This is a genomic window from Exiguobacterium sp. H66 (assembly GCF_018618705.1).
Taxonomy (GTDB): Bacteria; Bacillota; Bacilli; order Exiguobacteriales; family Exiguobacteriaceae; genus Exiguobacterium_A; species Exiguobacterium_A oxidotolerans.
In genome coordinates this window covers 113,946-171,616 of the sequence record NZ_JACSMQ010000001.1, presented here as the reverse complement: position 1 = coordinate 171,616, position 57,671 = coordinate 113,946, and the positions used below count along the sequence as shown (strand labels likewise).

General features: G+C 45.3%; 53 protein-coding genes, 2 tRNA genes and 1 pseudogene (2 of these 56 cut by a window edge). 36 read left to right on the top strand and 20 right to left on the bottom strand.

The genetic code is table 11. The annotated features are described in order from the left end of the window. Positions 1-1,041, top strand: partial view of a glycoside hydrolase family 13 protein gene (locus KNP88_RS00895; RefSeq protein WP_214891969.1) — the 3' portion only. It extends 627 nt beyond the left edge of the window; 1,041 of the gene's 1,668 nt are visible here — the last part of the coding sequence; the start codon falls outside the window, past its left edge; the stop codon is at positions 1,039-1,041. Between the two features lie 45 nt (positions 1,042-1,086). On the opposite strand, the gene KNP88_RS00890 is transcribed toward KNP88_RS00895, so the two are convergent. The 3 genes from KNP88_RS00890 to KNP88_RS00880 all read right to left on the bottom strand — a co-directional run bounded on the left by KNP88_RS00890 (position 1,087) and on the right by KNP88_RS00880 (position 2,806). Next, positions 1,087-1,443, bottom strand: coding sequence for a PilZ domain-containing protein (locus KNP88_RS00890; protein ID WP_088837278.1), 357 nt, complete (start codon positions 1,441-1,443; stop codon positions 1,087-1,089). 89 nt (positions 1,444-1,532) lie between these two features. Beyond that, entirely contained in the window at positions 1,533-2,231 is a 699-nt protein-coding gene (locus KNP88_RS00885) for a queuosine precursor transporter (RefSeq protein WP_029330520.1), read from the bottom strand. Between the two features lie 92 nt (positions 2,232-2,323). Beyond that, complete coding sequence (locus KNP88_RS00880) at positions 2,324-2,806, bottom strand: GNAT family N-acetyltransferase (RefSeq protein ID WP_214891967.1); 483 nt, start codon at positions 2,804-2,806, stop codon at positions 2,324-2,326. Between the two features lie 212 nt (positions 2,807-3,018). Here KNP88_RS00880 and KNP88_RS00875 point away from each other — a divergent pair, with 212 nt between their 5' ends. The 3 genes from KNP88_RS00875 to KNP88_RS00865 all read left to right on the top strand — a co-directional run bounded on the left by KNP88_RS00875 (position 3,019) and on the right by KNP88_RS00865 (position 4,746). After that, positions 3,019-3,333, top strand: a complete 315-nt coding sequence (locus KNP88_RS00875; RefSeq protein ID WP_029330516.1) for a hypothetical protein — start codon at positions 3,019-3,021, stop codon at positions 3,331-3,333. Positions 3,334-3,476: 143 nt separating this feature from the next. Beyond that, complete coding sequence (locus KNP88_RS00870) at positions 3,477-3,860, top strand: helix-turn-helix domain-containing protein (protein WP_483297873.1); 384 nt, start codon at positions 3,477-3,479, stop codon at positions 3,858-3,860. 88 nt (positions 3,861-3,948) lie between these two features. Then, positions 3,949-4,746 carry a class I SAM-dependent methyltransferase gene (locus KNP88_RS00865; RefSeq protein WP_214891965.1) on the top strand — a complete coding sequence of 266 codons (798 nt, stop codon included), beginning with the start codon at positions 3,949-3,951 and terminating at the stop codon, positions 4,744-4,746. Between the two features lie 67 nt (positions 4,747-4,813). On the opposite strand, the gene putP is transcribed toward KNP88_RS00865, so the two are convergent. Both putP and KNP88_RS00855 read right to left on the bottom strand, forming a co-directional pair. Beyond that, the gene (putP, locus tag KNP88_RS00860; protein WP_214891962.1) at positions 4,814-6,286 is read right to left on the bottom strand and encodes a sodium/proline symporter PutP; all 1,473 of its coding nucleotides are present in this window, start codon (positions 6,284-6,286) and stop codon (positions 4,814-4,816) included. Positions 6,287-6,626: 340 nt separating this feature from the next. Beyond that, positions 6,627-7,796, bottom strand: coding sequence for a MalY/PatB family protein (locus KNP88_RS00855; protein ID WP_214891960.1), 1,170 nt, complete (start codon positions 7,794-7,796; stop codon positions 6,627-6,629). A 147-nt stretch (positions 7,797-7,943) separates the two neighbouring features. Here KNP88_RS00855 and KNP88_RS00850 point away from each other — a divergent pair, with 147 nt between their 5' ends. The 6 genes and pseudogenes from KNP88_RS00850 (at position 7,944) to KNP88_RS00825 (ending at position 11,354) form a co-directional block, all read left to right on the top strand. Continuing rightward, a complete protein-coding gene (locus KNP88_RS00850) occupies positions 7,944-8,141 on the top strand; it encodes a hypothetical protein (protein ID WP_029330508.1) in 198 nt (65 codons plus the stop codon). A 99-nt stretch (positions 8,142-8,240) separates the two neighbouring features. Then, positions 8,241-8,311, top strand: a tRNA-Thr gene (locus tag KNP88_RS00845). Positions 8,312-8,486: 175 nt separating this feature from the next. Continuing rightward, a pseudogene (locus KNP88_RS00840) lies at positions 8,487-8,591 on the top strand (helix-turn-helix domain-containing protein); the annotation flags it as partial. A gap of 14 nt (positions 8,592-8,605) precedes the next feature. Further along, positions 8,606-9,541 carry a helix-turn-helix domain-containing protein gene (locus KNP88_RS00835; RefSeq protein ID WP_214891958.1) on the top strand — a complete coding sequence of 312 codons (936 nt, stop codon included), beginning with the start codon at positions 8,606-8,608 and terminating at the stop codon, positions 9,539-9,541. A gap of 18 nt (positions 9,542-9,559) precedes the next feature. After that, entirely contained in the window at positions 9,560-10,435 is an 876-nt protein-coding gene (locus tag KNP88_RS00830) for a helix-turn-helix domain-containing protein (RefSeq protein WP_214891956.1), read from the top strand. Between the two features lie 40 nt (positions 10,436-10,475). Beyond that, positions 10,476-11,354 (top strand): helix-turn-helix domain-containing protein, encoded by an 879-nt coding sequence (locus KNP88_RS00825; protein ID WP_214891954.1) that lies wholly within the window; start codon positions 10,476-10,478, stop codon positions 11,352-11,354. On the opposite strand, the gene KNP88_RS00820 is transcribed toward KNP88_RS00825, so the two are convergent. Continuing rightward, a complete protein-coding gene (locus tag KNP88_RS00820; RefSeq protein WP_214891952.1) occupies positions 11,351-11,980 on the bottom strand; it encodes an FMN-dependent NADH-azoreductase in 630 nt (209 codons plus the stop codon). The two genes, KNP88_RS00825 and KNP88_RS00820, sit on opposite strands and share 4 nt — an antisense overlap. Before the next feature lie 167 nt (positions 11,981-12,147). On the opposite strand from KNP88_RS00820, the gene KNP88_RS00815 reads away from it, so the two are divergent. After that, positions 12,148-13,986, top strand: coding sequence for a putative bifunctional diguanylate cyclase/phosphodiesterase (locus KNP88_RS00815; protein WP_214891950.1), 1,839 nt, complete (start codon positions 12,148-12,150; stop codon positions 13,984-13,986). Between the two features lie 62 nt (positions 13,987-14,048). Here the strand turns inward: KNP88_RS00815 and KNP88_RS00810 are convergent, their stop codons facing one another. Together KNP88_RS00810 and KNP88_RS00805 are read right to left on the bottom strand one after the other, a co-directional pair. Then, positions 14,049-14,726: an amino acid ABC transporter permease gene (locus KNP88_RS00810; protein ID WP_214891948.1), complete on the bottom strand. Its 678-nt coding sequence runs from the start codon at positions 14,724-14,726 to the stop codon at positions 14,049-14,051. Next, positions 14,723-15,565, bottom strand: a complete 843-nt coding sequence (locus tag KNP88_RS00805) for a transporter substrate-binding domain-containing protein (protein WP_214891946.1) — start codon at positions 15,563-15,565, stop codon at positions 14,723-14,725. Before KNP88_RS00805 ends, KNP88_RS00810 begins: the two co-directional genes overlap by 4 nt. Positions 15,566-15,856: 291 nt before the next feature. On the opposite strand from KNP88_RS00805, the gene gltB reads away from it, so the two are divergent. From gltB to odhB, 21 genes are all read left to right on the top strand, one after another. After that, a complete protein-coding gene (gltB, locus tag KNP88_RS00800; RefSeq protein ID WP_214891943.1) occupies positions 15,857-20,332 on the top strand; it encodes a glutamate synthase large subunit in 4,476 nt (1,491 codons plus the stop codon). Then, complete coding sequence (locus KNP88_RS00795; protein WP_214891941.1) at positions 20,332-21,798, top strand: glutamate synthase subunit beta; 1,467 nt, start codon at positions 20,332-20,334, stop codon at positions 21,796-21,798. The genes gltB and KNP88_RS00795 overlap by 1 nt, the downstream gene beginning before the upstream one ends. Positions 21,799-22,373: 575 nt before the next feature. Next, positions 22,374-22,667 (top strand): PTS sugar transporter subunit IIB, encoded by a 294-nt coding sequence (locus KNP88_RS00790; protein ID WP_214891938.1) that lies wholly within the window; start codon positions 22,374-22,376, stop codon positions 22,665-22,667. After that, a complete protein-coding gene (locus KNP88_RS00785) occupies positions 22,660-24,678 on the top strand; it encodes a BglG family transcription antiterminator (protein ID WP_214891936.1) in 2,019 nt (672 codons plus the stop codon). Before KNP88_RS00790 ends, KNP88_RS00785 begins: the two co-directional genes overlap by 8 nt. A gap of 211 nt (positions 24,679-24,889) precedes the next feature. After that, complete coding sequence (locus KNP88_RS00780; protein WP_214891934.1) at positions 24,890-26,323, top strand: PTS mannitol transporter subunit IIBC; 1,434 nt, start codon at positions 24,890-24,892, stop codon at positions 26,321-26,323. 20 nt (positions 26,324-26,343) lie between these two features. Further along, positions 26,344-26,781: a PTS mannitol transporter subunit IIA gene (locus KNP88_RS00775; protein WP_214891931.1), complete on the top strand. Its 438-nt coding sequence runs from the start codon at positions 26,344-26,346 to the stop codon at positions 26,779-26,781. Positions 26,782-26,783: 2 nt separating this feature from the next. Continuing rightward, positions 26,784-27,929 (top strand): mannitol-1-phosphate 5-dehydrogenase, encoded by a 1,146-nt coding sequence (locus KNP88_RS00770; RefSeq protein WP_214891929.1) that lies wholly within the window; start codon positions 26,784-26,786, stop codon positions 27,927-27,929. A gap of 211 nt (positions 27,930-28,140) precedes the next feature. Beyond that, complete coding sequence (locus tag KNP88_RS00765) at positions 28,141-28,938, top strand: hypothetical protein (RefSeq protein ID WP_029330473.1); 798 nt, start codon at positions 28,141-28,143, stop codon at positions 28,936-28,938. Between the two features lie 489 nt (positions 28,939-29,427). Next, positions 29,428-29,952 carry a TraR/DksA C4-type zinc finger protein gene (locus KNP88_RS00760; RefSeq protein ID WP_029330472.1) on the top strand — a complete coding sequence of 175 codons (525 nt, stop codon included), beginning with the start codon at positions 29,428-29,430 and terminating at the stop codon, positions 29,950-29,952. A gap of 204 nt (positions 29,953-30,156) precedes the next feature. Then, a complete protein-coding gene (gene adh / locus KNP88_RS00755; RefSeq protein ID WP_214891926.1) occupies positions 30,157-31,677 on the top strand; it encodes an aldehyde dehydrogenase in 1,521 nt (506 codons plus the stop codon). Positions 31,678-31,698: 21 nt separating this feature from the next. Next, positions 31,699-32,064 (top strand): DUF779 domain-containing protein, encoded by a 366-nt coding sequence (locus KNP88_RS00750; RefSeq protein ID WP_029330465.1) that lies wholly within the window; start codon positions 31,699-31,701, stop codon positions 32,062-32,064. Between the two features lie 164 nt (positions 32,065-32,228). Next, positions 32,229-32,585, top strand: a complete 357-nt coding sequence (locus KNP88_RS00745; protein WP_088837254.1) for a thioredoxin family protein — start codon at positions 32,229-32,231, stop codon at positions 32,583-32,585. Between the two features lie 23 nt (positions 32,586-32,608). Continuing rightward, positions 32,609-33,625, top strand: a complete 1,017-nt coding sequence (locus KNP88_RS00740) for a S66 family peptidase (RefSeq protein WP_214891924.1) — start codon at positions 32,609-32,611, stop codon at positions 33,623-33,625. Positions 33,626-33,636: 11 nt separating this feature from the next. Then, on the top strand, positions 33,637-33,978 hold the full coding sequence (locus KNP88_RS00735) for a hypothetical protein (RefSeq protein WP_214845102.1): 342 nt from the start codon (positions 33,637-33,639) through the stop codon (positions 33,976-33,978). A gap of 20 nt (positions 33,979-33,998) precedes the next feature. Continuing rightward, complete coding sequence (locus KNP88_RS00730) at positions 33,999-34,928, top strand: alpha/beta hydrolase (RefSeq protein ID WP_214891922.1); 930 nt, start codon at positions 33,999-34,001, stop codon at positions 34,926-34,928. A 78-nt stretch (positions 34,929-35,006) separates the two neighbouring features. Further along, positions 35,007-35,090 (top strand) — tRNA-Leu (locus KNP88_RS00725). Positions 35,091-35,415: 325 nt separating this feature from the next. Beyond that, positions 35,416-36,183 (top strand): transporter substrate-binding domain-containing protein, encoded by a 768-nt coding sequence (locus KNP88_RS00720; RefSeq protein ID WP_214891920.1) that lies wholly within the window; start codon positions 35,416-35,418, stop codon positions 36,181-36,183. Between the two features lie 39 nt (positions 36,184-36,222). Then, a complete protein-coding gene (locus KNP88_RS00715) occupies positions 36,223-36,867 on the top strand; it encodes an amino acid ABC transporter permease (protein WP_088837249.1) in 645 nt (214 codons plus the stop codon). Beyond that, positions 36,864-37,592 (top strand): amino acid ABC transporter ATP-binding protein, encoded by a 729-nt coding sequence (locus tag KNP88_RS00710; protein ID WP_251137096.1) that lies wholly within the window; start codon positions 36,864-36,866, stop codon positions 37,590-37,592. Before KNP88_RS00715 ends, KNP88_RS00710 begins: the two co-directional genes overlap by 4 nt. A 348-nt stretch (positions 37,593-37,940) precedes the next feature. Beyond that, positions 37,941-40,802 (top strand): 2-oxoglutarate dehydrogenase E1 component, encoded by a 2,862-nt coding sequence (locus KNP88_RS00705; protein ID WP_214891918.1) that lies wholly within the window; start codon positions 37,941-37,943, stop codon positions 40,800-40,802. Between the two features lie 50 nt (positions 40,803-40,852). Beyond that, positions 40,853-42,112, top strand: coding sequence for a 2-oxoglutarate dehydrogenase complex dihydrolipoyllysine-residue succinyltransferase (odhB, locus tag KNP88_RS00700; RefSeq protein ID WP_214891916.1), 1,260 nt, complete (start codon positions 40,853-40,855; stop codon positions 42,110-42,112). Positions 42,113-42,251: 139 nt separating this feature from the next. On the opposite strand, the gene KNP88_RS00695 is transcribed toward odhB, so the two are convergent. Further along, entirely contained in the window at positions 42,252-43,301 is a 1,050-nt protein-coding gene (locus KNP88_RS00695) for a 2,3-butanediol dehydrogenase (RefSeq protein WP_214891914.1), read from the bottom strand. Positions 43,302-43,534: 233 nt separating this feature from the next. Between KNP88_RS00695 and KNP88_RS00690 the strand changes: the two genes are divergently transcribed. Together KNP88_RS00690 and KNP88_RS00685 are read left to right on the top strand one after the other, a co-directional pair. After that, entirely contained in the window at positions 43,535-44,437 is a 903-nt protein-coding gene (locus KNP88_RS00690) for a glycerophosphodiester phosphodiesterase (RefSeq protein WP_214891912.1), read from the top strand. A gap of 256 nt (positions 44,438-44,693) precedes the next feature. After that, a complete protein-coding gene (locus tag KNP88_RS00685) occupies positions 44,694-45,140 on the top strand; it encodes an Rrf2 family transcriptional regulator (RefSeq protein ID WP_214891910.1) in 447 nt (148 codons plus the stop codon). Between the two features lie 85 nt (positions 45,141-45,225). Here the strand turns inward: KNP88_RS00685 and mnhG are convergent, their stop codons facing one another. The 7 genes from mnhG to KNP88_RS00650 are packed head-to-tail and all read right to left on the bottom strand — an operon-like array spanning position 45,226 to position 51,015. Beyond that, positions 45,226-45,603 (bottom strand): monovalent cation/H(+) antiporter subunit G, encoded by a 378-nt coding sequence (gene mnhG / locus KNP88_RS00680; RefSeq protein ID WP_088837244.1) that lies wholly within the window; start codon positions 45,601-45,603, stop codon positions 45,226-45,228. After that, on the bottom strand, positions 45,587-45,862 hold the full coding sequence (locus KNP88_RS00675) for a Na(+)/H(+) antiporter subunit F1 (protein WP_369834785.1): 276 nt from the start codon (positions 45,860-45,862) through the stop codon (positions 45,587-45,589). Before KNP88_RS00675 ends, mnhG begins: the two co-directional genes overlap by 17 nt. An 8-nt stretch (positions 45,863-45,870) precedes the next feature. Continuing rightward, on the bottom strand, positions 45,871-46,347 hold the full coding sequence (locus KNP88_RS00670) for a Na+/H+ antiporter subunit E (RefSeq protein ID WP_088837242.1): 477 nt from the start codon (positions 46,345-46,347) through the stop codon (positions 45,871-45,873). 3 nt (positions 46,348-46,350) lie between these two features. Further along, positions 46,351-47,835: a Na+/H+ antiporter subunit D gene (locus KNP88_RS00665; protein ID WP_214891908.1), complete on the bottom strand. Its 1,485-nt coding sequence runs from the start codon at positions 47,833-47,835 to the stop codon at positions 46,351-46,353. Beyond that, on the bottom strand, positions 47,828-48,169 hold the full coding sequence (locus KNP88_RS00660) for a Na(+)/H(+) antiporter subunit C (RefSeq protein WP_088837240.1): 342 nt from the start codon (positions 48,167-48,169) through the stop codon (positions 47,828-47,830). Before KNP88_RS00660 ends, KNP88_RS00665 begins: the two co-directional genes overlap by 8 nt. 3 nt (positions 48,170-48,172) lie before the next feature. Continuing rightward, positions 48,173-48,613, bottom strand: coding sequence for a Na(+)/H(+) antiporter subunit B (locus KNP88_RS00655; RefSeq protein ID WP_200872396.1), 441 nt, complete (start codon positions 48,611-48,613; stop codon positions 48,173-48,175). Next, entirely contained in the window at positions 48,610-51,015 is a 2,406-nt protein-coding gene (locus KNP88_RS00650) for a Na+/H+ antiporter subunit A (RefSeq protein WP_214891906.1), read from the bottom strand. Before KNP88_RS00650 ends, KNP88_RS00655 begins: the two co-directional genes overlap by 4 nt. 340 nt (positions 51,016-51,355) lie before the next feature. Here KNP88_RS00650 and KNP88_RS00645 point away from each other — a divergent pair, with 340 nt between their 5' ends. Further along, positions 51,356-51,628, top strand: coding sequence for a hypothetical protein (locus tag KNP88_RS00645; protein ID WP_088837238.1), 273 nt, complete (start codon positions 51,356-51,358; stop codon positions 51,626-51,628). 54 nt (positions 51,629-51,682) lie between these two features. Here the strand turns inward: KNP88_RS00645 and KNP88_RS00640 are convergent, their stop codons facing one another. Beyond that, the gene (locus KNP88_RS00640) at positions 51,683-51,976 is read right to left on the bottom strand and encodes a hypothetical protein (RefSeq protein WP_214891904.1); all 294 of its coding nucleotides are present in this window, start codon (positions 51,974-51,976) and stop codon (positions 51,683-51,685) included. Between the two features lie 658 nt (positions 51,977-52,634). After that, a complete protein-coding gene (locus KNP88_RS00635; RefSeq protein WP_214891902.1) occupies positions 52,635-53,348 on the bottom strand; it encodes a YebC/PmpR family DNA-binding transcriptional regulator in 714 nt (237 codons plus the stop codon). A gap of 202 nt (positions 53,349-53,550) precedes the next feature. Between KNP88_RS00635 and KNP88_RS00630 the strand changes: the two genes are divergently transcribed. Next, on the top strand, positions 53,551-55,335 hold the full coding sequence (locus KNP88_RS00630; protein WP_353048767.1) for a glycoside hydrolase family 13 protein: 1,785 nt from the start codon (positions 53,551-53,553) through the stop codon (positions 55,333-55,335). A gap of 43 nt (positions 55,336-55,378) precedes the next feature. Here KNP88_RS00630 and KNP88_RS00625 read toward each other — a convergent pair whose 3' ends face one another. Together KNP88_RS00625 and KNP88_RS00620 are read right to left on the bottom strand one after the other, a co-directional pair. Continuing rightward, positions 55,379-56,587, bottom strand: coding sequence for a DUF1015 domain-containing protein (locus KNP88_RS00625; protein ID WP_159172460.1), 1,209 nt, complete (start codon positions 56,585-56,587; stop codon positions 55,379-55,381). Between the two features lie 12 nt (positions 56,588-56,599). Then, a protein-coding gene (locus KNP88_RS00620; protein WP_088837234.1) for a phosphoglycerate dehydrogenase crosses the window boundary here: on the bottom strand, positions 56,600-57,671 show its 3' portion. Its footprint extends 86 nt past the window's final position; the window shows 1,072 of its 1,158 coding nt (coding positions 87-1,158); its start codon lies off the right edge, out of view — the gene reads right to left on this strand; the stop codon is at positions 56,600-56,602.

Genomic DNA, 57,671 nt, shown 5'->3' with positions numbered 1-57,671 from the left:
GGCCTGCCGGATGCGGATGTTGCACCGGGGGCATTGTATGGCGACGGGGGACAACACTACGTCAATGGTCCGCGGATTCATGAATACTTAAAAGAGATGAACGATGCGTCGTTCGGGAATTATGATGTCCTGACCGTCGGGGAAATGCCAGGGGCGACGACGGAAGATGCGATTTTATATACGGATCCAGCGCGTGATGAGGTCAACATGGTCTTTACGTTTGAACACATGGATTTAGATTCAGGTCCAGGTGGAAAGTGGGACGTCTTACCGTTCGACTTACAAAAATTAAAGGACAATTTCACGAAATGGCAAGTCGCGTTACACGACAAAGGCTGGAACTCACTCTATTGGAACAATCATGATCAACCGCGTGTTGTCAGTCGCTTCGGAAATGATACGACGTACCGGGTCGAGTCGGCGAAGATGCTCGCGACGTTGTTACACTTGTTAAAAGGAACACCGTACATCTATCAAGGAGAAGAAATCGGGATGACCAATGTCGCCTTCGAGACAATTGAAGAGTATGAAGACATCGAGATTCGGAATATGTGGAAGGAACGGATGGCCCAAGGAGCAAATCCTGAAGCATTACTGCAGGCAGTCCACCAAAAAGGACGCGATAATGCACGGACACCAATCCAGTGGAATGCAGAGCAGCATGGAGGCTTTACGACAGGAACACCGTGGTTGAAAGTCAATCCAAATTATCGTGAAATTAATGTCGAACGGGCGTTAGAAGATCCGAATTCGATTTTTTATTACTATAAGAAGCTGATTCAATTGCGTCATGAACACGATTTGGTCGTCTACGGGAAGTATGCGTTGCTCGAAACGGCTAATGATATCTATGCGTATTCGCGGACTTATGAAGGAGAAACGTGGTACGTGTACTGTTCGTTTGCAGAAGAGGAGACAACAGTCGAGGTCGCGCACGATACCACGGATATCATAATTGGAAACTATGCCACTGCCCCAACGAATACAGATCAAGAAGTCGTTTTGCGTCCATATGAAGCGGTTGTCTATCGAACGGAATAAAAAAACAGCCCTTTTCTCATTGAGAAAGGGGCTGTTTCATCACACTTAACGTTCATTTTTAGCGATATGTTTGACAGCTTGAACAATCGATTCACGGTCTTGTTTAGTCGTGTGTAGATGTAGTCCGTATAACCGCTCCGTTCCAATCCACTTTTCGTGTAACAGTTGCCCTTCAATTTTTAAAGGTTCCGTATTGGCAAGCAACGAAAACTCGACGATGATTGTTGTCGTTTTCTGTAAAGGTAACTTGAGTGGGGTCGTGATGGCGATACCACTTGGAGAAATATTATGGATGTGCATCAATCCAGCTGGTGTGCGGCGTCCGTCTTTAACGAGGTAAAACTCACCTGTGATCGGTTCTTTAAAGGTATAGCGAAAAGGTTCATTCCGTTTGATTTTCAATCATACCACCTCCCACTTACCATTATCCGTTAATTCAATAAAATCTTCCATCCTCGGTTTGATGAATGAAGTCATTGGATTTTTTGATGTCAGGCTGCGAGATCCGTCGAATCAGCAGGCGGATTCATCCGTTTCGCGATATACATAAATGGTGTCGCGAGCCATGCGATGACGAACTTCGCAACATACGTCGTCAAAAAGATTTGCCACCAAATATCGAACGGGAGACTGTGAAAAGCAATCGCGCAAAACGTCAACGTATCGAGCAATTGGCTGATGACTGTTGAACCAGTTGTTCGGAGCCATAATTTTTTTTCACCCGTCTTTTGACGAATCTTTGAATACATGAAGACATCAAATAGTTGTGAGACCAAATAAGCAGAAAGACTACCAAGTGCAATCCAAGGTAATAAACCGAATAATAAGTTCATCGATGAAGACATGTCCTTCGCGAAAGCATCATTTAGAGGTGAGTAAAGGAGACTGTATTGCATGAGGATGGTCGTAGCAATCAAAGAGAAGAATCCTAAGAAAACACCTTGACGCGCAACTTTTTTACCGTATTTTTCATTCAAAATGTCCGTGGCAAGATAACAACTTCCATACACGACATTTCCTAATGTGAAAATGTACGAGTAGATATCGACTTGTTGGGTTACTTGGATATTGGCGATGATTGTCGCGATCGCAATCCAGACCATCAATCCCGTTCTACCAAAAAAACGATAACTGAGTAATAATAATCCCATCGTTAAGATAATCGAGGGGAACCATAACCATTCATTCATAAATAGTGTGCTCCTTTCTAGGTCATACAGAGCAGAATTTTACGCGTAATTTTAAAATATGTCAAAAAAAAGACGCTCGAGAGCGTCGGTGGTCAATCGGGACGTTGAAGCGAATAACGTTTTCGACGGCCTTTGACGAAGTACCCGTCTGATTCCTGAAAGTCATTGGAAAGGAAAATTTTCCGTGCAATCTGTTCATGAGGTGATGTCGGTAAGACGCGAGCACGTACTTCGTATACTTCAAGGACGTTCGATGTATGCAAGGCGGACTGAACAGCCTTTGTTCCATAACCGTTCCCGCTGTATGAATCAAAAATCATCAAATCGAGCTGGAAGTAATGACCCATTTTTAATAACAAGACACGACCGACGACTTGGTCTTCGACGATAATGTCAAAATAGAAATCCTCCGGGTAACTGTGTTCGAGTGAATCAAAGGCACGAGTGGTCCCGAGTTCCTGATCGTAGCCTCGAATTTCTTGTTTCGTCAGTCCGTAGGCCGGCTCGCCATATTTTACGAAATGTTCGAATTCCACTTGGTCTACATGTCGTAGTGTTCGACGTTTTAAATCCATGACGTTATCCTCCTCTGATAGCAATTACCTGTGCATGTTCATTATAGCGAGTAAAAGAACGAAAAAGCAAAAGATAGCCGATGGGAAGGGAGGAAGGACATCTTTAAAAAAGTATTCGGAAGCACCTGTAAACGGAATGTCGTTGTATCATTTGACGTCGAATATGGTAAAGTAATGATGTAGACATATATGTATTGGAAGGAGATGGAAAAATGTTCACTGAACGAGATGGTATTAAATTACGCCTCGAGCAAATCGAACGATTGTATGCTGATTTGAATCGTGAGGCAAAACAATTGACAGAACGCTTACGTCAGTTGGATGAGCAAGGTGATGATGTACGACATGATGTTGCGTTAAATAAAGAAGATCGGGATCATTTGAAATCAAGTATCGATGAGACGTTGCAGGCATTATTGCAACGGACGACAGTCGACGCAAAAGTCGAGCAAGAAAAACAGGAAGATTTGATTTCTAAAAAAGCACTCATCGAAGATATCGAAGGGTTATTGAAGAAAAAAAAATAAGCTGGCCTGGGCTAGCTTATTTTTTATCTAAATTAGGCGAGAATACGCCCACTTCTAAACGATCAGGGTGAAGATCGAGTGAAGGTGGGAGATGAATCGCCACCCTCTCTTTCAGGTATATCCGTTGTAGGGAGGTGAACGTCATGTTGACACACAAGGCCTACACATTCAGAATATACCCGACAAAAGAGCAGGAAATCCTGATTGCGAAGACAATCGGTTGTTCGCGCTTCGTCTTCAACCACTTCTTAGCGAAGTCGGATGAGACGTATAAAGCGACAGGGAAGGGACTGTCCTACGGTTCTTGTTCGAAAGAACTCCCGTCGTTGAAGCAGGCGTTCGACTGGCTGAAGGAAGTCGATAGCACGTCTGTGCAGACGAGCGTCAAACATCTTGGCTTGCGTGAATGGACATGCCCGAGTTGCGGCATCCACCACGACCTTGATGTGAACGCAGGACTGAACCTCAAACAAGAAGCAGAACGCATCCTAGCTTCTTCAACCGTCGGGACGACGGGGTTAGCCTGATCAATTTTCGACCGTTAGGTCGGGTAACTCAGGAATCCTACACCTCTAAGCGAAGCGTAGGTGGAGGTAGTTCAAGGGAGTGAATCAAGTGAAGAAAGAACAGGTGTTGTTGACAACATGTTTAAGACCGACCGCTGCCGTCGAAACACGCTTACATCAGTTGATGCAAGAGGGAGCGCTAGACTTTCAGGTTGTCGAACGTAAAAAACACAGCATTCAGTCGTTACAACAAACCCACCGCTTACCCCTTTTAGTCGTCGACAAGCAACGGTTGGAATATTATCCGTTAGATGAAGAAGCCTCGTTTTTCTTTCATCCGTCTAGTGCGGTCTTTCGGATAAAACAATTTGATGCATCGGGTCATGATCCATTAATTGCAATCGCCAAGCTTAAGCCGGGAATGACCGTTCTTGATTGCACGCTAGGATTAGGAGCGGATGCAATCGTCATGAGCCATGCTGTGGGTGCGAGTGGACAGATTACTGCGCTAGAAAGTAAAAGAGAGACGGCCTTGATTGTAGCTGAAGGTATGAAGCATTGGAAGGAAGACTATCCGCCAATCAATGAAGCGATGTGTCGGATAGAGGTCCTTCAACAACAGCATAGTACCTATCTTAAAGCGTTGCCGGACGATGCCGTTGATGTCATTTATTTTGATCCGATGTTTGAAAAGACTGTGACAGAGTCAACACACTTAAACGGACTGCGGACGCTCGCTGATTATGAACAATTGTCAAGCGTAGCAGTAACGGAAGCACAACGAGTCGCCCGTCAACGAGTCGTCGTCAAGGCGCATTTCGAAAGCGAACTTTTCGAGCGGTTCGGCTTCGAGCGTGTTAAACGGAAATCATCGAAACTGCATTATGGTGTCATTGAACTGACGTGACCGTAGATGCAGAAAAAGCCTACCGTGATTTATGGTTCAAACCAAAATCACGGAAGGCTTTTTATTTTTATTGTTGTACTTCTTTTAATTCTTCTTCCATATCATCAAACTTGTCTTGTACAGAGTCAACAGGTTGTTTCGTAAGAAGGCTGACGACGACTGTAAAGAGAAGACTTGTAAAGAATCCTGGAACCATCTCATAAAGCGTATCGCTAAAGTTGAATTGGACCCATAGAATGACTGTGACGGCACCAGAGATAATTCCGGCAAGTGCCCCTTGTTTCGTCATCCGTTTCCAGTAAAGGGAAAGCAAGATGATTGGTCCGAATGCAGAACCGAAACCAGCCCATGCATAACCGACAAGTGAAAGAATCGTTGCTGAAGGGTTCCAGGCAAGGAATGTTCCGATCACTGCGATGGCTAAAACTGCACCACGACCGATTAAAACAAGTTGTTTGTCTGACGCTTCTTTATGCAAGAACGTCTTATAGAAGTCTTCCGTCAGCGCACTTGATGTAACGAGCAGCTGAGAAGAAATCGTCGACATGATTGCTGCCAAGATGGCTGCCATCAAGAAGCCGGTGATATACGGGTGGAACAAGACATCAGCGAAACGAATAAAGACCGTTTCTGGGTCACCGAGTCCATTACCTTGTCCTTCAAAGTAGGCAATCCCGACAAGACCTGTCAACATCGCACCTAAAATTGAGAAGAACATCCAACCAATCCCGATACGACGGGCTTTTTTCAAGTCCTTAACAGAACGAATTGCCATAAAGCGGACGATGATGTGGGGTTGACCGAAGTAACCAAGTCCCCAAGCGAGGAATCCGATGATTCCGAGGACAGTCGTTCCTTTGAACGGATCAAATAGTGTAGGATCTAAGTTGTCCGCATAGTTGAATGCGCCGTCGACACCACCAACATCCGTCAATGCGACGATTGGTACGAGGATGAGAGCGACGAACATGATACAACCCTGGACGAAGTCGGTCCAACTGACTGCGAGAAAACCGCCAAAGAGTGTATAGGCGACAACGACCGCGATCGTCAAGAGCATACCATAATGATAATCAAAGCCAAATGAACTTTCGAACAATTTACCACCCGATACAATACCGGCTGAAGTATAGAACGTAAAGAAGACGATGATGACGATCGCAGAGACCGTCCGTAAGATACGTGATGTATCTTTAAAACGATTCTCCAGGAAGTCTGGAATCGTAATCGAATCGTTTGCCATTTCCGTATAGAGACGAAAACGTGGAGCGAGGACGATATAGTTGATGTAACATCCGATCAATAAACCGAGTGCGAGCCAAAGAGCCGAGACGCCAGTTGCATACATGGCACCAGGAAGACCCATCAACATCCAACCACTCATGTCGGAAGCACCAGCAGATAATGCTGTTACGCCCGGTCCTAAGTTACGACCACCTAACATATAATCTTCCGTGTTTGTCGTTCGTTTATACGCGATGTAACCGATGGCAAGCATCATAAGCAGATACAAGCCAATTGAAATCCATTCTTGCGACATAAAAATAAATCCTCCCATGCATGTAGTTGTCATCGTTTGTTGTCTGTTCAGATATAAAAAAGTTAAAAAGTGAACGCCGATGACTGATTTGTTCCCAACCTTACAGGGGCTAAAACCACATTGCAAGTCCTTGCAAACAGGTGAAAAATGGCTTCAAGCCTAGTCTATCAAGGGATTGGGACACTTTTCGTCCCTGTTAAAGTTCTAATTTTCTGATTTTCGTCACTTTATTGTAATGTTTAAATCAGATAAACGTATTTCAGTATTCGTAAAAATGAAGTATAATGCGAAAAAATAAAAAACAGACTAGCCTGTGCTAATCTGTTTACAGAAAAATCATTTACATCAAGCTGAGGTATGCGGCATGCAGCCGGTCGAGTGCTTCGTCTAGTTGGCGCCGCGGGCATCCGAAATTTAAACGTTCGAATGTCACGCCGTTCGTTCCGAATGCTTTTCCATGGGTTAAGGCGAGGGATGCTTGTTCAACGAGCCAAGTCGCACGGTCATCTTCGGTCAATCCGAGGCGCTCAAAATCAATCCAAAGTAAAAAGGTTGCATCGGGTTTGACGACAGATAGTAGCGGCATCTCCGTTTCGATTCGTCTGAGAGCATGGTCACGATTTTGCTCTAAATATAAGAGGAGTTGGTCAAGCCATTGTTCGCTCGCTTTATCCTCATAGGCAGCGATGATTGCCGTTGAGGCAAGCGCGTTCGGATGAACAAAGTTTGCTTGCTGGACACGTTCGATTTTCAAACGAATGGTTTCGTTCGGAACAACCAGATAAGAAGCATAAAGTCCTGGAATGTTGAATGTTTTTGAAGGTGCACTGACGAGAATTGCCTTCTCATATGAAAATGCTGAAATCGGATGGTGTTTGTTACCGGAAAAAATCAAATCAGCATGGATTTCATCGGACAGAAGATAAACGTCATATTTCTTGGCCAAATCAACAATCGTTTCAAGTTCATTCCGATTAAACACCCGACCAGTTGGATTATGGGGACTGCATAAAATCATCATTTTCGCAGTTTTCATCTGTGCTTCAAGACTCAAGAAATCAATTTCATAACGTCCTGCAATCAAGCGGAGCGGATTTTCAATGAGCGTCCGATTGTTCGATTGAATGATTTGGTGAAACGGGGGATAAACAGGAGTTTGAATGATGACCTCATCATGCTCATCGGTCAGTGCCAGGAGACTGTGTACTAGAGCAGGGACGACGCCACTTGAATAAAGGAGCGATGATTGTTCAATCTGTTGATCATAACGTTTCAAAAACCAGTTTTGAATGGCTTGTTTGGCTCGATCTTCGAATAGGGAATAGCCGAAATGACCGTGTGCAATCCGTTTTGTTAATGCCCCGACGATTGAATCCGCTGGTCGGACATCCATATCGGCGACCCACATCGGAATTAATTCTTCTGCTCCATATAAATCTTTTAAGCCGTCCCATTTGACCGAACCCGTCATTTTTTTATCAATGATTTCATCAAACATGTCATCTTTCATATGCCTCGACTCCTTCGTAAAATATGATTCATATCTTCACCTTAGCGAACAGATTGAAATTCAGCAAGTTGAAAAAATGTAGGTTTTAGAGTGTACGCTTTTGGGAAAAACCATAATCGTACACAAAAAATAGACGGGGTGAATAAGATGTTGCATTCAAAAGTATTGGTAGGACGTACGCCTGAGGAGTTAGAAGAACGAATGAATCATTTCTTCGAAGAAAACGGAGTCGGTTCAAATTCAATCATTACACTTAAGTTTTCTACATTCGTTGCATCAAAAGCAGACGAACATTATTCAGTTCTTATCGTGTTCGATAATTCGCTAACAAAAACCGTATTATAAGTAAATAATTCTTCTAAATTGGCAGACTTGGCAACGTCTGTCAGTTTTTTTATTGAAGAAATGTTTCATCTAAGCTATACTGATATCAGAAATATGTACGCTTCCGTAGGTTAATGGCAGACCTCAGCAATGGTAATGCTGCAGTGCGAGTTCGATTCTCGCCGGAAGCATCGAATAAATAAGTCTTCCGTAACAAGTAAAATTAACTTGGACGGGGGACTTTTTTTTATCAAATTAGGCGAGAATACGCCCACTTCTAAACGATACGGGTGAAGCCCTAGTGAAAGTGGGAGATGAATCGCCAACCTCTCTTTCGGGTATATGCTTTGCAAGAAGGTGAACATCATGTTGACACACAAGGCCTACAAATTCAGAATATATTCGACAAAAGAGTAGGAAATCCTGATCGCGAAGACCATTGGTTGTTCGCGTTTCGTCTTCAACCACTTCTAAGCGAAGTGTAGATGGAGCCAGTTCAAGAATATCTGGAAGGGGATCTGAGAGAAAAAGTTATGAAGACATCACATCATTCAGTTGGAAAAAGAATAAAACAAAAACGGATTGAAAAAAAATTAACGCAAAGTGAGTTAAGTGATAATATTTGTAGTCAAGCGGAGTTAAGTAAGATAGAAAACGGTCTAAATTCACCAACGGTTCAGTTGCTAGGCTTAATCGCGAAACGACTAGGTACTTCAATGACTACTTTACTTGAAGATTATGAAATGACTGATCGTTTTCAAAGTATTGATCATCAGCTTCTTAGTTTAATGAGAGAAGAACAATATTTAGAACTGTTATTATTGATAGAAAATCGCTTCTCCCTGGAGAGTGATGATGAAATCAAGCTATTACTTAGGTATCATCAAGTAATAGCCGAATATAGATTGCAACGAATTGATTTTCGAACAGCATCAGTGATTTTATTGCAGTTGGCTAACTCTAAAGATTTGGTATATGACGCACCGATGATGTATATAAGAATAAAAATGGCGATTTCGATTTTTTATGCGGAAAACAAACAATTTACACAAGCTGAAAAAATATATAAAGAATTAGAAACTACCGATTTCTTATCTGTAACAATGAAAGTACAACAACTAAAAGTTCTGTATAATCACGCCAAATTAGTATATAAAATCAAGGGATTTAAAAAAGGCGTTTTGATTTGTACCACGGGAATTGAACAAAGTGTGCAGTTAAATCACTTATCGTATATCGCCCATTTCTATTATCAACGTGCAGAATGTTATGAAGAGATGTATGGTTTCGATAATCGTACCCGAAATGATTACACGATGGCTTACGAATTGTTTAAAGCATTAGAAATGAAGCGTTATGTAAAAATTGTTGAAGATACAAAAAAACAATTTTTAAAACAGTTTCATCATAAACCAAAATAAAAAGAGGACGATGATCATATGGCTTCTTTTTCGAAATTAGTAGGAAGGCAACTTAAGTTATTGCGATTTGAGAAAAATATGACACAACAGGAACTATGCGATGGAATTTGCAGTCAGGCTGTAATCAGTAAGATTGAACATGGGAAAATTTCAACTACGATCGAATTGTTGCAAGAATTAGCAAAGCGTTTAAATGTTCCAATTTCTAGATTGTTTGATCGTGATGCTGAGTCTATTTCTTTTCAGAAATATGATCGGGAATTAACGCACCTTTTTCGTACTCATCAATTTGATGAGTTAATTTCACGCTCGAAAAAACTCATTGAATTAAATGAAAATAAGGACATTGTGTTATTAGCTAAGTACTTTGATTTAGTTGCCTTAGAGGGAAAGAAAAACATTGATTATCGTACTTGTATTTCAGAATTATCATATTTGACCGAACAAGAAGCGATTTGGTATGAGTCACCTTTCATGTATTTGAGAATTAAAATGGCGATCGCAAACTATTATTACTTAAATCAACAATTTGTTCATTCTAAGAAGGTATACGTTCAACTATTGGAAATGGATTTTAATACGACTGAATTAAAGAAATTACGAATAAAAATTCTTTACAATCACGCGCAACAACTTTTTTTTCAAGGTGATTATAAAGAAGGTAAGTTAGTGACAGAAAGAGGAATCAATGAAAGTGTGCAATTATTTGACACTTCATTTTTAGGTCATTTCTATTATCAGAAAGCAAATTTCGATGAAAAGCTAGAGAATGATGTAGCGCAAATTGAATATGATTATACAATGTCTTATACACTTTTTTCTGCAGTAGAACTATCGAACTACGTAAAAATTGTGGAAGATGGAAGAAAACATTTTTTGTTATTTACGTTTTAACTTAATAGAAATAGATTTTGTTAGCTAGGGGAGTAGGTAGATGGATACTACATTACCAAAATCAATCGGAAACGAAATTAAACGAATAAGAAAAGAAAAAAAAATGACACAAGCAGCTTTATGTGACGGAATTTGTAGTCAAGCAGAAATCAGTAAAATTGAAAATGGACGAAATTCTCCAACTATCGATTTATTACAACAAATTGCGAAGCGTCTTCGTGTACCGATATCATTATTGTTTCAAGATCAACATCAAAGCGAACAGTTCCGAGAAGTTGATCGTCGTCTAACTGAATTATTTCGTGATCAAAATTTTGACGGACTGTTAATCGAGATAGATAAAATCAAACAAACCGTTTTTAATAATGAGATTGTGCTCTTAGCAAGGTACTTTGAAATAGTAAGTGCTGAACGGTCAAAAAAGGTGGACTATCGCTCGAGTATTTCGCAACTCGCACATTTAACGGATAAAGAAGACATCTGGTTTGAGTCTCCCAAAATGTTTCTTCGAATCAAAATGGCGATTGCAAATTTTTATTTTGAAAATGATCAATTCATTCACTCTGAAAATGTATACGAGGAAATTTTAGGGTTAAATTATGATACGATAGAATTGAAAAAAACTCGCCTCAAAATTATTTATAACCATGCGCAACAGTTATCTTTTCAAGGGAATTATAGAAAGGGATTTAAAACAGCGAACGTAGGAATAAAGGAAAGTCTCGCATTGGATGATGGATCATTTTTAGGTCATTTTTATTACCAACGTGGTTATTTCAATAAAAAAATGGGTGGTAATATTGACGAAATAAAGAAAGACTTTACACTTTCTTATACGATATTTAAAGCATTCAACATGCCTAACTATGAACAGCTAGTCATTGATAGCCATGTCGAATACTTGCTCTATCGCATCTAAAAATCCATCCCAGCCTTCTCACATGCAAAGAGGGCTTTTTGAATCCGTTCTTCGGCTTGATTCGGATATTGTTGGTGCCCTTCTAGAATGATGGATCCGACATCCGTGATTCCGAAAAATTGCAGAATGTCCTGCATATACCGTACGGCATGATCGGATTCGATTTTATCAGGCGTTGAATAGTCACCTCCACGAGAATGTAAGAGTAGTACACGTTTACCAGTCACAAGTCCGACGGATCCTTCCGCAGTGTAATGAAACGTTTGCCCGGATTGCGCGAGATAATCCATATAGTTATGCAAGGGGGCAGGAACACTTAAATTCCACATCGGAAAAGAAAAAACGATTTTTTCTGATTCTAAGAAACGATTTAAATATTCTTGTAATCGTTCCGCCTGTTCGGCTTCCTCTTGATCGAGCGTTTCCCCTCGAAATAGTTTCGCGGCAGATTTAGCGAGACGTAAATCAAAAAAAGGCAGGCGTTCTTCAAATAAGTTTAGGATGGTAATCTCATCTTTTGGATGTTCCTTGCGATAGGAAGCAAGAAATGCGTTATTCATCTGTGAACTAAGACTTTTCGATTGATGTGTACTATCATTGGCTTCGATAAACAGCAGATGGCTCATCGTTAAGCTCCTTTCTTAGCATATAATTAACACTTCTTTTAATGAATACCCGTTTCTCTTTTCATTTAGACGTTTCCAACTAAATCATTATTTTAGGAAAAATTAGGTTTTATAAGTATGATCTAAAGGAAAAAGACAATTGGATAGAACAGAAAAGAGGGATTCCTATGAAAAATCAGCAGCGACCTTCTTCCGCCAGTCTTCAGTATAATCGAGAAGCAAAAGCGAACTATCAATTGTTTGGCTCCATCATTTTAGTTCTGACGAGCTCGGGTGCGATTTTGTATGTGCTTGCTAGTTTACTCAGTACATCCGGCTTGAACAGGTATGACCTTTTACGTGCAGGTCTTATTTTTCTCGTAGGCATTTGTCAATTTCTGCTTGGGAAAAGTAATTTGCCGGATCGTCTTAAACCCCACGTGATGTCGAGTGTTTTTTTACTAATTCCATTCATCTATTATCCCTTCCTCGAAAGTGGTGCTCAGACCGTTTGGGCAGCTGCGATTCTTTTTTTACTGAGTTCTCTTGTCGTCATTAATCGAACGATGCTCGTCTATGCCACGGGGACGACGATCATTTCGCTCTTATACATTTGGTTTAATGCACCGAACGTCACGTCCGTTACTAATACAGCAGATTATATCGCACGAATCGGCTTAGTCATCATTGCTGCGCTGATCAGTTTATTGATTCATCGTCAGTACGTGACACGATTAGAACGTAATATCGAGTATCTTTCACGCTTACAAGAGCAAGCCTTTCTTGATCCGGTAACAAAACTCGCTAATCGATCTTATTTCGTTCTTGAAGTCGAAAAAATTGCAAGCGAAGGAGATGCAATTTGTTTAATTGATTTAGATGACTTCAAAACGGTCAATGATGCCTTCGGTTACCGGACGGGAGATCGCACGTTGCATATGGTTGGGAGTAGACTCATGAATCGTTTTCCCGATTGTTTAATTGCCAAAGCAAGCGGAAGTGCTTTTTTACTTCATGCGAAAGGTCATGCTGGTATTGAACTGCTATGCGAGGAGGTTTTAACATGTGTCGCTGAACGCGTACAAATTGATTTCAAACAAATCAATGTCACAGCGAGCATCGGTGTTTCTTTTATTTATGACGAATCCATTGATCATGTCATCAATGATGCAGAAATTGCATTGTTCACAGCTAAATCAAACCGAAAAAACACGTATGCGATTACGGATGCAGAGACTCAAAATCAGCGTAAGCGAGCGCTTCAGCTGACACGCGATTTGTACGATGCAGAACTCGATCGAGATTTTTTTGTACTGTTTCAACCGCAAGTAGAAGCAGACAGTCACAAAATTACTGGAGCGGAAGCGCTTGTGCGTTGGAATCATCCCCAGTATGGAATGATTTCCCCTTTAGAGTTCATTCCGATTGCGGAGCGGACGCGTTTTATTGAAACGCTAGGAGGATGGGTGATGCGCCGCGCTTGCGCGCAAGGAAAGACGTGGTTGGATCAAGGACATGGAGCGATTACGATTGCAGTCAATGTCTCCCCGTGGCAATTAAGGCAACCCGACTTTACCGAAAGAGTACTGACGATTCTTGAAGAGACACATTTTCCGGCATATTTGCTTGAAATTGAAATGACAGAACACATTTTTATCGAAGGAACGAATCAGATTATCGAGACCTTAAACGAACTTCACCTTCATGGGATTCGGATTGCACTCGATGATTTCGGAACAGGTTTTTCTTCAATGCAAACACTCGTAGAATTACCGTTCGACCAGTTAAAGATTCCTAAAGAAATCGTTCAAGAAGCAATTCGTTCAGATGAGAAGCGTGCAATCGTCGAGATGATTATTCAGTTAGGAAGACGGTTAAACATGACGATTGTTGCTGAAGGGGTCGAGTTAGTCGAAGAAGCAAGGTTATTAAATCAGTTAGGGTGCCATACGTTGCAAGGTTATTTGTTCCATAAACCTCTCCAAGCTATACAAATCGAACCCTTTTTAGCTAAGAATTATAGATAAGGCTAAAGCACCGCCTGCTTGACGAGGAAAGTCGACTCGTCAAGCAGGCGGTGCTTTTTCGGTTAAAGATAACGAGCAAAATGACGCTCTAGGACTTCTTGTACAGCTGCAATCAAGGCGCAAATTCCCCAATAGATGAAGGCGATTACGAAATAGACCGTCATGTAATCGAATTCGCGTCCACCGACGATTTTTGCACGTTGAAAGATTTCTGGGACGGTAATCATCGCAGCTAAAGAAGACGCTTTGACTAAATCGAGTAAAACGTTCGATAAAGGTGGGATTGCCAAACGAATCGCTTGCGGGAGAATGATTCCGACTAGGACGCGATAAGGAGAGAGGCCGAGAGACTGGGCAGCCTCTCTTTGTCCTTTGTCGACAGACACAATGGCGGAGCGAATGATTTCTGCCATGTACGCAGCACTGTTGAGACTGAAGCCCGTTATCGCTGCTGTTAACGCATCGAGTTCGATATTGATCACAGGTAACCCGAAGTACAGCATGAAAAGAATCACGAGGATCGGTACACCGCGCATGAATGAAATATAGAGCGTCGCAGTCAGGCGTAAAAAACGAGACGTTGATAAACGAGCAAGTGCAAGCAACAAGCCGAATATCAGACCAAATCCCATGCTTGCGAATGCAATCCATAATGTATGTCCAAGTCCTCCTAAGATATAGGGAAACGCATCAACCGCTAACTCAGGATTAAACACGGAGCGCCAGTCGACATTGCTCAATTCACATCCACGATCGTCGTTTTGACGTCAGGCATTTTTGAAACATCTTTGTTGGCGTAATATTGTTTTGATAATTTTGCGAGCGTACCGTCTTTTTTCATCGCCTCGATTTGAGCGTTAATGTTTGATTGGAGCTCTTTATTATCAAGATCCATGATGAGACCGACTTGACTCGGATTATAGGCGATGTCCGGGTGGATCGTGATGTCGAAGTTTTTGAAGAAATCGACGGCAAGGCTTTGAAGATAATAGTCGTTCAAGATGACATCCGTTCGACCATTCGAGACGTCGCGGAGGTATTGATCGTTCGTTGCATTATCATATGTGACTTCTTTTGCACCATATTTTCTAGCGATTTGCATGTAAGTCGTCGTTGCCTCGCCGGCTGCTTTTTTACCTTTTAAATCCTCAAGAGATTGTATGTCAGATAAATCACTTTTACGAACGATGGCCGTTCCATACGTATACTTGTAAGGTTTTGAAAATGCGAATTTTGCTTTCCGTTCTTTTGTGATCGTAATATCGTTTGCGGCGAGATCGACTTGTCCAGTATTGACGCTCGTCAACATACCATCGAATGACATCTCTTTGAAGTTTACTTTTAGATCGAGTCGTTTTGCGACTTCTTTAACGACTTCGACATCAAAGCCAGTCAACTTGTTGCTCTCTTCATCATGAAACGACGTTGGGTAAAGTGTTCCAGCAGTAGCTACTGTCAACGTCCCCTCCTTAACGATTTTGTCATATGCTGTCGTCTTCTCTTCTTCCTGACCACAAGCGCTAAGGAACAGGGTAGTTCCTGCAATCAAGAGCCCTGTCCACTTTACTGAATTTTTCATAACGTACTTCCTCTCTAATCAAAATAATAGATTTCTCTTTATTAAAAATACCACGCTTGAAACACTCGTTGCAAAAAATAAAATTTAAACGAAAATAATTCTTCTGAAAAAATAATTAGAATGATTATTCATCTCTATGTAAGCGTTATCATTGTCTAACCTTAGGGAATCATAAGTAATTTAGATATAGTAGTTTCGTTTATACATAGTGGCGAATAATCATAAAAGAGTGTAAAGTATATTTTAACTGAATATACAGAAAATTTAGAACGTGTTAAGGAGAGTGAAATTATGTCATTTCATCAATTGCCTGAACGGCAAGGTTTATATGATCCGAAGCAAGAACATGATGCGTGTGGAATCGGAGTCTATGCGCACCGAACCGGGAGACCGAGCCATGAAATCGTCGAAAATGCACTCGCGATGCTCTGTCAGATGGAGCATCGAGGCGGACAGGGGAGCGATGCGAAAACAGGGGATGGTGCCGGTGTCTTGACTCAAATTCCCGACCGTCTCTTTCGGGAGACATTTCGGAATGTAACCTTACCGAAAAAAGGAGATTATGGTGTCATGATGATGTTCCTGCCTCGGGAGGAACGGTCGAGACAGCGACTCGAACGCGCTTTAGAATCAATTATTTTATCAGAAGGACAACGGGTGATCGAGTGGAGAACGGTACCAGTCTCGAATACAGTGATTGGTGAAAAAGCACGTCAAACAGAACCGATCATTCGCCAATGCTTCATTGAAGCGAAGGACATTGAAGGGTTGGCCTTCGAACGAACGTTATTCATGATTCGTCGTTCTTTTGAACGAGAAGCAAATCGTCTCGGAATCGAACAGTACGTGCTCAGTAGTTCAAGTGAGACTATCGTCTATAAAGGACTTGTCACTACAGATCAGCTCGGTCAGTATTTTGATGATTTACGTGATGAACGGTACCAATCAGGGTTTGCGATTGTTCACTCACGTTTTAGCACGAACACCTTCCCGAGTTGGAAACGAGCTCACCCGAACCGCTATTTGATTCATAATGGAGAAATCAATACGTTACAAGGCAATATTCAAGCGATGCGTGGACGCGAAAAAAGTCTTGCGAAAACGACGTATGGTCGCCGTGCAGATGATGTGCTCCCAATCCTCGATGAATCCGGAAGTGACTCGTCGATGCTCGATAATGCGTTTGAATTTTTATACTTGTCTGGTTTGACGTTAGCGGAAACGGCTTTAATGCTGGTTCCAGAGCCATTCGAGCATGCGGAAGTACGGCCGGCGAAACGTGCTTATTACGAGTATCACAGCAGTATGATGGAACCATGGGACGGTCCGTCTGCCATCGTATTTACGAATGGGAAACAAATCGGCGCGACACTTGACCGAAATGGACTCAGACCTGCCCGTTATATCATGATGCGCGATGGTCACTTTATGTTGTCTTCAGAATCAGGTGTCCTCCCGATTCCGGAAAAAGAGATTTTGTATAAAAAACGTTTGATTCCTGGTGAGCTCCTCTTGCTTGATTTTGCTTCCGGTCAGCTGATTTCTGACGAAGAAGTGAAACGGGATCTTGCGATGCGACATCCTTATGCCGAATGGTTATCAGAAGAACAGATTCAATTACCGACGTTAATGCACTCAGAAACGATTGAGGAATTAGGTACGACGCAACGCCTGTTTGGATACACGCGAGAAGATATCGAGCAATACTTGATTCCTCTCGTCGAGGAAAAAAAAGATCCGCTTGGTGCGATGGGAACGGACATCCCGCTCGCTGTATTAAGTGAGCGACCACAATCGTTGTTCCGTTACTTCAAACAATTGTTTGCCCAAGTCACCAATCCGCCGATCGATGCGTTACGTGAACAAATCGTCACGTCAACGATGACCTGGCTCGGGCGTCAAGGTGAACTATTGACCCCGAACCGGAAAAACTGTCGTCGGGTCCGCTTGAACTCACCGGTGCTAGTTCCGGCTGAAGCGCATGCGCTCAGTCAAACAAAATTGAAACAAAAAACGTTATCAACATTGTTTACGGATCAAATGGAAGAAACACTTGAAACACTTCTCGAAGAAGCAGTTCATGCCGTCGAATCGGGTTGTGAGTTGTTGATTCTTTCTGACCGGAACATTCGACCTGGAGCCATACCGATGCCGATCCTGCTCGTGACGAGTGCCGTGCATCACCATTTAATCCGTAAAGGGCTTCGGACGAACGTCAGTTTAATTATCGAAGGGGGAGAAGTCCGGGAGGTGCATCACTTCGCGGCGCTGCTCGGTTACGGAGCTGACGCAATCTACCCGTACCTTGTATATGCGACACTCGATGAAGCGATTGGTGAAAAACACGCGGACAATGCCGTTCGTTATCGTGACGGCGTGACGGAGGGGGTCGTCAAAGTCATGTCGAAGATGGGGATTTCGACCGTCTTCAGTTATCGGGGGGCTCAGATTTTCGAAGCCGTCGGGATTTCGACGGACGTCATCGATCGCTACTTTACGGGAACAGTCTCTCAGCTCAGTGGTCTGTCGCTCGCTTTGATTGAAAAAGAAGCGAAGCGTCAACATGAGGAAGGGACGAAACGGACGTTCTTGGAATCAGGTAGTGTCTTCCGGTACCGTAATGACGGAGAACATCATGCGTTCAATCCGGCGACGATTCATTTGTTACAACATGCTTGCCGAACTGGGGACTATCAGTTATTTAAACGGTACTCAAATCAAATTGCAGAAGAACCCGCAACCTTCCTGCGTCATTTGTTGACGTTCAAGGAAACGACGCCGATTCCGCTCGAGGAAGTCGAACCCGCGAGTGAAATCGTCAAATTCTTTAAGACCGGTGCGATGTCGTACGGTTCACTATCGAAGGAAGCTCATGAAACACTAGCGATTGCGATGAACCGTCTAGGTGGTAAGAGTAACAGTGGTGAAGGTGGCGAAGAAGAGGAACGGTATCAACTCGACGAAAATGGTGACTCACGGATGAGTCGGATTAAACAGATTGCATCAGGTCGGTTCGGCGTGACGAGTCATTACTTGACCCATGCGGACGAACTCCAGATTAAAGTCGCACAAGGCGCGAAGCCAGGCGAAGGGGGACAACTCCCAGGCGAAAAAGTGTATCCGTGGATTGCGCGGGTCCGTGCTTCGACACCGGGTGTCGGTCTGATTTCACCACCACCACATCATGACATTTATTCAATCGAAGACTTGGCTCAATTGATTCACGATCTAAAGCGGGCAAATGACGAGGCGCGGATCAGTGTTAAGCTTGTCGCAAAAGGAGGCGTCGGAACGATTGCTGCCGGTGTCGCCAAAGGACTTGCCGATGTCATCGTCATCAGTGGGCATGATGGAGGAACGGGGGCTTCCCCGAAGACGAGTATCCAACATACGGGCTTACCGTGGGAACTGGGACTCGCTGAGACGCATCAAACGCTAGCCTTGAATGGTCTGCGGGAACGGGTCAGCTTAGAAACGGACGGTAAGTTACTAACTGGACGCGATGTCGTCATCGCAGCGATGCTCGGGGCGAATGAATATGGATTTGCGACAGCACCATTGATTGCCGTCGGTTGCATCATGATGCGTGCCTGTCATTTAGATACGTGCCCGGTCGGTGTCGCGACACAGGATCCGAAGTTGCGTGAAAAATTCACCGGATCTGCCGATCACGTCGTCCATTTCATGACGTTCGTTGCGGAAGAAGTTCGTGAATATTTAGCTCAACTCGGCGTCCGTAGTCTAGCGGAACTCGTCGGACGGACGGATCTTTTAGTGACATCGGATCGTTTGACGAATCACTGGAAAGCAGCCAGTCTCGACTTTTCTCGACTACTTGTTCAAGCAACATATGATTCGACGTCGACACAAGCACAAGATCATGCTGTCGCGAAGTCATTTGACCACCGTGAAATCGCTCCGTTGCTTGATCATGATGCGTTTACGGAAAAACAAACATTTGCGCTTGCAATTACGAATACAGACCGGGCAATCGGTACGAATACCGGATCACGTCTGACACGGATGTTCGGAGAAATGGGCTTACCATCCGATCGGCTAACATTGAACCTGACGGGATCAGCCGGACAAAGCTTAGGTGCATACGTACCTCGCGGAATGACGTTGAACGTCGTCGGGGATGCTAATGATTACGTTGGAAAGGGATTATCTGGAGGAATTCTTTCGGTTCGTCCTGATATGAAGACAAGTTTTGTTTCTTCAGAGCAAGTCATCATCGGTAACGTCGCGCTTTATGGTGCGACGAGTGGGGAACTGTATGTCAATGGACAGGCAGGCGAACGGTTCGCCGTCCGAAACAGTGGTGCGACGGCAGTCGTCGAAGGAATCGGGAATCACGGCTTGGAGTATATGACGGGCGGGAGTGTCGTCATTCTCGGTGACGTCGGAAAGAACTTTGCTGCCGGTATGTCAGGTGGTGTCGCCTACGTCTTACCGAAAGACATCGCGTTGTTCCGCTCGCGCGTCAATCTCGAGCTCGTCACGATGGGCGCAGTAACAGACACGGAAGAAGCGGCACGCTTAAAAACATTTATCGAACGTCATGTCGCACGGACGAACAGTGAACAAGGACATGCGATTCTTTCAAACTGGGATCATGTTTTGAGTTCGTTTATTCGTGTCATTCCGACGACCTATCAAGTCGTCACGACATTGATGGCTGATTATGCGAAAAAAGGACACAACACGGAAGAAGCGATGTTGTTAGCGTTTGAGACACACCTCGGACGCGGAACGGGAGGTCAATAATGAAAAGACGCGATAAATTCATGAGTGTTCCTCGCCAGTCCGGACGAGAGCGCGCCAGTACAGAACGGATTCAAGACTTTAATGAATATAAAGAAGCATTTTCTGAAAGTGAGGCGTCGGAACAAGCCAGCCGCTGTATGGATTGCGGAACCCCGTTTTGTCATGTCGGCGAGACCTATGGACATGTCAAAATCGGTTGTCCGGTCTACAATTTGATTCCCGAGTGGAATCTCCTCGTCGAAGAAGGAGACTTTAAAGGAGCGCTCGAGCGCCTGCATCAAACGAACAACTTCCCGGAGTTCACGGGACGTGTTTGTCCCGCACCGTGCGAAGGTTCATGTACGTTATCGATCAACGAACCGGCCGTCGCGATCAAACAGATCGAGCGTACAATCATCGATATCGGCTTTGAAAAAGGATGGGTCGTTCCACGGATGCCATTGAACCGGACGTCCCATCATGTGGCAGTCGTCGGTTCTGGTCCGGCAGGGCTTGCCGCGGCCGATCAATTGAATCAAGCAGGGCACCAAGTCACCGTTTTTGAACGGGAAGATCGTATCGGAGGTCTGTTGACGTACGGGATTCCGGCGATGAAGTTATCAAAAGATATCGTCGAGCGTCGTGTCGATCTGCTCAAAGCAGAAGGCATTCTCTTTAAGACCGGCGTAACGATCGGTCTTGATGTGACGCTGGACGAGCTTGAACAAGCGTTTGATGCCGTCATTCTTTGTGTCGGTGCAACGGAACCAAGAACGCTTCCAAATCTTCCGACGAGCGGTGTCGGTTACGCGATGGACTATTTAACAAGCGTGACGCGCCATCTGTTGTCGAATCAATCCCTGCTTGAGCAACACGATACGCGAGGTAAAGATGTGCTCGTCATCGGTGGCGGAGACACGGGAGCGGACTGTGTCGCGACGGCACTCAGACAGGGTTGCCGTTCTGTCGTCCAGTTCGGGAAGCATGAAATGCCAGGTCAGGTCCGGGCGAACGACAACATGTGGCCGGATACACCGAACCTCTTTACACTTGATTACGGCTATGCAGAAGCATTCGATCAATTCGGACGTGATCCTCGCGAATATTTGATCGCGATCACACGTTACACGACAAGTGATTCCGGTCGCTTGACAGGGGTTTGGACGATTCATAATGAAAAAGTAAAGCAAGCAGACGGGACAGTTGAATTCCGAGCAATTGAAGGAACAGAAAAATACTATCCGGTCGACTTGATGCTGATTGCAATCGGCTTCAGCGGAGTCGAGCAGACGGTCTTGAATCAACTCATCGTTGAATCAGAGCGAGGGAAAATCAAGACGAAGGGATATGCAACAAATCGGAAAGGTGTCTTCGCTGCAGGGGACGCACGGCGCGGACAGTCCTTGATTGTCTGGGCGATTCGCGAAGGGCGAGAAGTGGCGGAAGCAGTCGAACAACATCTGTCACTGATGACTCGAACGGGATAAATGACTAAAAGTCAAACAGGGAAACATTTAAGTTTTCCTGTTTGACTTCAGGCTGTAGATAACGTGCTATCGGGAGATCAAGCGTCTTTTTTCGTTGCTTTCCTCGGTAGAGGCGCAAGCCGTTGCTCCTTGACCTCACGGACAACGAGCAGGGTCTTGCCCGCCTCTGAAAGTGCGTTAAAAACGCACTTTTCCCCGTAGGAGTCAACGAAATGTGACGCGTTTTATAAGAATACCGTGACGGTAAGCCGGGCATGCAGACGATTTAGAGTGCAATCCGTCTCGAATCGCTTAGAATCGCGAAAAGCAATCGGTCGCGACCCGACAGCTCTGCTGTAGCGGCGTGGCTGATTGCCGCTCGATATCGCATGTTCACTCTTCATAAGAGTTTGTCTACACGCTGAAGTCACACAGGGAAACATTCAAGTTTCCCTGTGTGACTTTTTTTGTTGATAATTTTTTTTCTGTCCATCACTTGGGACAATTATCAAAAAAGAACTGTCGAAAAAGTCTTGCGAAGTTAACACACACAAGAGGACATCGGCTAGGATAAAAGAAAAGGGGTGGGTAATGACGTGAAACGTTTTGAAATCGGATTTGTCTGTGATTCTGGGTTAGTAGGAAGCGTCCTAGGAGCGAACGTGCTACGAAAGCGTCTGCGACAGGAGCAGTTGCAAGTCGATGTCCGGAGTTATCGTCTGAAGGATGTACCTACTGAAATACGTCTGATTGTCGGACCTGAGAAGATCGTCCGCCAAGTGACGTGGGTGACGGATTGTCGCGTATGCATCGTCAATCATCTATTGTCTGAAGCGGCTTACGATGAAGTGATCACTGTATTAAGAAAAGAGTTGATTGAGGGTGATTGAGTTTTCGACACGAGAACGTGAAGTCTTATTTTATTTGTTGACAAAAACAGAGCCTGTTCAAGTCCAAGAAATCGCAGAAACGCTTGGAACGTCCGAACGGACCATTCAGCGCGAACGAGAACCGATTGCTCAAACAATTGCTTCTTTTCAGTTAGGACTGGAGTATATTCGAGGAAGAGGATTAGTGATCGTTGGAGATGAAAGTGACAAACGGAAGCTCCGAGAGGCTTTGTTATTATCACATAAGTCACTACCTTCGACGGATGACCGGCAAGTTGAGCTCACTTATCGTCTCTTACAAGAACCGGGCATGATTAAATTACAGGCACTCGCACATGCGATGTACATCGCACCGAGTACGATCAGTCAAGATTTAGAGCGGATTGATGAATGGTTTCAACAATATGATTTAGAGTTGAAACGGAAGAAGGGAATCGGAGCCGAAGTCATCGGCGAAGAAATCAATAAGCGTCGTTTATTGCTTTCGCTTATTTTCACGCAATGGGATGTATTGTCCTTTTACCGGTTGCTTCAAGGGGATCTTAATCAATTACCCGATCTTTTGCATCCGGCGCGTAATCAGTGGGTCGAAGCAATCAATCAATCCTATGCAGTAATCGCTCCCGTAATAAAGCAACAGGAACTGAGCGACCGGTCAATTATGCGAGCCACACTTAGTTTAGCGCTCCAAGCGATGCGGATGGAAATGTTTCCAATGCGCTATGAATTGAAAACGTACCCGGTCGAAGTGCTTCAACGGGTCGATGTCATCGGACGACGTCTACCCTATGTGTTGACAGTTGCGGAGCGTCAATGGATTTCAGAAGAACTACGCAATTTTCAACAAGATCAACTAGACAGTTCCGAAGAATTGGTCATTCGATTGCGCGTCAAGCGATTGATTGAGGAAGTCTCTCTTTTATATGGAGAGCAGTTTACAGAAGACAGTGCCCTTGAGCGGGGACTCGTTTCCCATATCATGTCCTATACGCGACAAAACGTCATCAATCCGTCTTATGTCATCAAGCAGATTGAAAGGGAGTATCCACGGCTGTTCGATTCGGTTAAGCAGGTGGCGCAAACCGTCTTTTCGGATCAAGCGTTTGCTGATCATGATTTAGCATTTTGGGTGATGCATTTTGGAGCGGTATTGAGTAGACCTGTCGTAAAAGTTCCGTATCGCGTTCTGGTCGTTTGTTCAGCAGGACTTGGCTCTTCCAAATTATTAATGAACCGGTTGCGACAAGAATTTTTAGAACTTGATCAAATCGAAAATTCTTCCTTGTTCGGGATTGATCGTTTGAATTTAACTGATTACGACTTTGTATTATCGACGGTTCCGTTGCCGGATATCAGTCAACCACATTTACTCGTCAACCCCTTACTTCCGCAAGATGAAGTCGATCGCGTCAGAAAACTGCTTGTCTCGCTTCCGAAATCATTTAAACCACCCGCCCGAAAAGAGGTACAGGGGTGGTTAGATTTAAAACGATTAGAACAACTTGTGAAAACGGCACGTGAATTGACAGAACTTTTTTCGATTGAGTCGATTGCTTCACAGTCAGAAGGCCTAGAAGAGCTGCTTCTTGAAGTAAGTAATGTGATGGTTATAAAAGATATCGCGCATTCAGCGGTCCAGCTGTCGACACAATTGTTGCGGCGGCATGAAATGTCAGGTCTTGGAATTCCGGGAACACGGCTCGCATTATTCCATGGACGTGACAGTTCAATCAAACAGGGTGCCTTTTTAATTTTCGAGCTGAATCAAGCTATCGATTTGCTCGGAATGGATCAAGTCATCCATCCGGTTGAGCGGATTTTAGTACTTGTCGCGCCCGAACAAGCACCGGATGAACTTCTTCAATTGCTGAGTTCAATCAGTGGTGCAATCATTGAAAGTGAAGAACGGACGACTCAGTTTGAATATGGCGATGAACAACAATTGGACAACGTCCTCAATGAAACGTTCCGCAAAGTCATTGAACGGGAGTTGAACGTTACGGAAGTTTGATGTGATGAATGAATCGAATAGACAATGAAAAATGGAATTCGTCATGAGACGAATTCCATTTTTCATTGTCTGCCATACTATCTTTTTTACTTGTCCAACTACCTTGCCAAAACGCGAACTAGGTAAGATTGAGTAAGCGTTTGCAATCAATATACAATAAACATGTAGCAAAGAACGGCTAATTGAATTTATTGAAATGGAGGCTATAGAGATGGCAACTGCAACTAAAGGAATCCGTGGATTACGGGTACAAGTACAACGATTCGGGAGTTTTTTAAGTGGGATGGTCATGCCGAATATCGGTGCATTCATCGCTTGGGGAATCATTACAGCACTATTCATTCCAACCGGTTGGGCTCCAAATGCAAGTTTAGCGGAGTTGGTAGGTCCGACAATCACGTATCTCTTACCGCTCTTAATTGGTTTTACTGGTGGTAAATTAATGCATGACGTTCGAGGGGGTGTCGTCGGGGCGCTCGCAACGATGGGTGTCATCGTCGGGACGGAAATTCCGATGTTCCTTGGAGCAATGATCATGGGGCCTCTCGGTGGATTCGTCATCAAGAAATTTGATCATTTCATCGAAGGAAAAGTGAAACCAGGTTTAGAAATGCTCGTTAACAACTTCTCTGTCGGCATCATCGGTGGTTTGTTGATGATTGGAGGATTTGAAATCTTCGGTCCGATCATGACTGGGTTGGATGATGTTATGGCGGCAGCAGTTGGTGCAATCGTCAGCGCACAATTATTACCACTTGCGAGTCTCTTCATCGAACCCGCAAAAATCTTATTTTTAAATAACGCCATCAACCACGGAATTTTAAGTCCGCTTGGTCTCGATCAAGTCAGTGAAGCAGGAAAATCCGTTTTGTTCTTACTTGAAGCGAACCCGGGCCCAGGGCTTGGATTGTTACTCGCATACTCAGTCTTTGGATCAGGAGCAGCGAAAAAAACTGCGCCAGGTGCTGCATTCATCCAGTTCATCGGTGGGATTCATGAAATTTACTTCCCGTACGTATTAATGAAGCCAGTTCTTCTTCTCGGTATGATCGCGGGTGGAATGAGTGGGATCTTGACATTCGTCATATTTGATGTCGGTCTTGTCGCTCCGGCTTCACCAGGTAGTATCATCGCTGTTCTTGCGATGGCAGCACGTGGGTCATATGTCGGCTTGATTGCGGGTGTTCTCATCTCTGCAACGGTCACGTTCGTAATTTCTGCTGTCCTACTCAAAACAAGCAAAGCGAAGGAAACGTCACTTGAAGAAGCAACGGCGAATGTCGGTGCAATGAAAGGTAAGAGTTCAATCACGTCATCACTTGTCGCAGCAGATTCTAAAAAAACACTCGCTGAAGTCGAACACATCATCTTTGCGTGTGATGCTGGTATGGGGTCAAGTGCGATGGGAGCTTCCGTTCTCCGGAATAAGATCAACAAGGCTGGCTTGCCGATTAAGGTGACGAACACGTCAATCAGTAACCTGCCAGCAGACGCAGAGTTCGTCATTACGCACCAAGATTTGACGGAACGTGCAGTCGAACAAGTTCCGGATGCAGAACATCGCTCGGTCGAAAACTTCTTGAATGCTGCCTATTACGATCAGCTCGTTCAAGAAATTGAAAAGGCACGTAATAAAATTTCTTAAAAATTAGAGGGGGATTTACAATGGCGACAGCAATGAAACTAACAGAAGATATGATTTTACTCGATCAGCGATTCGATTCAGAAGAAGCGGCAATTCGTGCGGCGGGGAAACTCCTCGTCGATCACGGTTTTGTCCGCCCGGCCTATGTGGACTCGATGTTAGCACGAAACGAAATGTCGAGTGTATATATCGGAAATCATGTGGCGATTCCACACGGTACGGAAGAAGCAAAAAGTGAAGTCGAAAAATCAGGATTATCGATTCTTCAAGTCCCGGGCGGTGTAACGTTCGGTACTGAACCAGCAAAATTAATCATTGGGATTGCTGGTGTCGGTGATGAGCATTTGGAGATTTTGTCAAATATCGCAGTAATTTGCTCAGATGAAGACAATGTCGAGCAGTTGATTCAAGCGAAAACGAAGCAAGAAATCATCGAACTGTTATCGATGGAGGTGTAAAAATGAAAGCCGTTCATTTTGGAGCAGGTAATATTGGACGTGGCTTCATCGGATTACAACTTGTGAAGTCAAACTACGAAGTTTGTTTTGTTGACGTCAACACGACCGTGGTAGACGAGTTAAAGTCTCGAGGCACATATGAAGTCGGCTATGCAGCTGAAGGAATGGCAAATGAGACCGTGACTGGTGTTACGGCACTCAATAGTATGACGGAAGCAAACGATGTCATCGCAGCAATTGCAGATGCAGAGATTGTCACGACGGCTGTCGGACCAGCACTGCTTTCGAAAATTGCACCCCTGATTGCTAAAGGGTTAAAAAAACGAACAAAAAATCACCCCATTTATGTCGTCGCTTGTGAAAACATGATTGGTGGATCGACACACTTACAAACAGAAGTGGCGCGTCATACGACGTTAACTGAAGCTACAAGTTATTTTCCGAATGCAGCGGTCGACCGTATCGTACCGCTTCAGCGTCATGAAGATCCGTTGTATGTTGAAGTCGAACCATTTTTTGAATGGGTGATTGAAACGAAACGATTGCCGGCAGATTATCCAGTTTTAGAAGGCGTAACATATGTCGAGGAAATTACACCATTCATCGAACGAAAGCTGTTCACTGTCAACACAGGTCATGCACTCACATCGTATCTAGGTGCATTATTCGAAAATGAAACGATTGCCCAAAGCCTGCAAGATCATCGTGTCCGACGTGGGGTCCAGGCGGCTCTTTACGAAACAGGATGGTTGTTACTAGAAAAATACGGGTTTGACGCGAAAGAGCATAGTGCTTATATCCAAAAGAATATTCAACGGTTCGAAAATCCGCGGATTCATGACGAAATCGTTCGTGTTGCCCGTTCGCCAATCCGTAAACTCAGTCCGAATGATCGCCTTGTCAAACCAGCGCGCGAATTGATGGAGCGTGGCATCGAAGCGAACGGACTAGCACTCGGAATCGCAGCGGCCTTAACGTATTTTGACCCGAATGATTCGGAATCTGTTGAATTGAAAACATTTATCGAAACAAAGGGGATCGAAGAGACTTTAGTGACGTATCTTGGCCTTCAGCCGAATGAGCGTCTCGGTCAATTAATCATCAGCCAATATAATCAAATCAATGATTCAATCAATTCGCTTGCTTAAGTAGTTAGGGAAGGGTAAAGAAATCTGGCGTGCATCACTGAGGATGCACGCCAGATTTCTTTTTAACGATGTCTATTCTTAACATAAATGAACTAGAATTTGTATACGAGATTTGGAATATTCGAAAACGAATATTATTTCCATCAAATAGATTGTACGCTATAGAAACGGAACCTGTCTGTTTCGATTTTTACTATAAGAAGGTGGAAACATGCTGAATTATAAAGTGAACGTCTATATGATCAATGGTTCTCGACCAAAGAATGGGAAATCAGGTAGTTTTAAAAACTTGATTTATACGAGTCAGTTTCTTTCCTACACACCTGTCGACTTATTGCATCAATTGATTTTAAATCGATTGATGATTGAACAAGATAAAAATACAGGATTGATGTATACACTTGAAGTCAATACCGTGATTGATCAATATGTCGTCGATGTCCGTGTTTATGCAGAAAAGACGGTTGATCCGCAAATCGAGCGTGATTTGATTGAAATCATTGAACGTGAAGAAGTCAGACACATCCCATCCCTTGAAATCGGAAAACCAGACTTTGCGGAATTCGCGCATCTCGTTCTTCATGTTAAAGAGTCAAGTTTACGGTTTACCCAAGACCGTGTACAAAGCATCTTCGACGAGTCTGGCGTTCGTGGAAGAATCATTCTTCAAAAGGAACGGATCGATAGCCATGAACCTTCGCATTCAATCCAATTGTTGATCGGTGGTTCGGAAAAAAGTTTATATAGTTTATCGCAGTACCAACTCGATCCGTTGTTCCGGAAATATGGTCTCGTGATTCAATCATTGAATTTATTGCCATTTGACTTATTTTCGATTCGGGAAAAAGTAGCGATGTTATCTTCAGCAGACGAATCACGACTATGGATTGATGATATCACGACTTCTAAGAATGGCAGAAGCCATCAAATTTGTTTTCATGATGGGCAGGAATGCATGACCGTCATCTGTGATTATCGTGGGTCGATTCGTTCGTACAAATGTTCTTGAACTACCTCCACCTACGCTACGCTAAGAGGTGGAAGATTCCTGAGTTATCCAACCTATCGGTCGAAACTTTATCAGGCTAACCCCGTCGTCCCGACGGTTGAGAGTTAATCTTGTCAGTTTCTTTTGCACGGATGCCTACTTTGCTTGGTTTTCGCTACTTCGGTCATTCGCAAGGTGAACGTTGAAGATTTTACGTGACAGACGAACTCCCTGTCACAACCCTATATCTTCAGTTTTCAAAGAACATGACATTGATTTTATTCCTGATTTTGAGTGTTTTTAAACCAAGAATGTCGTGCAGTTGACGTGTCTCAAGACACGTCTTGCCCGAAGGCGATTCATCTCCCACCTGCGCTGGACTTCGCCCTGAGATGCTTAGAGGTGGGAGTATTCTCGCCTGATTTTGATAAACGGCAACTAAACGTTTAAGATACCTCTGATTCGGCTAAAACATAATTAGAGCAGAATAGAGAATTGGAGATGATGAACATGTTGTCAGCGAAACAAATCGAGGAATTCAAAGAACGTCTACTTAAGGAAAAAGATAAAACGGAATCGAACATCGAGAACCGTGAAACAGATTACGACGAAGGCGCACTTTCAAGTTATGATAATCATCCTGGAGATTCAGGTGACGAATTATTCTTACGGGAACGGGATCAAGCGATCACGGATTTAGAAACAGACATGTTATCTGACGTCGATCTTGCCCTAAAAGCAATCGAAGAAGGCACGTACGGAATCTGTAAGGTATGTGGAAAAGAAATCGAGCTAGAGCGTCTCGATATCATTCCTGAAACACTCTTATGCATTGATGATGCGAAAGAAGAAGCTGAAAAAAATAGCTTGAATGAGCAACAACGTCCGGTCGAAGAGGATGTACTCGATCCATCTGTTACAGCGACGGGAAAAGATATTGATGGAGATACGGATGGCTTTAGTAAAGTCAGTGACTTCGGAAACTCAGACTCGCCGTCAGATAATGAAGATGGCATCGACACGACGCGTTCATAAGAGGTTGATTAAGAGATGCAAGACAGGGGGCGATAATCGTTTCCTGTCTTGCATTTTTTCAATCAAAAAAGTTAACGGAAAATTTTGACTTTTCATACTTATTTGTTAGTATGTACATGAGGGGTTTTTTTACGGGGGACCAAAATGAAAGCGCATACAAAAACTTCTCGGGTTGACCATTTTATTTGAGGGAGGAAAACAGTCATGATTTACGAGATTCCAAACACACCAGGGTCAAAAGTACAGTACAGAGATCGTTATGAAAATTTCATCAACGGGAAATGGACGGCACCTGTCAATGGAGAATATTTTGATGACATCACACCGGTCACCGGGAAGGTATTATGCCAAGTCGCGCGTTCGACAAAAGAAGATATCGAATTAGCACTCGATGCCGCACATGCAGCCAAAGAGGCGTGGGGAAAAACATCGGTCACGGAACGGTCGAACATCTTAAATAAAATCGCCAATCGGATGGAAGAAAATTTAGAACTTTTAGCTTACGCCGAGACGCTAGAAAACGGGAAAGCCGTCCGCGAGACGTTAAACGCAGATTTACCACTGGCGATTGATCATTTCCGTTATTTCGCCGGTGTCATCCGGGCGCAAGAAGGATCTGTCGGGGAACTTGATAACGATACCGTCGCCTATCATTTTCATGAGCCGCTCGGCGTCGTCGGTCAAATCATTCCGTGGAACTTCCCGATTCTGATGGCAGTCTGGAAACTAGCACCGGCATTAGCTGCCGGAAACTGTGTCGTCTTAAAACCGGCAGAACAGACACCGGCAAGTATTTTACTCTTGACTGAAATGATTGAAGACTTGCTCCCGGCAGGCGTCTTGAATATCGTCAACGGGTTTGGTTTAGAGGCAGGGAAACCACTTGCGTCGAGCAAACGGATTGCGAAAATCGCCTTCACGGGTGAAACGACGACAGGTCGCTTAATCATGCAGTATGCGTCACAAAACATTATTCCCGTCACACTTGAATTAGGTGGAAAATCTCCGAACATCTTCTTTGAAGATATTATGGACGCCGATGACGCCTTTTTCGATAAAGCAATCGAAGGGTTACTAATGTTTGCCTTGAATCAAGGGGAAGTCTGTACCTGTCCATCGCGGGCGTTGATTCAGGAGTCGATTTATGAACCGTTCATGGAGCGGGTACTTGAACGCGTCAAAGCAATCAAACTCGGAAATCCACTTGACGGCGACGTCATGATGGGTGCACAAGCATCGAATGAACAAATGGAAAAAATTCTATCTTATCTAGAAATCGGTAAATCAGAAGGCGCAGAATGCCTGATTGGTGGAGAACGCAATCAGATGGACGGCGATCTTGCGGACGGTTTCTACATCCAGCCGACGATCTTTAAAGGGCACAACAAGATGCGGATTTTCCAAGAAGAAATTTTTGGACCGGTTCTGTCCGTCACGACGTTCAAAACGGATGACGAAGCGCTTGAGATTGCGAACGATACGTTATATGGTCTCGGTGCCGGTGTATGGACGCGCGACATGAACCGTGCCTATCGCTTCGGACGGGCGATTGAAGCAGGACGTGTCTGGACGAACTGTTACCATCAGTACCCTGCCCATGCGGCATTCGGCGGTTACAAGATGTCCGGGATTGGTCGAGAAAATCATAAAATGATGCTCAATCATTACCAGCGGACGAAAAACCTTCTCGTCAGCTATAGCCCGAACAAACTCGGTTTCTTCTAAGCGAAGAAAGGAAGTGTCCGTATGGTTGAACGTGTCCTTGCTACAGCGGCGACGCTCGAGTTGATTGACAAGTTACGAGCAAAGCATGGACCCCTCATCTTTCATCAATCCGGGGGGTGTTGTGATGGCAGTTCACCGATGTGCTTTGCGGAAGGGGATTTATTTCTCGCAGATCACGATTTATTGATTGGGACGATTGGCGGCTGTCCATTTTATATTCATGAAGATCAGTATACGTATTGGAAACACACGCAACTCCTCATCGATGTTGTCGATGGGCGCGGTGGCATGTTTTCGCTTGAAGGGGTCGAAGGGAAACGTTTTCTGACCCGATCCCGTGCCTTTACGGATGAAGAGTACGCTACACTTCAGACTGACACTAGATGATCCCCTTTAAAACATCTGAAATTGCTTCGCGTGAGAGATGTCACCGAAGCAGTTTTAGGTGTTTTTTCATTTACTGTGTCACGGGAACGCTAGCACGAAATTTGGTTTCTCTATGCGAAGAGCGGTATAATAAGAGCAACATTTTTTAAAAGGAGGTCTTGTTGATGGTTGAGTTTACACGATTGACGTCCATTGATGCCGTGCAGTCCTGGTATTCGGTTCAGGGTGCTAGTTTTTTATACGTCTCAAGCCCGAATTGTTCCGTCTGTGAATCCTTGTTCCCACAAATCGAACCCATCATGTTGGAACACCCAGAAATTCGATCGGCGCGTGTCGATGTATCGGACGTTCCCGAAATTGCAGGAGCGTTATCCATTTTCACCGCCCCTGTCTTACTTTTGTTTTTAGACGGAAAAGAGATGCACCGCGAGGCACGAATCGTCCCAATCGAACGATTCCGTCGACGTGTGGAGCAGATTGGTGAATTTGTAAAATCAGAAATCATCGATTTAGAAAATTAATCGTTAACTGAAGGAGGAAGAAGATGAGGTATCCATTTTTCGGCTGGACAGGGCAAACAATTGGTATAACAGCATTATCTTCCGGCTTACCTGATTCGCTCCATCCTTTACTCGAAGAATCCAAGTTACGTTTAGAGGATCGTCAGATGGAGACGATGATTGGTGATACAGTTTGGACACAAAAGAAAGCACAGAGTACAACAGCGTCGGTTCGGGCATCTGAATTGATGCAGATGTTCCAAAACCCAGATATCGATGCGATCCTGCCGCCGTTTGGTGGCGAACGTGCCCTGGATGTATTACCGCATCTAGACTTTTATGAGCTGCCGGTGAAATGGTTACTCGGATATTCAGATACGAGTACGGTCTTGTTCGCAATTACCGTAAAAACGGGGATTGCGACAGCACATGGTCCGAACGTGCTTGAGTTGAGAAGTGAAGAATGGGACGAGACGACAGCTGCTTGGCGTCGCGTGCTTGCAACACCGCGTGATGGTTCCGTGACCCAGTGGATGTCGACAAGGTTTCAAACAGCCTGGAATCACGACGTGCGCCCTGAGCGCTTTATGTTCCATTTCGATCAACCGACGGAATGGAAAACCCTGAATCCATCCATCACTCAGGTGACGGGTCGACTTCTCGGAGGATGCCTCGAAACCGTCCGTCATTTAATCGGTACGCCTTATGGCGATGTCCGTGCATTTCAAGAACAACAACTCGGGGGTGAACCGATTCTTTGGTACTTCGAAGCCTGTGAAGCCAGCGCGACTGATCTTCACCGTTCCTTGATGCAGATGCATCTTGCCGGCTGGTTTGATAACGCAACTGGTATTTTGTTTGGTCGAACAAGCGCAGGGCAGGCAATCGAAGATTATGCATTACTGGATGTCTACCAAATGATTGCAACAGAGACAGGACTGCCGATTTTTTATGATTTAGACATCGGTCATCAGCCGCCCCAATTGACACTCGTCAACGGTGCGACGGCAACAGTGACGCTTCAAGGAAAAGATTCACGGCTTGATATGACATTCAACTAAGGAGATTTCATATGGCGACACGACATTTTCAATCGCTTGGTGCATATAAGCGAATCTACATCAATCCGGAAACACGCCGGATGACGTTACCAGAACCTTTTTATGATGCACTCGGACTGACGGATGAAGTAATGATTGCGCAAGTCGGACAAGTCCTCGTCATGCGCAATCCAGACGAGATGGTCGAGATGGAGACCGAATTATTAGCGCAAATCGTTGAAGAAGGATTTGCGGGGCAAGAGCTCATTCGCGAATTCGCTTACCGGAAGGCGCAGCATGAACAACGGTTGCGCCAGCACATATTACAAGATGATCATCCAGAGTCGTCAGCTCAACTAGAAATCGAACTATAACAACAAGGAGTGAGGACCGGATGCGAACAGGTACAAAAATTGGTTTAGGCGTGATTGGTTCAGGGATGCTTGCAGCAAGCTATTACTTTTACGAAATGGCGATCGCAACGAATCCGAAACCCTTCTTGACGAACAACCGTGATTTAAGTGACGAGATGGTCCGATTGATGCAACCGGGTCAGACATGGATTAAGGAACAACCGTTAGAACTCGTCGCGACGCAAGCACATGATGGATTGACCCTTCGCGCACATTACTTACCGCCACTCGTTTCGTCCGATCGAGTCGTCATTCTCGTACATGGTTACGGTGGTGTCGGAACGGACTTAGCAGGATTCGCCTATCTGTATCATCAAGCGGGTTTTCATGTGTTGATGCCGGACAATCGTGGTCACGGAAAAAGTGACGGAAATTACATCGGTTTCGGTTGGCATGACCGGCAAGACTGTCTGCGCTGGATCGACTATTTAGTCGGACGTGTTGGAACGGATTCTTCCATCTTTTTACATGGTGTATCGATGGGGGGGGCGACGGTTTTGATGACGAGCGGAGAAACATTACCTGCTCAAGTCAAAGGCATCATCTCCGACTGTGCTTATACATCAGTCAACGCAGTCCTCGCCTATCAGATGAAACGGATGTATCGTTTGCCGCACTTTCCGTTCCTTGCGATGACGAGTTTATTGACGAAATTAAAGGCTGGTTACTTCTTCAGTGAAGCTTCCGCACTAAAACAAGTCAAAAAGGCGGCGGTACCGATCTTATTCATTCATGGGGATGCAGATACGTTCGTTCCGACATCGATGGTCTATGAACTGTATGATGCTTGCCAAACGAAGAAGGAACTCGTCGTCATTCCGAATGCGGCACATGCAATGGCTTATTTTGAAGCACCCGATCGATACGATGAAGTCGTCGAGGCATTTGTTCGGCGCGTATTGTCAGCATGACAAATGAAAGTGTATGAAGCGGAAGGAATGGATTGACAAAAATCAGTCCATTTCGTATTCTACAATCATATAAGTCATGTCGTCGTGGCGGAATCGGTAGACGCGCTAGACTCAGAATCTAGTGGTGGCAACACTGTGGAGGTTCAAGTCCTCTCGGCGGCATTTCCATAAGTTGAAGACCTGTTAGTAGGTCACAGACTATAGACAAACTAGATGGAAGGTCACTTGCATGTGATTTTCCATCTTTTTTTTGTTCTCTCTTTCCTTTCTAATCGTCTTCCTGTGGCAAACATCGCGCCGCTACAGCGAAGCTGCAGGGTCGCTCCTGTTTGCTTTCCACTAGGAAGCGGTTAGATCGAAAATCGCGACTTTTTTAGTTTTCTTTCAGATAATTCAGTTTTTTTACCAAAACATGTTTCAAAGGGACCATTATTAAGGAAAATATCCTAATAGAGGGCCGTGCCTTCAAAAGAAGGGGGTAAAAAGGATGAATAAACGTTTTTCTATCTTATTTTTATTGATGGGATGTCTGTTCGTATTAAGTGCGTGTAGCATCGGTTCAAATGATGATTCATCGTCAGAGGACAAAACGTACAAAGTCGGGATCGACGTCACCTATCCACCATTCGAGTACAAGGACGGGGATACGTACAAAGGAATCGATATCGATTTGATTCAAGCGATTGCAGACGACCAAAACTTCAAGATTGAATTTGAAGCGATGGACTTTAGCGGAATCATTCCTGCTCTGCAGGCGGATCAACTCGACATCGCGATTGCCGGGATGAGTATCACACCGGAACGTGAAAAAGTCGTTACCTTCTCTGACCCATACTTTGAAGCCGGACTGATTCTTGTCGTCAAAGACAATAATGATGACATCAAGTCGGTTGATGATTTAAAAGGGGAACGCGTGGCAGTTAAAAAGGGGACGACGGGGGCAAAGTATGCAACGGATAACGCGGATAAGCTAGGAATTAAAATTACACAATTCAATGATAGTCCAGCGATGTTCCAGGAAGTCAAAAATGGGAATGCAGCAGCCTTGATTGAAGACTATCCAGTCATCTCGTATGCCAACAAACAACAAAACCTTGGTCTGAAACTCGTGGGAGATCGTTTAAATGGAGATAATTACGGGATTGCCGTCCTTAAAGGGGAAAACGAAGACTTGATGAAAAAAATCAACACAGGTTTAGCGAATTTAAAAGACAGTGGCGAGTACGACGAAATCGTTGATCGTTATTTAAAATAATCACCCGATTGAGTGAATGATGAGGGAGTTGAGCTGCTGATGGAAGTAGCAAAAGCTGCATTTCCGTTTTTCTTAGATGGATTACAAGTCACTTTATATATCTTTATCATCGCCGTCATCGCAGGATTCTTGATTGGTCTCATCGTTGCCTTGATGCGCTTGTCTCCATTAAAACTTTTAAATGGGATCGCGATCGTTTATATCGATGTGATTCGTGGGACACCGTTCATCGTTCAACTGTTCTTCATTTATTTTGGTTTGAACTCACTCGAATGGTTATCGATGGACCGGATGTACGCGGGGATTTTGACGGTCGCGATCAATGCAGGGGCCTATTTTGCAGAAATCATCCGGGCCGGCATCCAGTCGATTGATAAAGGTCAAACCGAAGCCGCACGATCGCTCGGGATGACGGGCCGTCAAACGATGGTCCAAATCATTTTACCGCAAGCTTTTCGGAGAATGTTGCCGACCATTACGAACCAATCGATCATTAGTTTAAAGGATACTTCGTTGCTCTCGATTATCGGCATCGCCGATTTGACGCAACAAGGACAAGTCCAGCAAGCGACGACGTTTGAACCGTTCATCGTCTGGTCCGTCGTCGGCTTAATGTATTTCGTCATCATCTATCTGCTGTCGATGTTAGCGAAATTCTTGGAACGGAGGTTTACGCTACGATGAGTATCATTCAAGTAGATAACTTAAAAAAGTCATTCGGAAAAAATGAAGTCCTAAAGGATATCTCCGTTGAAGTAGAAGAGAAAGAAGTAGTTTGCGTCATTGGTCCATCTGGTTCCGGGAAAAGTACGTTTCTTCGTTGTCTGAATCGTCTGGAAGACATTACAGGTGGGACAGTCATCATCGATAAGCACAATATTACGGACCCGAAAGTCGACATCAATAAAGTCCGAGAAGAAGTCGGGATGGTCTTTCAACACTTTAATCTCTTTCCGCATAAGACGGTTTTAGATAATGTCATGCTCGCACCGATTAAAGTCCGTAAAACGGAAAAGGGACAAGCAAAGGAACGTGCGCTTGCATTACTTGATAAGGTAGGGCTCCGTGAAAAAGCGGGCAACTATCCTGGAGAACTCTCGGGAGGTCAGAAACAACGGGTCGCGATTGCCCGTGCACTCGCGATGAATCCGAAAATCATGTTGTTCGACGAACCGACATCGGCACTTGATCCGGAGATGGTCGGGGACGTCCTTGAAGTCATGAAACAATTGGCGATCGAAGGGATGACAATGATTGTCGTGACACATGAAATGGGCTTCGCCCGTGAGGTCGGAGATCGCGTACTCTTTATGGACGGCGGCTATATCGTCGAAGAGAATGTTCCGAGTGAACTGTTTGATTCTCCGCAACATGAACGGACCCAATCGTTTTTAAGTAAAGTGTTGTAAATGAGGACGCCGGTGTCTGAAAGATAGGCATGGGCGTTTCTTTTCGTGTGCAAAATTGACATTACCGTGAAAGAAATGTTTGTATCATAAATCACTGATGCTGACATCATAAGAAAAACTTATACATTTAGCACAGAGAAATTGGGAATTCGAAACGCACTGAGGCTTAAGAAGTAGTAAGATAATAACTAAGGCAAACACTTTGGTATAAACGCCTTCAATCGTGGTCATCCCTCTTAATTCATAGAGGACGTGCCACTGTCGATTTTTTATGCCACTATATTTGAAAGCGCTAACAGGTAGAGAGCTGGGAACGGGCTGTGTTGAGCAGCTCAAATGGTGAAATGAATGAAACGGGGGGAACCGTACATGGCAAGCCGGGAACAGGAGCAACAAGCATTTTATGGACCGAACCTTGGATACATCATCGAGATGTACGAACGATTTTTAGAAGATGCTTCTTCGATTGACGAAGAGACGCGTGCTTATTTTGAGACACACGGTGCTCCGGTCACAGAAACTGTCACACCAGTGCACGTAGAAACAGGGGATTTCGAAAAATATTTAGCCGCGCATCGTCTCGCAGAACGCATTCGGGCGAAGGGTCACCTTGCGGCAGATATTTATCCGTTGAAAGATCATCCGCGTGAGAACGAATTGCTTGAATTAGAGCAGTTCGGATTAACGGAGGCAGATTTACGGACGATGCCGGTCTCACTCGTTTGTCCAGATCCACCTGCAGGTCTTTCGGACGCATTCGAAGCAATTGAGCACTTAAAAGCGCAATACACGGGAGCGGCGGCAGTCGAACTCCAACACGTTGATGATTTAGACGAAAAGAAATGGTTACGTCAAAAAGTCGAACAAGGTGCGTTGACGGCGAAACTGACGAATGACCAAAAGAAACAATTGTTCAAACGACTAGCTGAAACGGAGTTGTTCGAGAAGTTTCTTCATAAAACATATGTCGGACAAAAACGTTTTTCAATCGAAGGACTCGACGCGATGGTTCCATTGCTTGATACGATTATCGGTCACTTGATTGCGAACGGTTCAGAAACGATCAATATCGGGATGGCTCACCGTGGACGCTTGAACGTGCTCGCTCACGTGCTCGGGAAACCGTACGAAATGATTTTCGCAGAGTTCCAGCACGCGCCAAATCATGACCTTGTCCCGTCAGAAGGGTCAATCGGAATTACGTATGGTTGGACAGGCGATGTTAAGTATCACCTCGGGCTCAATCGCAAAATGGAACAACAATCGACGAACGTCCGCGTGACACTTGCGAACAACCCGTCACACCTCGAGTTCGTCGATCCTGTCGTCGAAGGGTTCACGCGGGCGGCGCAAGACGATCGCTCCGACAAGGGGATGCCGACGCAAAGTCAAAATAAAGCAGCCGCGATTTTAATTCATGGTGATGCTGCCTTCCCTGGTCAAGGAATTGTCGCAGAGACCTTGAACATGACGAACTTGAAGGGGTACAACACGGGCGGTACGATTCATATCATCGCCAACAATACGATTGGCTTCACGACAGAGCCAACCGATTCACGGTCGACACGTTATTCGAGTGACTTAGCGAAAGGTTATGAGATTCCGATTTTCCACGTCAATGCGGATCAGCCGGAAAGCTGTTTAGCAGTCGCGCTCTTAGCAAGCGAATACCGTGCGAAGTTCAACAAGGATGTCTTGATTGATTTAATCGGATATCGCCGGTTTGGTCACAATGAGATGGATGAGCCGATGAATACGAACCCGGTCCTGTATGAGTTGATCCATAACCATGACACAGCGCGTGTCCTCTATGCAAAAGATCTTGTCGAACGCGGGGAAGTATCGCAAGAGGAAGTCAAAACGATCGAAGCTGAGATTAGTGATGTGATGAAAGCGGCGCGCGAAAAAGTACCAAACGTCGAAAAAGAATACGGGGGCATCATGCCGGATGTCGTATTCAAAGGGGTTCCGTCGATTGAGACGGGGGTCGAGAAGGATAAATTGATTCATTACAATGACCAGCTACTCGCATGGCCGAGTGGGTTCACGGTCTTCCATAAGCTTGAAAAAGTCTTAAAACGGCGAACGGATGCTTTAACGACGAACAAGGGAATTGACTGGGGACATGCCGAAACGCTTGCCTTTGCTTCAATCCTGTCAGATGGCACACCAATCCGTCTCAGCGGTCAAGATTCGGAGCGGGGAACGTTTGCACAACGAAACATTAACTTGAATGACGTGAAAACAGGGAAATCGTTCTCACCGATGCATGAGTTAGAATCAGCGCAAGCATCATTCGCCGTCTATAACAGTCCGTTATCGGAAGCTGGCGTACTCGGGTTTGAATATGGATATAACGTCTTTGCGCCAGAGACACTTGTCTTGTGGGAAGCGCAATACGGTGACTTTGCAAACTCGGGGCAAGTCATCTTTGATCAATTCATCGCCGCAAGTCGCGCGAAGTGGGGTCAAACATCAGGTCTTGTCATGCTGTTGCCACACGGGTACGAAGGGCAAGGTCCAGAACACTCAAGTGGTCGCTTGGAACGTTTCCTGACATTGTCCGGTGAAAAGAACTGGACAGTCGCAAACGTCACGAGTGCAGCACAGTACTTCCACTTATTGCGTCGTCAAGCCGCCATTCTCGGCAAAGACGAAGTTCGTCCGCTTGTCGTGATGACGCCGAAAAGTTTACTTCGTCATCCACTTGCGACATCCGATTTATCAGAGTTGACATCCGGTTCGTTCAAGCGAATCGTCGAACAAGAGGGATTAGGTCAATCACCGGAACGCGTCGAACGTCTTGTGTTCGCAACGGGGAAAGTCGCGATTGATTTAGCGGATGCACTCGCGAAGTCGGACGAGTCATATGACTGGCTGCATATCGTCCGCGTCGAAGAAATCTATCCGTTCCCGGCGAAACAGTTGAAGGAGTTAGTCGCGCGTTATCCGAATGTGACAGAAGTCGTTTGGGTCCAAGAAGAACCGAAGAACATGGGCGCGTGGTCTTATATCGAACCACGCCTTGAGTCCGTCGCACCTAACGGAATCACACAAGTCCGTTATATTGGTCGCAGACGCCGGTCGAGTACAGCTGAAGGAGATCCGACCGGTCACAAAGTCGAACAAGCGCGTATCATTCATGATGCGTTGACTCGGACAGCAGCACGGACGGAGAACGAACAACAAACATCGAATACGAACGCGTAACGAAAGCGATTTAGCAGAGATTGAACCATAGTCATAGGGGGACAAAAACGATGGAAATCAAAGTACCAGAACTTGCCGAATCAATTACAGAGGGGACGGTCGCTTCGTGGTTGAAACAACCGGGCGATCACGTAGAAAAAGGGGAAGCAATCGTTGAACTGGAAACGGACAAAGTAAACATCGAAGTACCGTCAGACGAAGCGGGAACATTATCAGAAGTGATGGCAGCAGAAGGGGATACGGTACGTGTCGGGGAAACAATCGCCATCATCACGGTTGGTGGAGAAGCGGAAGCGCCGAAACAAGCAGAAGCGCCAAAAGCAGAACCGAAACAAGAAGAAGCGAAGCAACCTGAAAAAGAACAACCGGTCGCAGTCGCAGCAACTGAAAAAACATCAGCGGCTGATCGTCCGATCGCTTCTCCAGCGGCTCGGAAATTGGCACGGGAAAAAGGAATCGATCTCGCGCAAGTGGCGACACAAGACCCACTCGGTCGGATTCGTGTTCAAGATGTCGCGACGTTCGAAGTTTCACCTCGTGAGCAAGCACCTGTAAAGGAAAAACAAGCAGCACCGGCACCGAAAGCACCAGCACAAGCAGCTCCAGGTAAACCGGAAGAGCGGATTAAAATGTCACGTCGTCGTAAGACGATTGCCAACCGTCTCGTCGAAGTGCAACAGACGGCAGCGATGTTGACGACATTCAACGAAATCGATATGTCGGCCGTGATGGCATTACGGAAACGACGCCAAGAAAAATTCGTGAAAGACAACGATGTCAAACTTGGTTTCATGTCCTTCTTTACGAAAGCAGCCGTCGCAGCACTGAAAAAAATGCCGTACTTGAATGCTGAAATCCAAGGCGACGAAATCGTCCTTAAGAAATTCTATGATATCGGCATCGCCGTGTCTGCTCCAGACGGACTCGTCGTTCCGGTCGTCCGTGACGCGGACAAAAAGAACTTTGGTGAGATTGAAAAAGATATCATCAGTTTGGCTGTTAAAGCACGCGACAATAAATTAGGTCTGTCTGACCTAACGGGTGGGACGTTTACGATCACGAATGGTGGGACATTCGGTTCATTGATGTCGACACCTATCTTGAATGGTCCTCAAGTTGCGATTCTCGGGATGCATGCAATCAACTTACGCCCCGTCGCAATCGATGCAGAACGGATGGCAAACCGCCCGATGATGTATGTCGCACTTTCATACGATCACCGGATTGTGGATGGAAAAGAAGCCGTGACGTTCTTGAAACACATCAAAGATTTACTTGAAGATCCAGAATCATTGATTTTTGAAGCGTAAACCTTAAAAATAACAGGCATTCTCCTAGGGAATAGGGGAATGCCTGTTTTTTAGACTAAATCATGTCATCCGAAGAAAGATTCATTCTTCCCGTACTGCCCTCAGACACGAGGAGCAGGGTCGGCACGGTTCGAACATTTCATAGCTCGCCGCTCAGTTCAACTAGGATTTTAGCTTGAGACTTGTCATTGCTTAAGGTCTCGAACCCTTTTTCGACAATCTCTTCTAATTGAATCTGATCCGTCACTATACCTTGTGGTTTAAGTTGACCTGTCCCCATCAAATCGACGGTTTGTTGGAAAGTAGTTGGGGAGTAAGCGATGGTTGAAGTGATTTTAACGCCACTTCCGGTCAGTTGCATCGGATTCCATTCGATAGGACCTGCAAAAATCGAGACGATCACCATAGTGCCTCTCGCTTTTGTCGCATCAATCGCCTGTTTGAAAGTGGGACCAACTCCTGCTACTTCAAAAGTAATAGCGACACCCTCTTTTTCTAAGCCCTTAATCGCTTCGATTGCATCTACTTCACCTGGATTAATTGTATCTGTTGCCCCCATCTCTTTCGCTTTTTCTAGACGAGTTTCTGAAAGGTCAAGAGCAATGATTCTGCTTGCTCCAGCAGCTTTTGCAGCTACGATCGTTACTAAACCAATCGGACCAGCTCCAAATACTGCAACTGTATCACCAAATTGTAAACCAGATTCTTTCACAGCTTGCACGGCAACGGCCATCGGTTCTACTAAAGCGCCATCTTGAAGGGATAACGATTTAGGCAAGATATACACGTTATCTTGTGGGACGTTCGCAAACCGAGTAAATCCGCCATTTCCATGTAATCCAATAAAACTGAACCCATCATATATATCTACATCTTCATGTTTGTTGCCGTGTGTCAAAGTCGGATTAATCGCAACACGGTCACCTGGATTGATTCCAGAGACTTTTGCGCCGACTTTTTCGACTACTCCAGCGAACTCATGTCCCATGGTTAATGGAGTCTTCTGACCCGTCAACATATCTTCTGTTTGACTAGGCATGAAAACGGGACCCTCTTCATACTCATGCAAGTCACTTCCGCAAATCCCAGCCCATGCGACCCTTACTTGAACTTCGTTGTCTTTCATTTCTGCTAATTCAACTTCTTCTACTCGTAAGTCTTTTCGCCCGTACCATACTGCTGCTTTCATACTGGAGCCCTCCTTGAGTGATGTTGAAGTTACAGGGAATAATTCCCTATTCAAAGTGTACCATACAAGAAGAGCACGATTAGAAGTGCGCTTAATAATTGACAGAGATATTGTTTTTTAGTATTACATCGTTGTCATCGTTTCTAAAAGCTTCTTCATCCGCACTACATGTTTCCTTCACAGTCACAGCGTAAGATTCAGTCTGTAAGTTACTTTTAAGGGGGAAATACAACATGATGAAACAGATTGGCGTTACCGTACTTACAGGAGCACTCGTTGCAACAAGTTTTGGAAGCATCGATGCTTCGGCACATCAACAGAAACACGGGTTACTCGATCCGGATCGAGTCGTCAATATCGCCCACCGCGGTGCTTCTGGTTATGCACCAGAACATACGATGATGGCGTATCAATTAAGTCATAAAAAATTAAAAGCTGACTACATCGAAATCGATTTACAGATGACGAAAGATGGTAAGCTGATTGCGATGCACGATGAGACGGTCGACCGGACGACAAACGGAACAGGTGCCGTCAAAGACAAGACATTAGCAGAAATCAAGCGACTTGATGCAGGAAGCTGGTTTAATACGGCGAATCCTGAATACGCGAAGGCTGAATATAAGGGACTTCAAGTCCCGACACTCGATGAGATTTTTGATACGTATGGCAAACATGCGAACTATTATATTGAAACAAAATCACCTGAAGTTTACCCGGGCATGGAAGAAAAATTACTGAAAACGTTACAACGTCATGGTCTATCAAGCGATCGCGTCAAACCGGGGCAAGTCATGATTCAATCATTCAGTCAAGAAAGTTTGTTGAAAGTCAAACAGCTGGATGCACGTCTTCCGCTCGTTCAATTGATGGACGCGGCGACGGTCAAAGCGATGACGCCTGAGGCACTCGACGAGCTACAGACGTACGCAGTCGGACTCGGACCGTCCTTTAAAGGATTGACGCGGGAAAATACAGCGATGATTCGGGAACGCGGGTTGTTGCTCCACCCCTATACAGTCAACGAAAAAGTCGACATGGAGCGGATGCTTGATTACGGGGTGACGGGTGTCTTTACGAACTATGCCGATCGATTTAATGAAGTGTTGCACGCTCTGAATAAAAAAAATAAATGAATACAAGAAAAATCAGTTGTCTCCCATTATGGAAGGAGGTAGCTGATTTTTTTTATCATTCATAAAAAAACGATCCAAGAGCGATGTGCTTACGTATGCTTGTATGAAAAAACGGTTTATTCGCCGAAACGCGTGAGATGGAAAAATTTAAATCGGACATTTGATTTTCAGATTCTATCTAAAAAATAGTACGCTAGGCATAGAAAATTCGGATGAATTAAAATTGTTTTAAGACGCTTGAGAAAGGACGGGTTGGATGCGCATCACACAATATACGGATTATGGATTACGGGTCCTGATCTATCTCGGTGTTCATCGAGATAAAATTACGCCGATGCCGATGATCGCGAGCCATTATGGAATTTCAGCGAATCATTTGATGAAAGTCACGCAACAGTTGACGAAACTCGGTTACGTGGAATCGACGCGTGGACGGACAGGTGGATTACGATTGATAAAGGATCCAGCAAACATCAATATCGGACAAGTTGTCCGTGAGATGGAACCGATGGAAATCGTTGAATGTTTTTCTGAAGAAGGCCGGTGCATCATTGAGCCGAATTGTCACTTAAAAGGGATTCTTGGACGCGCTTTGCGTGCGTTTCTTAAAGAACTCGAACAACACACACTAGCAGAGCTCGTTGAAAATAAAGAGGAGTTAACCTTTTTATTTGCATCAGAAACGACATCAATTCAATCGTAAACACGTGACGACGTTCACGAAAAAGGACATCATCTCCCGTAAAAAATCGGAGGATGATGTCCTTTTTGCGTTGAATTAACGAGAATTAGTTGTCTCGGTTGATGCGTTTTTTCGGCATGACATGTTCTTTGTTTTTCGAGAGGTCGTCTTGAACGGATCCTTTCCATAAGGGAACGTCACTGTAGTAGGCAGCACGGGCGATTAAATGACTTCCGATTGGTGCTGTCGTCAGAACGAACAGGATACCTAAAAATGTTCGTGATGAAAAGAGTCCTTCTTCTGTCACGAAGAAAATGATGACGCTGATTAGAATACTCATGACGCCGAGTGTGGCGCTCTTAGAGGCTGCGTGTGCGCGTGTATAGATATCGGGTAGACGAATCAGCCCGAGAGCCGCGACGATGCTGAAAAAGGCTCCAATTAAAGCAAAGGCGACTACGAAGATTTCATTTATTGCGATCACGTTCGATGATCTCTCCTTTCTCAATGAATTTCGAGAAGGCGACAGTCCCGATGAAAGCTAAAATACCGATTAACAAGATGACTTCTAAATAGTCACTTGTCCGTAAGAGAACGGATACTAAACCGACGATGGAGATTAAACTGATGCCGATTGAATCAAGTGCGATGACGCGATCAGCAATCGAGGGTCCTTTGATGACGCGGTAAAACAAACCGAGCATGGAAATGAAGACGCCTCCGAGTGCGATATAGATCAGCATTTCGAACATTATCGACTCACCTCCAGAATCGCTTTTTCAAAACTATTCCGGATGGCAGCGACAGCTTCATCCGCTTCTGGCATATGAAGCGCGTGGATATACAGTGTTTTATTATCATCTGAGATATCGACGACGAGTGTTCCGGGTGTCAACGTAATCAACATAGAAAGTAACGTAATTTCCCAGTTTTTCTTTAACGTCGTCTCGTACGCAAAGATACCGGGCTGAATATCGAGTCGCGGTTTTAAGATGACGGCCAGAACTTCGATATTCGCGACGACCAATTCATAAAGAAACCGAATCGAGAGGCGAACTAGAGCGATGACCGGACCGAGGTAAAACCGGCTACTGAAACCGCGACGCATCGCGAACATCGCAATCAACCCGAGTAGATAACCGACGATGAATGACGAAGTCGTGAAGGAGTTCGAGAGAAACATCCATAAGATGGCTAAAAAAGCATTGAGCATTAATTGAAATGGCATCGATTAGCCCTCCTTCAGTACAGCTTGAATATAGAGTGATGGATCGACGAGCGGATCAACGGCTTGGGTGATGAACGGACGAACGGCTTCTGCCCCGATCCCATACGCGACGGTAATCATTACTAAAAGAATTGATGGAGCGAGCAATTGTTTGACGAGATGACGTCGTGAACCCGTATACGTCTTCGGTGTACCCCAAAATCCGCGAATGAAGATTTGCATGACGGAATAGAGGACAAGCAAACTTGACGCAAGGACGATGAACGGTCCGACGAGATCACCCGCTTCAATCCCGCCACGGACGATCAATAGTTTACCGATGAACCCGCTGAACGGCGGGATACCAGCCAAGGACAAGGCAGCGATGAAATACGTCCAACCGAGCAACGGATAGGCTTTAATCATCCCGCCCATGCTTTTGAGACGGCTCGAGCCCGCAATTCCGACCATGATACCGACGAGCAAGAAGAGAGCTGCTTTGATTAACATATCATGTAACAGGTAGAAGACGGCTCCTTCGAGCGACTGACGAGTCATGACGGAAACGCCGTAAAGGATGACGCCGACGGCAACGATGATGTTGTAGATTAAGATTTGTTTCGCATCTTTTGTCGCGAGGGCGCCGATGACACCGATGATGATTGTCGCCAGTGCCAATCCACCAAGAAGCGAGTGGATGATTCCGATTTCGTTCGAAAAGAACAAACTATACGTCCGCAAGATGCCGTAGACGCCGACTTTCGTCAAGAGAGCGCCGAACAAGGCGAGGACGGGTGTCGGTGGCACTTGGTACGAGCCAGGTAACCAAAAATAAAGCGGGAAAATCGCTCCTTTTAAGCCGAAGACGACTAAAAATAAAATCGCGATGACACTCAAGATTCCGGGCTGATTGATTTCAGAAATCTTTTGCGAGATATCTGCCATATTGAGCGTGCCGATGATGCCGTATAAAAAAGCGACCGTCATGACGAACAAAGCAGATGAAATGACATTGACCAACAGATACTTCAACGACTCGCGTAACTGCGCTGGTTTACCACCGAGCACGATCAAGACATACGATGAAATCAAGAAGACTTCAAAGAAGACGAACATGTTAAAAATATCACCGGTCGTAAAGGCGCCATTGACACCGACGAGCAAAAACTGAACGGCGATGTAGTAATAAAAACGTTGATGCTGCTCCGACAGATACGTCATCGAATACCAAATGACGAAGAAAACGAGCACGCTCGTCGTCAAAACGAGTAAGGCGGATAACATATCTGAAACGAGTGTGATGCCGAACGGTGCCGGCCAACTGCCGAGTGTGACCGTCAAAATCCCGTTTGCCTTGACTTGAGAGACGAGGTAAAGCGAGACACCAATCGTCAACAGCGTCGACAAGAAGGATACGATACGTTGCATCCACAGACGTTTCGTGAAAAACATCAACAAGACACCAGTCAGCAGTGGAATTAAAATCGGTAATAGCGGTAAATTAATCATTCGTATCGGTTCCTTTCATTTCCTCGATATTATCGGTCCCAAGCTCTTGATACGCTCGGTAGGCAAGAACGAGGAAAAATGCTGTTACCCCGAAACTAATGACGATTGCGGTCAAGACAAGCGCTTGCGGGAGTGGGTCGGTATATTTCGTCACTCCGTCTTCAAGGACAGGCGCAGCACCAGTCTTCAGTCCACCCATCGTCATGACGATTAAGTGGGCAGCGTGACTGAGTAAGCCGGTTCCGATGATGATGCGTAAAATACTTTTTGAAAGAATGAGATAGACGGCACACATCGTCAAGATGCCTGCAGCTATCGCCATGATAATCTCCATCTGTTAATCACTCTCCCCAATCGTTTGAATGATCGTCATCGTGACGCCGACGACGACGAAGTAGACACCTAGGTCAAATAACATGGCCGTATGCAAAGACGTTTTTCCGAACAATGGTAAATCAAAGTACCCATGGGCGTGGGTGAAGAACGGTACATTAAACAGTAAGGCACCGGACGCCGTCAAAACAGCGATCAACATCCCGACGGCTGTCACCATCTTGTAGTCGAACGGCAGGATTTGCCGAAGCGTCTTGATGTCGAAGGCAAGCAAAATCAACACGAGAGCAGACGCAGTGACTAGTCCACCGATGAATCCGCCACCTGGCGTATAATGTCCAGCGAAAAACAAGTAGACGGCAAACAAGAAAATAATGAAGGTGATGAACGTCGTCGCCGACTCTAGAATGACGTCATTCGTATTCTTTTTCATTGGTTTTTTCATTTGTCGATGCCTCCTGTCTTTCTGAAGTGAATCATCGCGTAGATGCCAAGACCAGCAATGGCAAGCACGCTGATTTCGAACAGTGTATCAAAACCACGGAAATCAACGAGGATGACATTGACCATGTTTCCGCCAGCTGCCAATTCATACACGTTATCAATATAGTATTTAGCAATTGAGGCAAACGAGCGTTGACTGAGCGATGACAGGGCGACGAGCGTCACGCTGAGACCGACCAATGCTGAAATCGCAGCATTTCCAAGTTTAAATTTAATTCGTTCTTCTTTACGACTGATTTCCGGCATGTGGTAGAACACTAGCAGGAACAGTGCGACAGAAACTGTCTCGATGACGAGTTGCGTCAAAGCGAGATCGGGCGCACGGAACAAGACGAAGAACAAAGCGACCGAATAACCGGCAACACCAAGCAAAATGATTGATGTCAAACGCGACCGAGCGAACGTGATCGAGAGCGCACTGCTGACGAGGACGAGTACTAAGATGATTTCGTAAGCGGAAATCGAGCTTAGGGGATCGACGTCGAAGGCAAAGGCATCGAAGAAAAACAGGCTCGATAATACGAGGAGGACAATGAATCCGAAAATATAAACGAGATAAGACCGCATATATCCGGTCATGACCGCATCGTGAATCGCCGTCGAAACTTTTTCCCCGCGGCGTAACAAGCCATCATATTGATGGTTCAGCGAGAAACTTTTCGGCATCCGATTATAGAGTGACTGCCATTTCGGGAAAGTCTTGAACAAGATGAACCCGACCGTAATGATGATGACGGTGAAGAGAAGTTCAAGATTCAATCCGTGCCAAAGCTTAATGTGGACATCAATTTCACCACCAGCAGCTAGGACTTGCGGTAAGATCGCTTCGGCTGCCGGACGGATGATCGTTTCCGACAACATATTCGGGAAAAGACCGATCAAGATGACGAGTGAAGCCAAAATGATAGGTGAGATCAGCATCCCGATTGGTGCTTCGTGTGGTTTTTTTGGTAACTGATCATGCTGTTTTGGTCCAAGGAACGTCCGGTAGACGATCAGTAAACTGTAAACAAACGTAAAGATACTTCCGACGACGGCGAAAAGTGGGAATAAGAAGCCGAACGTTTCGAGATGGAATAAGCCGGATTCAGATACTTCGTTGACTCCAGTCAAGAACATCTCTTTACTCAGGAAACCGTTGAATGGTGGGACACCTGCCATCGACAATGTTCCAATCATCGCAATTGTAAACGTGACCGGCATCAATTGTGATAGACCACCGAGCTTACGTAAATCGCGTGTTCCGGTTTCGTGGTCAACGATTCCCGCCATCATGAACAAGCTTCCTTTAAAGGTCGCGTGATTAATCAAGTGGAAGACGGCCGCGACGGTCGCGATCGTATATAAACTGTCAGGCAATGCCTCGACCTGCAAAGCAGCAGCTCCTAAACCGAGGAGCGACATGATGAGACCGAGCTGAGAAATCGTCGAGTACGCTAAGATTGCTTTTAAATCGACTTGTTTGACAGCGTTGAGAGATCCCCAGAATAGCGTGAACATTCCGACGCCAGAGACAAGATAGAACCAAAGTGGCGTCTCGGCAAAGATCGGACTCATCCGAGCGACGAGATAGAGACCGGCTTTGACCATTGTTGCCGAGTGGAGGTAAGCACTGACCGGTGTCGGCGCTTCCATCGCATCCGGTAACCAAATATGAAACGGGAATTGAGCCGATTTCGTAAAGGCTGCCAATAAAAAGAGGACGAGTGCAACAAGAAACATCGGATCATTACTGTACGTACCGAGTGTACTGAATGACTCCCGGATACTAAAGGAGCCGGATAGTAACGAAAGAATCGAGATCCCACCGAGCATTGAAAGTCCACCAAAGACGGTGATCAACATTGATTTTTGAGCACCGTAGCGGGAACGTTCCCGTTCATACCAATACCCGATCAACAGGAATGAAGAAATCGAAGTCATCTCCCAGAACATGTACATGACAATCATGTTGTCAGAGAGGACGATTCCGAGCATCGCCGTCATGAAAAGAAGCAAGTAGACATAAAAATTATGCAGCGCCTCTTTTTTTGCGTCGAGATAATAGACGGAATAGAGAACGACGAGCGTCCCGATTCCTGTGATCAACAGGGCGAACAATAGTCCGAGACCATCGATGTAAGCGACGAAGTTGATTCCGAGTGACGGGATCCACTGCATCGACTGCGTGACAGTCTCCCCAGCCATCGTCTGACTGATGTATTGACTAAAGTAAAGAACGAGCGAAAGAGGGACGAGCAAGACGAACCATCCCGTATGCACGGAGCGAAACTGTTTGTACAAGAATGGGATGAAGATACTAGCAAGTAATGGCAACAAGATGGCCAAATGAAGCAATGACACAAGATTCCCTCCTTTGAAATGAACCGAATAAATGAAAGAAGGACTTCGTACGCAAGCGTTTGTTCTGCTTGGGACTTGTCCTCTCAGCCATATTCATTCGATTTTATGATTGAGCACCTGTTAAAAGTATAGCGTACATTTGCCGTCTCTGCATGACTAGAACCCTCATGAAGCAAAGGAGACCAGTGTTTTTAGATTAAATTATTAAATATGTAGAAACACGGGTGAAAAGGATTGAAAAAAATTTTTAGCCTTGGTTAGAAAGTGATTAATCTGCAATCATTGAGGGAACATTATTCAAGTAAGATCATTTACTATGGAAAGCAGGGGGAACCAAATCATGAATACTACATTAAAGCGCAGTCTGTTTGTAGGTAGCTTAGCCGCAGTGTCTGTTTTCGGAATCAAGCAATATAAACGTTCATGCGCGAAACAAAATCAAAGCATCAGTGATTCAGCTGAGCTCGATCGTCGTCCGAGTGTCGATCAAGGTCAAGATGAATCGGAAGTTGGCTTAACACAACTCGATTCCATCCAAAAAGCAGAGTGGCAAGCGAATGGTTTCCCGCAAACACATGCGGAACGTGAGCGTCTAGAAAACGAAGAAGTGTAAAAAAACAGCGCGTCCTGTAATGGGAGGCGCTGTTGACATGTATTAGAAAACCACTTAAGCACTCGTACTTTCGAGGGCTCGAATTCGTTCGCTATGGGCAGTATAGGATGAAAGATGTTCGAACTGATGTAACGTCAGTGTCGTCATCCGGCGTTGACCGGTGCTTGATTCGAGGAGTAAATACGCCTCGTTTTGATCTTCACCACCACCGTCGAAACGGATGTGGGCAGTAATTAGGCGACCATCGTTCGTCTGCATATAAATATCGTAACCACCAAAGTCGACCCGATTAAAGCGAGTAGCCTCGTTGACGATGTGTTTAAAAGTTTCAATGACTGCATATGACATGATTATTCCTCCTTCTTCTCTTACAAAACTAACGGGCTATTCCAAAGATTAACCGTTCCGATTAATAATTTTCCCATTAAATTGAAGAACTAAACATAAAAAAAGAATCTTTTTTTTCAGGCTGTAGACAAAGTGCCGTCGGGAGATCAAGCGTCTTTTTTCGTTGCTTTCCTCGGGCGAGGCGCAAGCCGTTGCTCCTTGATCCTAACGGACAAGAAGCAGGGTCTTGCCTGCCTCTAAAAGTGCGTTAAAAACGTACTTTTCCCCGCAGGAGTCAACGAAACGTGACGCTTTTTAGGTAACGCTATGACGGAAATCCAGTCATGCAGACGGTTTAGGGCGCAATCCGTCTCGAATCGCTTTTAAAGCGAAAAGCAATCGGTCGCGACCCTGCAGCTTTGCTGTAGCGGCGCGGAAGATTGCCGCTTTGAAGACGAGGCGAGACAGGGAAGCGCGACCGGATTGTCTCTCGTTATCGCATGTTGACGCTTCATAAGAGTTTGTCTACACGCTGAAAAAAAGAATCTTTTTTTTGCTTGTCATGAAACGCGTTTCATAATGTATTTTGTAAATAAGGTAGCGCGTAATTGGAAGCATAGTTAAACCAAGCGTCAGCTAAAAAAAGGAAAAAGCAGCCAAAAGGCTGCTTTTTTATCGTTTAAAGTTCAACGTTATGATAGACCTGTTGCACATCTTCTAAATCTTCGAGTGCATCGACCATTTTTTCGAATTGCTGAACATCTTCTTCAGATAAAACGACTTCGTTTTGAGCGAGCATAACGAGTTCGGCAACTGAAAATTCCGTCACACCGGCATTTTTTAATGTTTCCTGGACCGTGTGGAACTGATCGGGTTCAGCATAGATGATAACGGCTTCCTCTTCTTCTAGGATGTCACGGACGTCGATATCCGCTTCCATCATCAATTCAAGAACATCATCCGCCGATTTTCCTTCAAAAGCAAAAATGGCAGTCGCGTCAAACATATAGGCAACGGAACCACTGACACCCATGTTGCCTCCATTTTTCCCAAAGGCAGCCCGCACGTCTGAGGCCGTCCGGTTGACGTTGTTCGTTAATGTCTCGACGATGACCATCGAGCCGCTTGGTCCGAATCCTTCATAACGGAGAACATCGAAGTTCTCTTCCGCGCCGCCTTTTGCTTTTTCAATCGCCCGATCGACGATTGCCCGTGGCACGTTATACGTCTTCGCACGCTCGAGAACAACTTTAAGTGCTTGGTTTGATTCAGGATCCGGTTCACCTTGTTTCGCAGCGACATAAATTTCACGACCGAATTTCGCATAAATCCGGCTGGTGTTTTTGTCTTTCGATGCCTTTTTTTCTTTAATGTTATTCCATTTACGACCCATCAGAATCCACTCTCTCTTTCACATGACTTCGATTTTAGTTGGAAACCAGACGGCTTCCTCTGCGTTATCAGTATACATCAAAAACAGGCAGATACTGAATCAAAATGGTGAGGGAATAGCTGACTTTTTGCGGAAAACGTTTATAAGGGGTACGAAGTCGGGAACAGGAATTAAATCTACAGCTATTCTGAAGGGGTGACGGATCATTAATAAGCAGGCCGTTTTTCACCGGGCGATGTCGCCATATGTCTACAAGTACGATCAAGAAACAGTCCATATCAGGTTGACGACCGCAAAAGGGGATGTCGACCGTATCCGTCTGATTCATGGCGATCCATACGAATGGGATGCAGAACGAGAAGAGGATCGGGACTGGAACTTTGATCCGGATAAAGAAAAGTTTTGGAAAACGCAACAAACACCGATGATTCGGACAGGTGCTGACGCGACGCACGACTATTGGTTCGTCGCCATAAAACCGAGTCGAAGACGCGTCCGTTATGGATTCGAGTTGTCGACTGCTGAGGAAACGGCAATCTACACGGAACGGGGATGGTACGACGAGATTCCGCTTGACCACCCCGGTTATTATTTTGCCGTTCCGTACATCAATGCAGTTGACGTATTCGATGCACCGGCATGGGTCAAAGAGACGGTCTGGTATCAAATTTTCCCTGATCGGTTTGCGAATGGAGACGTTACGAACGACCGACAAGGAACGGTCCCGTGGGCGTCGGAAGCACCGGCTTACGAGAATCACTTTGGTGGCGATTTTCAAGGTGTGATTGACAACATCGGTTATTTGAAAAACTTGGGGATCAACGGGATTTATTTCTGTCCGGTTTTCGCTGCACCCTCCAATCATAAGTACGACACGCTTGACTATTTGAAACTCGATCCTGCATTCGGGACGGAAGAGAAGTTTCGTGAGATGGTCAAATTGTTACATGCGAGCGGGATTCGCGTATTACTCGACGCCGTCTTTAATCATGTCAGTGTCGACCACCCGACGTTCCAGGATGTCATCAAGCGGGGGGCTGATTCAGAATATGCCGATCGGTTCATGATTGATTCGTTTCCGATCGAGATGGACCCGCCGAACTATGAAGTATTTGCTTTTGAAGCCAACATGCCGAAGTTGAACACGGCGAATGCAGATGTCAAAGCCTATCTGTTGAAAGTCGGGCGATACTGGGTCGAAGAGTTTGGAATTGACGGCTGGCGGCTCGATGTCGCGAGCGAAGTCGATCATGCCTTTTGGCGTGACTTCAGAAAAGAAGTACGTACGGCAAATCCGGAAGCCTATATCGTTGGAGAATGCTGGACGGATTCGCAAGAGTGGTTGTTTGGAGATCAATTTGATGCCGTCATGAACTACGGACTGACGGAAGCGTTCTTGACCTTCTTTGCGACGCGAGAAACGACAGCCTCTGAATTTAGTTATGCCGTCGTCCGGAACTTGAACGGAAACGCGATGAACGTCAACGAGGTGATGTTTAACTTAGTTGGCTCTCACGACACACCACGTGCATTGACACGAGCGGGTGGCGATAAGGAACGGATGCGACTGCTTTTATTATCGCTCTTAACCTTCACGGGAAGTCCTGTCATCTATTATGGTGATGAGATCGGTATGACCGGTGGGCAGGATCCGGCAAACCGGAAATGTATGGAGTGGGATCAAGAAAAACAAGACACAGAACTGCTTAGCTACGTAACGGAATTGATTGCGATTCGAAAAGCCCATCCGGCGCTCGCGAATGAAGCATCGTATGTCTTTGAGCAAATCGATGACGAAAAAAATCAGTTCGTTATCCGGCGCTCCTCACCACATGGGGACTATCTAATCCTCATCAACAATGGGGAGAAAGAAGCGCGGTTCGAATTTTCAGGACGTGCAGTCGACTTACTGGACGGAACGGAGTGGGCTGGTGAAATCAACGTAGGGCCAATCCATGGGACGATCTTACAAATAAAGAATGGATAAGAAAAAGGATTGGCGCAATTTTTGCGCCAATCCTTTTATATTGTCAGCTGAAAAAGCGATGAATCAGTAAACCGCTACGCAGTTTTGGTTCGAACCACGTCGATTTTGGCGGCATGACTTGATTTGCATCCGCGACTTGCATCAAATCCGTCAAGTCGGTCGGATGTAAGTGAAAGGCAACTGCCATCGTCCCGTGATCAACGAGTTGTTCTAGTCCAGCATACCCACGGATGCCACCGACGAATTGAATCCGTGCATCGGTCCGAGGATCTTCAATTCCTAAAAAGGGTGTCAAAAGTTCATGTTGAAGGATAGAGACGTCAAGATTGTCTTTGACAGTCGTCTGTTGCGCCGTGTAATCGAGCGTATACCATTGTTGCTTAAGATACATCTCAAACCGGTGTTTTTGCGTCGTCTCAGCACGACCAACCGTCACGGTGAAGCGTTGACTGATCCGTTCGAGTAATTCGTCGACCGATTGTCCGTAAAGATCTTCGACAGCGCGATGATACCCCATGATCTTTAATTGATCACTTGAGAAGGAGACAGCAAGGAACAGTTGTGCCTCTTCGTTGTCCGGATGTAATTTTGCAACTTTTGATGCCGCTTCTGCCCGGTGATGTCCGTCCGCGATGTACAGTGCGTCATGACGAGCGAACTGACTCCCAATCGTCAGCATGTCAGAGCGATTTGTAATTTTAAAGATTGTATGTTCAATCCCGTCCTCGGTGGTGAACTGATAGAGCGGGACATTTGTACTCTGTTCTGCAACGATTCGATTGAGTTCATCATCCGGTTGATGGGCGAGTAGGATGGGACCGGTATGTGCCTCTAACGCATCGATTTGACGGACGCGATCTCGCTCCTTATCAGGACGCGTAAATTCGTGTTTACGGATGAAGCCGTCGTCGTAATCAGATACGGACACGCAACCGACAAAACCTGTTTGGACATGTTCGCCATCACGGAGACGATAGAGGTAATAGCATTCGTCTTCGTCAAGCTTTAGGATTTGACTATCGCGTGCATCCTTGAAGTGGAGGGCAGCTTGTTGATAAACACGCATGTCGTGCTCATCGATTAGATCAGGTAGCGTCACTTCAGCTTTGTCGATCCGAAGGAAGGATAAAGGGCGACGGCGTACCTCGACCCGTCCTTCAGCCCGGTTGAAGACATCATAAGGTAGCGAAGAGAACGTTTCTGCATATTTGCTTTGTGGTCGTAGTGCCTGGAAAGGTTCGAATGTTGGCATGAGATCACTCCTTTAAAGTAGTCGCGTTTTTAAGATGCCGGGAATCGCATCGAGCTGTGTCAAGGAAATCGTTTCGTCAAGATGGTTATCGATGTCGATGATCGTATAGGCAATCGGCCCTTTGCTACCGTTAATCATGTTCGCGATGTTAATACGCTCCGTCGCGAGGACAGAAGCAATCTGACCGACCATGTTCGGAATATTTTGATGGGCAATCGTCAAGCGACGTTTACCTGAATCGGCGAGTTCAACTGACGGGAAGTTGACGGAATGACGGATGTTGCCGGTCTCAAGAAACGTTTTCAGTTGATCGACGGCCATGATGGCGCAATTTTCCTCCGCTTCAGCCGTCGATGCCCCGATATGCGGCAACGGGATGACGCGCGGTAACGATAAAATGAAGGCATTCGGGAAATCGGTCACGTAGTTCGCGAGGCGACCAGATTTCAGGACGGTTGCGAGTGCAGCTTCATCAATCAACTCACCACGCGAAAAATTAAGTAGCGTCGCACCTTGCTTGACTTTCGACAACAAGCGTTCATCGAGCAGGTGATGTGTTGCATCGACGAGTGGAAGGTGAAGCGTGACATAGTCACTCGTCGCAAGAAGTTCTTCAAGATTCGTCACCCGATGAATTTGATTTGAGACCCGCCATGCGGATTCAATCGACATATGCGGATCGTAACCGGAAACGGTCATCCCTAACTCATGCAGCGTATTAGCAAGATTTGCCCCGATTGCCCCGAGGCCAACGATGCCGATTCGTTTACCTAACAGCTCTGTCCCGACAAATTGCCGCTTGTTGGCTTCGATCCGTTCCGGGATGTCTGGTCCGCGTAAATTATTCGTCCAAAGGATACTCGGTATCAATTTTCGGGCTGTTAAAAAAAGACTGGCGATGACGAGTTCCTTAACGGCATTCGCATTCGCACCGGGCGTCGAAAAGACGGGGATTCCACGATTTGCGAGTTGGTCGAGCGGGATCGTATTGACACCGACGCCAGCACGGGCGACCGCCTTCAAGGAGTCGGCGAACTGCATCCCGTGTAAGTCCTTGCTTCGAACGAGGAAAGCATCTGGTGCC

Coding starts and splice junctions, on each gene's coding strand:
- KNP88_RS00635 (WP_214891902.1), bottom strand. CDS start 53,348: ATGGGTCGTAAATGGAATAACATTAAAGAAAAAAAGGCATCGAAAGAC.
- KNP88_RS00670 (WP_088837242.1), bottom strand. CDS start 46,347: ATGCCATTTCAATTAATGCTCAATGCTTTTTTAGCCATCTTATGGATG.
- KNP88_RS00740 (WP_214891924.1), top strand. CDS start 32,609: ATGAGGTATCCATTTTTCGGCTGGACAGGGCAAACAATTGGTATAACA.
- KNP88_RS00805 (WP_214891946.1), bottom strand. CDS start 15,565: ATGAAAAATTCAGTAAAGTGGACAGGGCTCTTGATTGCAGGAACTACC.
- KNP88_RS00775 (WP_214891931.1), top strand. CDS start 26,344: ATGGCGACAGCAATGAAACTAACAGAAGATATGATTTTACTCGATCAG.
- adh (WP_214891926.1), top strand. CDS start 30,157: ATGATTTACGAGATTCCAAACACACCAGGGTCAAAAGTACAGTACAGA.
- KNP88_RS00885 (WP_029330520.1), bottom strand. CDS start 2,231: ATGAATGAATGGTTATGGTTCCCCTCGATTATCTTAACGATGGGATTA.
- KNP88_RS00660 (WP_088837240.1), bottom strand. CDS start 48,169: ATGGAGATTATCATGGCGATAGCTGCAGGCATCTTGACGATGTGTGCC.
- KNP88_RS00795 (WP_214891941.1), top strand. CDS start 20,332: ATGAAAAGACGCGATAAATTCATGAGTGTTCCTCGCCAGTCCGGACGA.
- KNP88_RS00695 (WP_214891914.1), bottom strand. CDS start 43,301: ATGAAAGCAGCAGTATGGTACGGGCGAAAAGACTTACGAGTAGAAGAA.
- KNP88_RS00730 (WP_214891922.1), top strand. CDS start 33,999: ATGCGAACAGGTACAAAAATTGGTTTAGGCGTGATTGGTTCAGGGATG.
- KNP88_RS00830 (WP_214891956.1), top strand. CDS start 9,560: ATGGCTTCTTTTTCGAAATTAGTAGGAAGGCAACTTAAGTTATTGCGA.
- KNP88_RS00690 (WP_214891912.1), top strand. CDS start 43,535: ATGATGAAACAGATTGGCGTTACCGTACTTACAGGAGCACTCGTTGCA.
- KNP88_RS00760 (WP_029330472.1), top strand. CDS start 29,428: ATGTTGTCAGCGAAACAAATCGAGGAATTCAAAGAACGTCTACTTAAG.
- KNP88_RS00645 (WP_088837238.1), top strand. CDS start 51,356: ATGAATACTACATTAAAGCGCAGTCTGTTTGTAGGTAGCTTAGCCGCA.
- KNP88_RS00815 (WP_214891950.1), top strand. CDS start 12,148: ATGAAAAATCAGCAGCGACCTTCTTCCGCCAGTCTTCAGTATAATCGA.
- KNP88_RS00825 (WP_214891954.1), top strand. CDS start 10,476: ATGGATACTACATTACCAAAATCAATCGGAAACGAAATTAAACGAATA.
- KNP88_RS00640 (WP_214891904.1), bottom strand. CDS start 51,976: ATGTCATATGCAGTCATTGAAACTTTTAAACACATCGTCAACGAGGCT.
- KNP88_RS00685 (WP_214891910.1), top strand. CDS start 44,694: ATGCGCATCACACAATATACGGATTATGGATTACGGGTCCTGATCTAT.
- KNP88_RS00710 (WP_251137096.1), top strand. CDS start 36,864: ATGAGTATCATTCAAGTAGATAACTTAAAAAAGTCATTCGGAAAAAAT.
- KNP88_RS00850 (WP_029330508.1), top strand. CDS start 7,944: ATGTTGCATTCAAAAGTATTGGTAGGACGTACGCCTGAGGAGTTAGAA.
- KNP88_RS00870 (WP_483297873.1), top strand. CDS start 3,477: ATGTTGACACACAAGGCCTACACATTCAGAATATACCCGACAAAAGAG.
- KNP88_RS00675 (WP_369834785.1), bottom strand. CDS start 45,862: ATGCTGATCTATATCGCACTCGGAGGCGTCTTCATTTCCATGCTCGGT.
- KNP88_RS00880 (WP_214891967.1), bottom strand. CDS start 2,806: ATGGATTTAAAACGTCGAACACTACGACATGTAGACCAAGTGGAATTC.
- putP (WP_214891962.1), bottom strand. CDS start 6,286: ATGTCGCAAGAATGGATTTCAATTGGCTTGTATCTGCTTATGATGCTT.
- KNP88_RS00745 (WP_088837254.1), top strand. CDS start 32,229: ATGGTTGAGTTTACACGATTGACGTCCATTGATGCCGTGCAGTCCTGG.
- KNP88_RS00875 (WP_029330516.1), top strand. CDS start 3,019: ATGTTCACTGAACGAGATGGTATTAAATTACGCCTCGAGCAAATCGAA.
- KNP88_RS00705 (WP_214891918.1), top strand. CDS start 37,941: ATGAAACGGGGGGAACCGTACATGGCAAGCCGGGAACAGGAGCAACAA.
- KNP88_RS00715 (WP_088837249.1), top strand. CDS start 36,223: ATGGAAGTAGCAAAAGCTGCATTTCCGTTTTTCTTAGATGGATTACAA.
- KNP88_RS00665 (WP_214891908.1), bottom strand. CDS start 47,835: ATGATTAATTTACCGCTATTACCGATTTTAATTCCACTGCTGACTGGT.
- KNP88_RS00720 (WP_214891920.1), top strand. CDS start 35,416: ATGAATAAACGTTTTTCTATCTTATTTTTATTGATGGGATGTCTGTTC.
- KNP88_RS00835 (WP_214891958.1), top strand. CDS start 8,606: ATGGAGCCAGTTCAAGAATATCTGGAAGGGGATCTGAGAGAAAAAGTT.
- KNP88_RS00780 (WP_214891934.1), top strand. CDS start 24,890: ATGGCAACTGCAACTAAAGGAATCCGTGGATTACGGGTACAAGTACAA.
- KNP88_RS00655 (WP_200872396.1), bottom strand. CDS start 48,613: ATGAAAAAACCAATGAAAAAGAATACGAATGACGTCATTCTAGAGTCG.
- KNP88_RS00770 (WP_214891929.1), top strand. CDS start 26,784: ATGAAAGCCGTTCATTTTGGAGCAGGTAATATTGGACGTGGCTTCATC.
- KNP88_RS00750 (WP_029330465.1), top strand. CDS start 31,699: ATGGTTGAACGTGTCCTTGCTACAGCGGCGACGCTCGAGTTGATTGAC.
- KNP88_RS00625 (WP_159172460.1), bottom strand. CDS start 56,587: ATGCCAACATTCGAACCTTTCCAGGCACTACGACCACAAAGCAAATAT.
- KNP88_RS00765 (WP_029330473.1), top strand. CDS start 28,141: ATGCTGAATTATAAAGTGAACGTCTATATGATCAATGGTTCTCGACCA.
- odhB (WP_214891916.1), top strand. CDS start 40,853: ATGGAAATCAAAGTACCAGAACTTGCCGAATCAATTACAGAGGGGACG.
- KNP88_RS00855 (WP_214891960.1), bottom strand. CDS start 7,796: ATGAAAGATGACATGTTTGATGAAATCATTGATAAAAAAATGACGGGT.
- KNP88_RS00820 (WP_214891952.1), bottom strand. CDS start 11,980: ATGAGCCATCTGCTGTTTATCGAAGCCAATGATAGTACACATCAATCG.
- gltB (WP_214891943.1), top strand. CDS start 15,857: ATGTCATTTCATCAATTGCCTGAACGGCAAGGTTTATATGATCCGAAG.
- KNP88_RS00735 (WP_214845102.1), top strand. CDS start 33,637: ATGGCGACACGACATTTTCAATCGCTTGGTGCATATAAGCGAATCTAC.